This is a genomic window from Macrococcus sp. DPC7161, from assembly GCF_004117835.1.
Classification (GTDB): domain Bacteria; phylum Bacillota; class Bacilli; order Staphylococcales; family Staphylococcaceae; genus SDSC01.
In genome coordinates this window covers 1-54042 of record NZ_SDSC01000011.1, presented here as the reverse complement: position 1 = coordinate 54042, position 54042 = coordinate 1, and the positions used below count along the sequence as shown (strand labels likewise).

Sequence of the window (54042 nt, the reverse complement as noted above, 5' to 3'; positions counted from 1 at the left end):
TTATATGGAATATTATAATTTCGTTAGAAAGAAGAGAAAATTAAAAAGCAAGACTCCTGTAGAATACAGAAATCTTGCTTTAATGAAAGTAGCTTAATAAAAAGTTCAACTTTTTGGGTTCACTACAAGGAGGCCCTATGCGTTTTATTTTACAAACTGAATAGTTAAAGGAATTAAATATCTTTCTCCATTGTATGCTTTAACGGCTGCGATTATAGTAAACACAAATGTCATTAATGCGATAATTGGAAGAATAATAAATCCGATGAAAACAATACATAATAAACCTGCAATAAAGCTATAAATAAAATAAGAAATAAAGAAATTTAAATAATCTTTACCAATTTGATCAACAAATAGAGACTGGTCTTTTTTCATTATCCAAATAATAAGTGGACCTACGATAACAGTGAAAAAAGAAGTTAAATAAATGAGCATTGCCATTGTTTTTTCATCACTTGTTGGGCTATTCCCTTGGTAATTACTGAATTGTGTTTCATTAATATTTTGATAGTTATCCATATTCTACCTCCATTCTTACTTCAAAAATATACGATAAAGGAAATAATTGCAAGCAAATATACAAAAAAACAGCATCTCCTAAGAGATGCTGTTGTAACGTTTAAATTTAAAAATTATAATTTAGTTACGTTAGCAGCTTGTGGTCCACGTTGACCTTCTTCGATTTCGAATTCTACTGCTTGGCCTTCTTCTAAAGATTTGTATCCTTCACCTTGGATAGCTGAGAAATGTACGAATACATCGTCTCCACCTTCAACTGAGATGAAACCGAAACCTTTTTCTGAATTAAACCATTTAACTGTACCTTGTGTCATGTGTAATGACCTCCAAATATTTATTAATAAATATCTCTTTTTTAAAACTAAAAAATTCACATATTACAAAAAGTAACGAACTTGCACCATTACCTTTTGTAACATGTGAAATCCTTATTTCTTGTAAATGAACGATCTTTATTGACTTAAGTGTACAATGGATTGAGACATTTGTCTAGTGAAATATGACAATTCTTTTTTATGAGTATTCTAAAAATTGGAATAAAGCTAGGCGTGGAGTGGGTTTTGACCGATAAAAAAATATTATTTATTTAAGGATATTTAAAACATTTTAATCATAATGACACCACAAAGCATCAAAATAATACCGACAACTTGAATACGTTTAATATCTGTTTTAGTCGCTCCAAGTAAACCGAATCGATCAATACAGATGCTACAAATAATTTGACCAAATAATCCCATTACAACGACCATACCTGTACCGATAATAGGAACTAGAAAGCTCATTCCAAATACAAAGAAACTTCCAATAATCCCACCCATCCAAATCCACCAAGGTGTATTACCTAAAGCAAAGCGTATATTACCAAGCTTTCTCATTGAACAAACAATGATTACAAGAATGATAGTACCGACAAGAAATGACACAAACGCAGCATGAATACTAGAATGCAACAATTTGCCAAGATGACCATTAATAGAAGATTGAGTTGCCATTAACATCCCTGCTACAATACCAAGCACTTGCCATGGCAACAACGGACCATCAGCCGGCTTAGAAAAACGATTTCTCAAATGTGGTAAAACAACAATCGCATAAACACCGATAAGTAAAAACATCATGCCTATTAAACGAAATATGTTAAATGGATGTGTTGGAGATTGGAATAGACCAAAACTATCAATCAACATTCCCATTAATATTTGTCCCATAATTGGCAATATTACCGTTTGCACACCACCAAGTTTCGGAAACAGTAAAATATTTGTCGTTAAACCGATTACACCTAATAAACCACCCATCCAAATCCACCAAGGATTTGAAGTGAATGTAGTAGATGGAATCATAACAGTATGTTGTGTGAGTAGTGTTAACATTAATAAGAATAACGTACCAACAGAAAAAGACACCATCGATGCGACATATGGTGATAGAACATAAGAACGTAACCTAGAATTCACAGCAGTTTGAATAGGCACACCAAGCCCGATCACAAACGCAAACATTAAATAACCCATACTAACACTCCTAATATATGACTGCTTTCATTTTATAGAAATAAAGATACCGCATCAAGAGGATGAATTTGTTGTCTGCAGCTCAACTGATCACCTCACTTGAGCCGCAAACGAATCTGTGGCTCAACTACCAGCCACACTTGAGCTGCAAACAAATCTGTGGCTCAACTGCCAGCTTCACTTGAGCCACAAATGAATCTGCAGCTCAACTGTCCATCTCACTTGAGCCGCAAACGGATCTGTAGCTCAACTGTCCGTCTCACATGAGCCGCAAACGGATCTGCAGCTCAACTACCAGCCACACTTGAGCCGCAAACGAATCTGCAGCTCAACTGTCCATCTCACTTGAGCTGCAAACAAGAAAAGGATTCACCTGACTCGCAGGTGAATCCTTGATTATTATTTCTTCCAACGCTCTAATCCTTTAAGTTGCATTGGATAGAATGTTTTCATAAAGAATTTTACGATTTTGTTTCCTTGGCCATTAGAAATTGCTTCTTTACCTCGAACTAGCATTTCATCGAATGTAATACTCGGTTCGATGAACGCACCATTTTCATAACAGTAACTACAATATTTCGTAGACTTAGAACCATCTGCTTCAGTACCACGTACATCTTTACCATGTAAGTTTAGAGGCATACCACAGCTTTGACAAAATTTCTCCATTATAATCTCCTATACGTGTTGATCAATTAAAATTGTATTTCCGTCTGGATCTTTCACAAAGAAATAACCAGGACCAGATTCACTTGCCGTATTTTCTTGCTCTAATTCAAGACCAGCTTCTTTAAGTGCTGTAGCAATTTCGCGCACGTCTGTACCTTCTGCTTCAGTTCCATTATCATCCCATCTTGGGTTGAATGTCATCATATTATCTTCAAGCATACCTTGGAATAATCCGATACGTGCATAACCATTCTTTAACACGACCCAATTCTGACTTTCATCACCTGATACTTGTTCAAATCCTAATGTTTTGTAGAATTTAATTGAAGCTTGTAAATCCTTAACTGCTAAACTCACTGAAAAATTACCTAAATGCATTGATAACACTCCTTTATCCGAAATAATAAGCTGCTAAAGTCATGATCATAATACAAACGAATTTATAGCTTTCGTTGATTGCAATTAATTTAAATGATTTCATTTCAAAGAAATAATTTTTACATGCAGATAATACAACGATTAAACCAAGCACAGATCCTGCGCAGAAAATATTTAGCGTTGTGTGACTTAAAATAAAAAAGACAAGTAGTGAAACTAAAATTTCAATGACGAATGAATAAATCATTTCTTTCATGCCATTGTTTGAATCATTTATTTGTTGTTCAGTAATACCAACTTCTTTAATCCATGCGTTCTTAAATAAAAATCCATACCATAATGCACCGACCATAAATGCCAATACACCAGCGATAATAGCTGCAATAATACTCATAAATTACTCCTTAAATTTAATTGTGTCCTATTTATATTAAAACACATAGTGTAAAATATCGCACTGATTATCTTGTATATATCAGTTATAGGAAAGGTTACGTAATAATCATGACAAATGTCATATTAATCTCATTACAGATGTGAATTATATTCATGTCTGTTTTTTTATTTAATAAAGGTAAGGAGGGGATTGAGATGATTAAAGTAAATCAACTGAACTTGTATATAGGAAAACATCATATTCTAAAGAATATCAATTTAAATATTGAACAAGGTGATGCGATTGCTTTGGTTGGGCCAAATGGTGCTGGTAAGTCGACGTTAATTGATTGTTTGTTAGGTAATAAGTCGATTGCTTCGGGCCATATCGACGGTCAATCTTTGATATTAAATCACCATAAAACAAGTGTATTGTATCAACATACTTATTTCACACCAAATATGAAAGTGATTCAAATTATTCGTTTATTTCAAAGTCTCTATAATAATCCACTTTCTCTTGATGAAATTAAACAAATCACTCATTTTGATGAAACGAATTTATCAACTGAAGCGAATCGTCTTTCTGGTGGGCAGAAACGTATTTTAGACGTTTCGTTGACACTTATGGGACGTCCTGAAGTGATTATTTTAGATGAACCTACTGTTGGGATGGATACGTCAACGCGTAAACGATTTTATGAATTAGTTCAAAATTTGAAGAATGAAGGTAAGACGATATTATTTACGTCACACTATATTGAAGAGGTTGAAAGTTTAGCCGATCGTATTGTTTTATTACATAAAGGTGAAATTGTACGAGATAGTACGCCGAGACGTATTCGCAGTGAGTCTCATCAAAAGCAAATAGTATTACCTAGGAAATATGAAATAGCAATTAAAGGCATCGCTCCAGATATGACGATAAAAGATGACAGCATCTTATTCGTTTCTCGAGATGTGCAACCGATAATTACACAGATGCTAGCACAAGGTGTTAACTTTAATGATGTTGAGATAACAAATGAATCGTTACTTGATCGTATATTCAAAGTAGTGGAGGAGGATCACAATGAAACAGTTTAAGGCCATGATGAAATATGAATTGATTGATATGAGTTCTCGAAAAAGTGTGTTTATTATGTCGATATTACTGCCGGTTATATTCTTTCTCGTATTTTCTGCACTTATGCAAACACCTAATCCAAAGGAGTTATCTTTTTATATCCGTGATTATATGTTATCCATGACAACTTTCAGTTTGGTGAGTTTTGCAATATTAACTTTTCCAGTCGAAATGATTAACGATAAGAATAACGGTTGGAGTAGAGCATTATTTAGAACGCCATTAAATCCAATGGTTTATTATTTATGTAAAGTTATCAAAATTATGATTATGTACATGATTGCAATCTTGATTGTGTTTTTAGTAGGACATTTTTTCAAAGACGTCAACATGAGTGCGAAAGAGTGGGTCATCAGCTATATTGGGCTCTTGTTCGGCGGCTTAATCTTTTTAACATTTGGATTATTGCTAGCACAGTTTAAAGATACACAAAAAGCGAGTACGCTAGGAAATATTTTATATTTAGGCTTGGCAATGCTTGGTGGGCTGTGGTTTCCTGTTATTACGTTTCCAGAATGGTTACAACCGATAGCAAAGTTGACACCAACGTATAACTTTAAAAATATCGCAGCAGGTTTATTTGAAAAAGAATATCCATGGCATTCGATTGGTATTTTACTAATTTATGCGATTGTCTTTATAATATTAAGTGTAGTGATTAGAAGGAAAACGGACGTGATTTAATGAAATGGAAGCATGTTAATAAGATACAATATGTCACCTCACTCATATTTATTATTTTTCCTATAGCAAGTTTGTTTGAAACCGCTAATGTCTATCTTAAAATTGTAAAAGGTATCGCAATTGCAATATATGTTTGCAGTGCAGTTTATATGATGCAGGGTAGGAAAAAATATTTACCGTTGGCTTTTGCATGCATCATTGTATGTATCACGATATTTATTCATTTATGTAATGTTGGTAATATATTATTTTATTTATTCCCGATTTCATTCGTACCTTATGCAATGGGAAAATCTTTAAATTCTCTTTACTCGAAAGTGACTTTATCTACTTTATTGATTAACTACGCTATCATTTATACGTATGACTATAAAATTGCAATTGAGATTTCAGCACATGTGTTATTCATGTTTATGATGGCTTTTTCGATGGATTATTTCGCAAAGCAATCCAGAATGACTTATGAGATGAATATTAAAAATGAAAAGCTGGCATTGTTATCATCTCAAATTGAACGCAATCGTATTTCTCAAGACTTACATGATTCGCTTGGCCAAGTGTTCAGCACGTTGACTGTAAAGTCAGAACTTGCGTTAAAGTTATTGAAGAAAGACCCTGAAGGCGCTAAAAATGAAATGATAGAAATTCAAAAGTTATCCCAAAGTTCTTTGTTTAAGGTGAGAAGTATCATCGATAACATTAAATCAAGAACGATTGAAGATGAAGTGCAGCACATCAGTCAGCTACTAAACGATGCAAATATCGAGTTGGATGTTACAGTGAACTATCAACATTTGGATGAAGTGAAACATCATGAAATCAGTATGTTATTAAAGGAATTGGTGAATAATATCATTAAACATAGTGGTGCAACGCATGTAAATTTAAATGTTCAACAAATATCAGATAGACTTCATTTAATGATTGAAGACAATGGAAAAGGTTTAAAGCCTCATGCACAACTTGTTAGTATTTCATCTCGTGTAAAAGCGCTGAACGGAGAAGTTCAAGTAACAAACTTAACACCAGGCTTAAAAATTGAAATCGACTTGGAGGTGGATTAATGAAAATATTACATGCGGAAGATCAAAGTATGCTACGTGAAGCGATGCATCAATTGCTATTGTTAGACGATGAAATAGAAAGTGTTAAAAGTGTACGTAATGGACAAGAAGCCATCGATGCACTAGATGAACACTTTGATATTGCATTACTGGATATTGAAATGCCAGAGAAAAGTGGTTTAGAAGTACTTGAACACATTCGAAGCAACGCACTGCCAGTTAAAGTCATTATTGTAACGACATTTAAACGCCCAGGGTATTTCGAAAAAGCATTGAATTTAAATGTAGATGCATACGTATTGAAAGAACGTTCTGTAGATGATTTGATTAAGACGATGCAAAATGTCATGCAAGGTAATAAAGAATATAGTCCAGAATTATTACCGATGATGCTGAGAAAGAATCCACTTAATGAAAAAGAACAAGAAATTCTAGAATTAATAGGTGAAGGGTTATCGAGTAAAGAAATTAGCCAAAAATTATTTTTAAGCGACGGTACAGTACGTAATTATACGAGTATCATCATTGAAAAGTTAGGTGCAGAAAATAGAATCAACGCTTGGAGAATCGGAAAAGATTTAGGATTTATCTCATGATGAAAATCATGAGTTTTTTTGTCTAAAATATAGACAATTATCTATATAAGGAGTAGAATGATTTTGTAATATAGATGACTATCTATATAGGAGATGTGATGGATACGATGAATTATGAGGATTTAGCAAAATTATTGAAGGTAATGTCAGATAAAAGTCGTTTAGAGATTTTAGATTTACTAAGTTGTGGTCCAATGTGCGCAAATGATATATTAATGCATTTTAAATTCTCTCAACCAACATTATCGCATCATATGAAGCAATTAAAAGAGAGTGGCCTTGTAACAACTTGGAAAGAAGGTACGAAAGTGATATATGCCAATAATTTGGAAGTGATTAGTCCTTTAATGGCAATGCAAAATGTTTTATTCACACCAAACCAAAATTGTGTTTGTAAAAAATAATAAGGAGTGTTTGTTATGGTAGAAATTAAAATTTTTGAACCTGCAATGTGTTGTTCTTCGGGTGTTTGTGGTCCATCGCCTGATCAGGAATTAATCCGCGTCAATGGCGATATTGAGAAGATGAAACAAAACGGTATTAAAGTATTACGTTATAACTTGTCATCAGCACCAAATGCATTTGTAAGACATAAAGAAATTATGGAGCTTATTAAGACAAAAGGTGAGAAAGTGATGCCCATTACGGTCATTAATGATGAGATAGTAAAAACAGGCAGTTATATGACTTCTGATGAAGTAATGGATATCATCGTTGTTCATGATTTGCAAAGTAACTGTTGTGCCCCCGGAGATCATTGTTGTTAAGGAGTGAGTGCAATGGAAAAGTTTAATCCCAATACAATTCAGTTAACGAAATATTTATTTTTCACAGGTAAGGGTGGCGTAGGTAAGACGTCTATTTCTAGTGCGCTTGCTGTTCATTTAAGTACACAAGGAAAAAAGGTTGCATTAGTCAGTACTGACCCTGCAAGTAATTTACAGGATATCTTTGAAATGACTTTAACAAGTGAATTAACTCGAGTCCCATCTTTAGATAATCTATTTGTCGCTAATTTTGAACCTGTTGAAGCAGCAGAGAAATACAAGGAATCTATCGTAGGTCCATATCGCGATGTGTTGCCGGAATTTGCAATAAAAAATATGGAAGAACAGCTGAGTGGTTCATGTACAGTGGAAGTTGCAGCGTTTAATGAATTTACAGGTTTTCTGGCGAATAAAGACTATGCTGAACAATTTGATCATATCATATTTGATACCGCGCCAACTGGACATACGCTTAGAATGCTTGAGCTCCCTGACGCATGGTATTCATATATTGAAACTGCGACACATGAAGCTTCATGTCTAGGACAGTTATCAGGATTATCAGATAACAAACAAATCTATTTAGATGCTGTTAATAAATTGAGAGATACAAATCTTACAACGATGATGTTTGTTGCACGTGGTGATCAGCATAGTCTACAGGAATGTAAGCGTGCGATGAATGAGTTGCGCGAATTAAATATTACAAATGATATGTTGATCATAAACGGCATCATTGAACATGCTGAAAGTGATCTGGCGATTCAGAAATCAACAAATGAACAAACAGTATTAAGACAGTATGAGGGTTTCTTAAATCAAGTGCCTCATTACTATGTACCTATGAAGCAGTTTAATATATTTGGTATTGAAGCGCTGAAACAGTTATTTAGTGAAAATAAATTGATTCATCAAACTGAATCTGTTCAGTTACAAGACAGTCATTCTATGGACGAATTAGTGCAGCAGTTGGTGCATGATAACAAGCGCTTTATCTTTACGATGGGTAAAGGTGGTGTGGGTAAGACAACGATTGCAAAGATTATTTCAAAAAGACTCGCTGCACATGGTAGGTCAGTCTTACTTGCGACGACAGATCCAGCGAATCGATGGTTTGATACACAATCTAATGACCGCATCACAGTAAAATATATCGATGAAGAACAAGTATTAAAAGATTATGAAGCGGAAGTATTATCAGCCACTCAAAATCTTTCACAAGATCAAATTGATTATATTAAAGAAGATTTACGTAGTCCTTGTACACAGGAAATTGCATTCTTTCGTGCATTTAGTGATTTCATCGCTGATAAGTCACATGACGTTGTCGTCATTGATACAGCACCGACAGGTCATACATTATTATTGCTGGATGCCTCTCAAAGTTATCATAAAGAAATCGAGCGTAATGCGAATGTACTCCCAAGTTCTGTTTCAGAATTACTACCAAGCATTACGAATAATGATTTAACAGAAATGGTGATTGTAACACTTGCTGAACCGACACCAATAAAAGAAGCAGAGCGCCTGAAAGCGGACTTAGAACGTACGGGCATTCAACAACGTATGTGGGTGGTCAACAATACAATTGCAACATACGATGATACTCAAGATATGTTTAACAGTAAGATTCAGGAAGAACGACAACAAATTAATACATTAATCGCACATCAACCGTTTGTTGCAATACAATCGTATGATGTCGATATAGAAGAGGTAGCAAAATTATGATGGCAGGCATTGCAATCGCAATATTTTTATTAACTTTAACACTTGTCATCTGGCAGCCGAAGAACCTATCTATAGGTTACTCGGCTGTAGGTGGCGCAATACTCGCACTTATATTTGGCGTCGTTGATTTCAATGACGTCATTGATGTAACGAATATCGTATGGAATGCGACATTCACATTTATTGCAGTGATATTAATTTCATTGATTTTGGATGAGATTGGATTTTTTGAATGGGCAGCACTTCATATGACGCATCTTGCAAAAGGGAATACCTTTAAGATGTTTGTCTATGTGTGTATTTTAGGTGCCATCGTTGCTGCATTTTTCGCAAATGATGGGGCGGCATTAATTTTAACGCCAATCGTGCTTGCGATGGTGCGTAACTTAAACTTTAACGAGAAAATGGTCTTCCCTTTCATAATTGCTTCGGGATTTATTGCAGATACAACAAGTTTACCGTTAGTTGTAAGTAACTTAGTCAACATCGTATCTGCAGATTATTTCGATTTATCATTTATGGAATATGCGAAACATATGTTTTTACCGAACATATTCAGTTTAATTGCGAGTATTACAGTACTCTGGTTATACTTTAAGCGTAATGTACCGAAGTCATATGATGAAAGTGCGTTACGTGATCCGAAATCAGCGATTAAAGATATGAAACTCTTTAAAATGTCGTGGGCTGTACTTGCCATTTTATTAGTAGGCTATTTAGTCAGTGACTTTATCAATTTCCCGGTAAGTATTATTGCGGCGATCATTGCATTGGTGTTTATCATGTTCGCTAGACAAAGTCCTGCAGTGAATACAGGAAAAGTAGTAAAAGGTGCACCGTGGGCAATTGTGTTCTTCTCAATTGGGATGTATGTAGTTGTATATGGCCTAAAGAATGTTGGATTAACAAGTTTACTCGCAGGTGTGATTGATAACATCACACAAATGAATTTATTTGGTTCGATTATGGGGATGGGTTTCTTATCTGCGATACTATCGTCAGTGATGAATAATATGCCAACCGTACTGATAGACTCAATCGCAATTAAGCAAAGTGCTGCAACGGGTATGTTACAAGATGCATTAGTTTATGCGAATGTCATCGGATGTGACTTAGGACCAAAGATTACACCAATCGGAAGCTTAGCAACGTTATTATGGTTACACGTATTAAGTGGTAAAGGTGTTAAGATTTCATGGGGAACATATTTTAAGACAGGCATTGTGATTACTCTACCTGTCTTATTTGCAACACTTGTAGGATTATATTTATCAATGATGATATTTGGATAAAGGAGAATAATAATGACTAAAAAAACAATTTATTTCTTATGTACAGGGAACTCTTGTCGTTCACAAATCGCTGAAGGATTTGGTAAAAAGTATTTACCAGACTGGAATGTATATTCAGCCGGGATTGAAACCCATGGTGTGAATCCTAAAGCAATCGAAGCAATGAAAGAAGTAGGAATTGATATTTCAAATCATACCTCTGATTTGATTGATAAAGAAATTTTAAATAATGCAGATTTAGTTGTAACACTTTGTGATCATGCAAAAGATGTCTGCCCTGTTACACCAAAACACGTGAAAACGGTCCATTGGGGATTTGAAGATCCAGCGGGTCAAGATTGGTCAGTATTCCAACGTGTTCGTGATGAAATCGGTACACGTATTAAAAAGTTTGCAGAAATTGGAGAGTAATGCGTAATAAGTGGTATTTCCTTAAAATGTGATTATAATGAAATAGTAGTTATATTTTATACAATATGAATTAAAGGAGATTTCCAATGATTAAAGCTGTTCCGTATTTTAACTTTGCCAATGCGTTAGAAGTATTGAATTTTTATGAAGAAAAGTTTGGTGCTGAAATCGTTTCTAAAACAATGGGAGACGATGAAATGTTTAAGGATTTACCCGAGGAATTTAAAATGCCTGAGGACGTTGCTAAACGTTTTGTAATGAATGCTGAGTTCAAATTATTAGGGCAAACATTCATGATTAGTTCAACTATGGGTGAACGTGAAGTAAATAATGAAGGTGTAAATGTATGTTTCACATTTGATGGTAGCAACGATATTGAAGTGAAAGTTGCTACAGAATTCTTTGATCGTGCAGTTGCAGCTGGTAGTGAAGTCACAATGCCTTTAGGCCCAACTGAATGGTCGAAATTATATGGTATGTTTAAAGATCCGTACGGTATTTCATGGATGATTAATGCTTGTTAATAGTGAGACTGTAACATAAGTGTTCTGACACGAACAAAACCGAAAGAAAAACTAATAAATCGCTTTTCGATTTATTTTTTTCTTTCGGTTTTTTCATCGTGGCAACTTATGAGTTGATGTTGGTTATTCTGTAATTTCTATCTGATTGCCTTCAGGGTCTAATACACAACTTTCATAATAGCCATCTCCTGTAGTTCTTGGTGCTGACTGGAGTTGGCAGCCATTCATAATGAGTTGTTGTGTTAATGCATCAACTTGTGATTTGCTGCCTACACTGAATGCTAAATGTGTTAATCCAAAGTGCCATAAGCCATCGTGTGCTGCTTGGATGTCTGGACGTGTCATTAATTCTAATCTTGCGCCTGATTCAAAGGTAATAAAGTAAGTTTCTAAATTGGTTTTAGGATTGTGATATTTTTCGTTATGTACGCCGTTAAAGTAGGTACAATAAAAGTCTTTCATTAATTCTAATTCATTCACATAAATTGCAACATGTTCTATTTTCATTAGATGACCTCGTTTTCTTTAAGTTCTATGTTAACTTGATTTCAAATACAAAAAGTGGCACGCAAAATTTTGCGTGCCACTATATTATATCTTATTTTACGCCAACTGCATCCCAAGCTTGTGATACTAAAGCTGCATCCGCTGCACCATAAAGGTCAGTTGCTGCTTGTACGTAAGCTTTTTTCGCATCTAAGAATGTTGCGTTTGAAGTTAAGTAGTTTGTAATACCACGGTAGTAGATCTTTTCTGCTTTTGCTTTACCTAAAGCAACAATTGTATTATAAGCTGCTTTATTTGGAATACCTGAATTGACATGTACGCCGCCATAATCTGCAGCTGTATTTACATAATTCGCCATATTGTCTGGTTGACCATATTTTGTAGGGGCTTGTAAACTTCTTAAGCCATCTCCAGCAGTACCTGGTGTATAAACGTCTTCTGCAATTAAGTAATCACTAGGATCTAAGAAGAAAGCAAATGTATCTGATGTACTTTCATCTAAAGCACCACTTTGACCTTGGTAAGTAAAGTTTACTGATTTTTCCGTGACAGCATGTGTTAATTCGTGAGCGACAACATCTAATGCGCCAGATGGTGCTAATAATGTTGAGTTATCTCCATCTCCATAAATAACTTTATCACCAATCCATGCCGCGTTATTTCTATTATCATTTGTTGTGTTTAATGTATTTACGTGAACGACAGATACGATTTTTGAACCTAAATTATCATATGAATTACGGCCATGTGTATTTTTGTAGTAATCAAATACACGTTTTGCATAATAATGAGCATCAACTGCTGGTTTTTGATCTGCCGCGTTAAATGTTTTATCTGTATCTTTTACAGGTGAGAATGTTTTTGTTGTTTCATTATAACCATAAGTAAAATAGTTAATTGGTGAAGCATAGTCTTTTAATTCGTAACTTGTAGCAGATAATTGGTTAATGTTGATTGATTTATAAGCACCTAATACACCTTGTCCTAGACCAGTTGTCGCAGTATGTTTAATTTTATTTTGAGTATTCACTACGTGACCAGTTTGTGCATCAACATCAACGACAGCATGGTTAATCTTTGGTGATGTAGTGATGATTTCAATACGATACACTTGTTTGTTTGTTTTCGCATCGATAATTAAATCTTTTGATTTAACGACTTTGCCACCAATATTAACAGCTGTTTTTTCAGTTAAGCCTAAACTGTCTAATGCATTGCTTACTGCAGTTAATTCTGAAATCGAAACTGTATTTGTAGGTGTGAGGTCTTTTCCTTTTGTATCCCCAGTAACTAATAATACTTTGCCATCTTTATCAACGTGAACTTTAACTTCTTTGTCCACAGCGAATTTGCCGTTAGCATTAGGTTGTAACGTATAATGTGTAATACCTAATTCATCTGTTGTTTGGTCAACAACTTTGTAGTGTTTATAAAACTTTTGTAATCCTTTAATTTCTTTAAATACTAAATTTGCTTCACTAGATTTGTGAATGCGTTGTCCGTAGTGGTTTCCGTGATCTTGTTTAGCAAAAGCTTCTGTTGAAATCATAGTTGTTAAAGCGATTGACGAAAGAGCGATGGGTAAAAATTTAGTTGTTTTCATGTGTTTCTCCTATTTTCGTAAAATATTTCATTGTTTATGTCATAAGCATATAATTGAATATATATAATTTAACACATCAAAGTGTTTTTTAAAACAAAAAAACTCTTAAACAACTTAATTGTGTGATAAAATATTTTTCTTGCACATGTTTGCTATACATAAATTTTTAATATTGATAAAATACTGGTGAAAAGAGGCGATGAAGATGTTACCAAAAATCAGTAAACCAGCGACGAGAGCATTGAATAAAATTGGGATTACAACGCTTGAACAAGTAGCTAGTAGGAGCGATGAAGAATTATTATCATTACATGGTGTTGGACCAAAAGCGATCAAAATCTTACAAGTAGCTTTAAGTGAGAAGGGCTTAAAATTTAAACAAGATGAAAAATAATATGTTTTAACGATTTAACGAGTTAAATTGTGTGAATATTTTTGTGAAAACGTGTACAATGATATTAACAAAGAGACTAGTATTAAAGGAATTGATGAAATGATGGAACACAATCAACTTAAAGTGAGTCAACAGGATAATATTTTAATTTTAGAGCGTATCTTTAATTATCCTGTAGAGATGATTTATGATTCATTTACAGATGGACGTATGTTAGAAGAATGGTGGGGTCCAAAAGGAATCAAAACAACAAACATCATATATGATTTTCGTCCTGGTGGAATTTGGTTTTTTAAATTGAACTCAGAATATGGGGTGTCTTTTTCAAAATCTATTTTTCAGGAGATTTCTGAAAATCGATTTAGCTATATAGATTATTTCTCAGATGAAGAGGGCAATGAACTTAAAGAGATGGGAAGTTCATTAATTGATAATCAATTTGAGTCTATTCCTGAAGGAACAAAATTCACTACAACTATAACTTTTGAATCTAAAGAAAAACTTGAAGAAAGTTTAGAAATGAAAATTCTTGAAGGTATAGAGAGTACTTTGAATCGATTAGATGATTTATTAAGTCAATTATGAACATATGAATTGAAGCAAAGATAATCAATCTTTGCTTTTTATTTTATGAAAATTTTATGAAAGCGTTGACAAATGGAAATGATGGGTTTATGATGGATGTAAATTAACACATTGATTTATTTTTATATTTTTTTACACTAAAATGGAACCGGTTCCAAAGGAGGAAATGCAATGGATTACAAACAAGTCGCAAGTGAAATACTTACAGCAGTCGGTGGTAAAGAGAACATCAATGCTATGGCACATTGTGCAACACGTCTTCGTTTATCATTAAAGGATGAAGGTATTGTCGATGAGAAAGCATTAGATCAAATGGATGCAGTAAAAGGTACGTTCTCTACAGGTGGACAGTATCAAATTATTATTGGTGCGGGTACAGTAAATAAAGTATTTGCAGCAATGAGTGAAACAACGGGTATGGAAGCTTCAACGAAAGCGGATGTTGCAAATGCATCAACGAAGAAGATGAATCCTTTCCAACAATTCGTTAAGATGTTATCAGATATTTTCGTACCAATCATTCCAGCCATCGTAGCTGGTGGTTTATTAATGGGTATTAATAACTTATTTACAGGTAAAGGGTTATTTATTGAAGGTAAGACGTTAATCGATGCTTATCCAAACATTAAAGGTTTAGCTGATTTAATTAACATGCTTGCGAATGCACCATTTGTATTCTTGCCAATTTTAATTGGTTTTAGTGCGGTTAAACGATTTGGAGGAAACCCTTATTTAGGGGCAGCACTTGGGATGGTACTTGTACATCCAGCGTTATTGAATGCGTATGAGTATCCAAAAATGATTGCAGCAGGAAAAGACATTCCGTTTTGGGACATCTTTGGTTTACATATTGAAAGTGTAGGTTATCAAGGCCAAGTATTACCGATTTTAGTAGCAAGTTGGATTTTAGCAACAATTGAAAAGAACTTACGAAAAGTCACACCATCATGGTTAGATAATTTAACGACACCATTATTGTCATTATTTATTACAGGTTTTGTTACATTCTTATTTGTAGGTCCATTAACTCGTACAGCAGGTAACTATTTAACAGATGGATTAACTTGGTTATATGAAGCAGGTGGTCCGATTGGGGCATGTATCTTCGGATTATTCTACGCACCAATCGTTATCACAGGTATGCACCATTCATTTATTGCAGTAGAAACAACTTTAATTGCAGATATGGCGAAAACAGGTGGATCATTCATCTTCCCTATCGCTGCAATGAGTAACGTTGCACAAGGTGCAGCAACATTAGCAGTATTATTCATTACAAAAAATGAAAAGTTAAAAGGTATTTCATCAGCTGCTGGGGTTTCAGCATTATTAGGTATTACAGAACCAGCAATGTTCGGGGTTAACTTAAAATTACGTTATCCATTCATCGGTGCAATCATCGGTTCAGCAGCAGGATCATTCTTTATTGGATTAATGCAAGTCAAAGCAATTGCGTTAGGCGCAGCAGGTTTACCAGGATTTATTTCAATTGCAACTGGTAAATGGACAAGCTATTTCATCGCAATGGGTATTGCAATGGTTGTTGCATTCGTTGTTACTTTTGTATTATCTCGTACAGCAAAGTATAAAGATGCAGAGTAATTGAAGTTGTATATAATAAGTTAGCACATTAACATATGAAATTATAAAGTGAGTAAGGCAACATGTAGCCTTACTCACTTTTGTTATTAATTATTTTAAATATTATGAAAAATAATTCGATTTCCGATATAATGGATATTAATAATAACAGAAAAGGGGTATTACAATGAAACATCTAGAAAGTTTAAAAAAATATGCAGACGTCATTGTACAAACGGGATTAAATGTACAGCCAGGTGATATTGTAAATATCGTTGGTGAGGTTGAAGCAATTGAATTAATGCGTCTAGTGAATGAAAAGGCATATGAACGTGGTGCGAAGAAAGTCCTTGTAGACATTCATGATAGCAAAATTTTCGTCGATAAAATGAAATATGAAACGGCTGAAAGTTTATCAGAAGTTCCAGAATACCATAAGTTACGTAATCAATATTTAGAAGATGAAAAAGTATCAATGCTATATATTAAATCAGACTCTCCAGAATTATTAAAAGACATTGATGCGGATAAAGTGATGAAACGTCAAATCGCATTAAGTGAAGCATCTAAATCATTAGGATTATCACGCATGCGTTACAACCAAAACTGGTTAATCATTGGTTACCCGTCAGAAGATTGGGCAAAATTAGTATTCCCAGAATTAGAAACATCAGAAGCGGTTGAACAATTATTAGATGCCATCTTAAAAACAGTAAGAGTAGATCATGAGGATCCTGTTGCTTCATGGACTGAACATGCAAAGTTCTTAAAGGACCGTGCGAAATGGTTATCAGATTATAACTTTGAAAAATTAGTTTATACTGCACCTGGCACAAATTTAGAGATAGGATTAATTGACGGCTCACAATGGGCTGGTGGTGGTCATGTGAATAAAGATGGATTTGATATTCAAGTGAACATGCCTACTGAAGAAGTATTTAACTCTCCAAATTACCGAGAAGTTAATGGTACCGTTTCAAACACATTACCATTAAGTGTTAACGGCCAAATCGTGGATAATTTCTCTTTAACATTTAAAGATGGTGTCGTTGTTGAGTACAAAGCTGAAAAAGGCTATGAAACACTTAAAAATTTACTTGAAACAGATGAAGGTGCAAAACGTTTAGGTGAAGTTGCATTAGTACCTGTAGATTCACCGATTTCAAATTCAGGTATTTTATTCTACAACACATTATTTGATGAAAATGCATCTTGCCATATCGCAATTGGTAAAGCATACCCTGGTCCGGTACCTGGAGCAAGCGAAATGAACGAAGAACAAGTCGATGCAGTTGGCTTAAACCAATCGTTAATTCACGTGGACTTTATGATAGGTTCAAAAGATTTAAACATCGATGGTGTAACACGTGATGGACAAGTCATCCCTGTATTCAGAAATGGTAACTGGGCATAATTGATACAAATAAAAAATGGTTGGGACACAGTCTCAACCATTTTTACATCTTAATTATTTACCGCCGAAAAATTTGTCTTTAAGTTCTTCACCTTTAGTTTGAAGTAACTCTTGACCTTGTTGTAATAACTCATCTTTATTTTCTTCAAAGTATTTAGTACCTTCTTCAATCGCTTTGTCTTTTGCTGATTCAAACATACCGTTTAAGTCCATGATGATCGCTCCTTTAATGTTGTACTACATTTTAATTAAACTTTATTTTTTAGGAAATCACAACTTATATATACTGAATTAATAGGATAATTTTATAGAGTTCGTTATAATGATAATGAAAGTGAGGAATAAAAATGAATAAATGGCTTAAATATACGTTAATCGCTGGTGTTTCTTACGTTGGTGCTAAAGAAGGTTATAAATACTTAAAGCAATCAGCTTACATTCAAGCTCGACTAGATGATTTAAAACAAGTGAAAGAATACAATGATTTAAGAAAGGCAATTTTTGAAGTAATAGATGCCTTTAATAAGAAAGAAACAATTAAGATTGAATCATCACAATCAACTGATGAACATCAACATGACTTTAAAGAAACAGTCTATGAAAATGATGATGCAACCATTGGAGAAGCGGTGAAACGTGTGCTAGATACACCAGTTGTGTCGCAATTGTTTAATGATCCGAAAGATGTTGAAATGATGAAGGATTTAATCGATGAAACAAAAGAAGTTGAAAAATTAATTAGAGGCTGGTTTAACTAAAATAAGCTTGGACAAACGTCCAAGCTTATTTTTTGTTATTGGTAGAAGTAGGGCGTTCGTTCAAGCATGCAAACTACGGCGATAAAACGAAAATATCGCCATAGATGCACACGAATACCCATCAGAACATGTAAACTACGGCGATAAAACGAAAATATCGCCATAGATGCACAAGAATACCCATCAGAGCATGCAAACTACGGCGATAAAACGAAAATATCGCCATAGATGCACAAGAATACCCATCAGAACATGCAAACTACGGCGATAAAACGAAAATATCGCCATAGATTCACAAGAATACCCATCAGAGCACGCAAACTACGGCGATAAAACGAAAATATCGCCATAGATTCACAAGAATACCCATCAGAGCACGCAAACTACGGCGATAAAACGAAAATATCGCCATAGATTCACAAGAATACCCATCAGAACATGCAAACTACGGCGATAAAAAGAAAATATCGCCATAGATGCACACGACGACCTAAACATTCCTACTAATGAATTGTAAATGATGATAATTGATATGTTGGTGTTGTTGCTGTTTTCATTGATGACAAGTATGTTTTTCTTTACAGATATACCTATAAGGGGTATATTGATTTTGAGGTGAATAGGATGGAACAACATCAACTTACTGTAACAGGTATGACATGTGCAGCTTGTTCGAGTCGTATTGAAAAAGTGTTAAATCGTATGGATGGCGTGGATGCCAAAGTTAATTTAGCGACTGAAGTTGCCACGGTCAATTTAGATCAAATTCAAGTGGAACAAGTGATTGCACGTATTGAAAAGTTAGGGTATGGTGCACATATTCGTGTTGAAGAAGATTTATATTTACATGAGCGTCAGTTAAAAACAAAGCGCAATCGCGTAATTCTTTCTAGCATACTATCTTTACCATTATTATATACAATGTTTGGACATATGCCGTATACAAATAATGTCTATATGCCGAACATTTTAATGAACCCTTATTTTCAATGGTTCATCGCTTCGATTGTACAATTTGGCATAGGCTATCCATTTTTTATAAGCGCATATAAAGCACTTATCAATAAAAGTGCCAATATGGATGTTTTGGTTGTAATGGGAACAATGAGTGCGTATTTGTATAGTGTGTACCAAACATTAACGATGCATCATCCGCATTTATACTTTGAAACAAGTGCCGTTTTAATTACATTGATATTGCTTGGGAAATACTTTGAAGCACGTGCAAAAGGGAAATCAAGTGATGCCATTCGTAAATTGGTTCAATTACAAAGTAAAACAGCGATGGTTGAACGTGATGGTCAACCTTTGGAAGTACCAGTGAAATATATCGAAATGACAGATATTGTTCTTGTGAAGCCAGGAGAAAAATTTCCGATTGATGGGCTTATTATTGAAGGCAATACATCGGTGGATGAAAGCATGCTCACTGGTGAAAGTATTCCAGTAACTAAAAGTGCAGGACAAACAGTTTATAGTGCAACAATCAATCAAACAGGTGCAGTTAAAATACAACCTACAAAAGCCATAGATGATACGATGCTTGCACATATTATTAAAATTGTTGAACAAGCCCAAGGTAGTAAAGCAGAAATACAACGCATTGCAGATAAAGTTAGTAATGTATTTGTACCTATTGTTGTGTTGATAGCAATGATCACATTTTTATTATGGTATTTTGTGATTACAAATGGTGATTTGAATGCCGCATTTCAAAGTGCGATTGCGGTGTTGGTCATAGCTTGTCCATGTGCACTAGGTCTTGCAACACCGACATCTATTATGGCAGGGACGGGTCGTGCTGCCGAACTTGGTATTCTGTTTAAAGGTGGCGAATACTTAGAAACGTCAGGTAAACTGACAGCAATCGTATTAGATAAAACGGGGACAATTACAAAAGGGCAACCAGAAGTAACAGACATCATCGGTCTTACTGATAAAGAATATCAATATGTTCAAGCGTTAGAAGCTCATTCTGAACATCCTATTGCAAGTGCAATCAGTAAAGAAACAGGACATAAAGTCACATCAGTACAGTCGATTACTGGTCAAGGCATTCAAGGTGTGGTAGATGGTCAACTTGTTGAAGTAGGTAATTTAAAGATGTTTAATACATTAGGTACATTCGAAAAAACTTATCTTACTTTATCTCAATCAAAAACAGTCGTTATTGTGCGTATTGATGGCAAGTTGAAAGGATTAATTGCTGTCAGTGATCCGATAAAAGAAAATGCTAAAGAGGCAATACTATCCATGCATGCAATGGGGTTAGAAGTTTATTTATTAACAGGTGATCAAAAAAGTGTCGCAAATGCTGTAGCTAAAGAAGTCGGTATAAAAAATATTTACGCAGAAGTCTTACCTGAAGAAAAACTTAATGTCGTTAAGACGATTAAAGCACATCATAAAACAGGCATGGTTGGTGACGGTATTAATGATGCACCTGCATTAGCAGAAGCAGATGTTGGTATTGCGATGGGTACAGGTACAGATATTGCGATTGAAACATCGGATATTACTTTAGTAAAAGGTGATATTACAAAAGTCACTGAAGCCATCCAAATTAGTAAATTAACAGTACGTAATATTAAACAAAATTTATTTTTCGCATTTATATATAACATTATAGGTATACCAATTGCAGCGAGTGGGATGCTCGCACCATGGATAGCAGGTGCCGCAATGGCATTTAGTTCAGTGTCAGTTGTTTTAAATGCATTAAGATTACAGAGAATCAAATTAAAATAAAATATGAAAGAAAAATGAAGATGTATGGCTTATAGCATAAGCTTTACATCTTCATATGTTTCTACACCAAATGGGAATATCCCATCAGAAATATTGTTTTTTAGTTCTTGTAGAGAAACGAGTGCAAAATTAGTCAGTTGAAAAGGATAATGCATTAATTGACTGCGTTTTACAAAGTCTTCATGCTTTAATAGTTCCCATTTTCCATTATCTTTTTGAACATAATCCATCTCTAAATCGGTGTATGTAATATTTCCAGCTTCATCTTTTAAACATGGTGTTGAGATATTACAAAAGCTATTGATAGGTTTAAAGTTGTCATCAATACCGATTGAAACCGTATAGCCATGATATTTTGAGAAGAAATGTAATGTTTGGTGCGGTGTAATGTATGTTTCTTTATTTATATGATGTGTTAGTACGGTATTTTTATCGCAATAAACAAAGAAATAACGAGGCGTTTCCTCGATTAATATGCCTTCAAATTCTAAATGAGGAATTCGAGGGTATTTTTTTGAGATGATTTTGATTGGTTTTCCCATAGCTTCCTCCTAATTGCCACTTTATCGATTTTTATAATGTAAGTATAAAGCATACTTCTAAAAAATAAAACGCTTTCAACGAGAAAACAAATAAAATACACATATTTAATAAAATCTTTAAAAAATAAATAGAAATTGATATTATTGAATTAATATTCAGAAAATTTAAATAAAGGGGTGTTGGTATGTCGATTTATGACAACGAACTATTTTTTGAAAATTATATGACACGAAGGCATCGAGCGATGAGTCCAAATAACCTCATTGAATTGCCTATCATCATGGAGCTTATTGACCCTATAGAAGATGGTGTTGTTTTGGATATTGGTTGCGGGGATGGACAGTTTAAATATGATTTAGAGAAGAAGGGTTATTTGCACTATACAGGCATTGATCCATCTGAAAACATGATTGTACGTGCAAAGGAAAACTTAACTGAAGAAGATAAACTGATTCAAATAGATATGGAGTCCTTTCAATATCCATATGCAAAATATCATCTGATTACTTCAAGGCTTGTGATGCATTATTCATCAAAGCCACAAATCCTTTTTGAAAAAATTTATCAAGCACTTAAGCCACAAGGCATCTTTTTATTTTCAGTACAACATCCAGTATATACTGCGAACATAGAAAACCATCAATCTAAAGAAGTAATAGAAGTAAAACGTTATTTTGAAAACGGTAGTCGTTACGAAGATTGGATGGGGCAAGAAGTGAAAAAGTATCATCGCACGATTGAAGATTATTTCCAATATGCTATTGATGCAGGATTTAAAGTGGAGATGATTAAAGAAGGAAAACCGAAACCGATTTTATTTGATGATGATTTAGATTTAAAAAGAAGACAGCAAATCCCATTATTCTTAATATTAAAGTTAAGAAAATAAATCTTTATTCATTTGTCATCAAAAATTTACATCATTTCGATACTATGATATCGAAAGAGGTGTCATATGTATTATTGGATTATATTTTTTACAGCATTAAAACTTGGTGTAACCAGTTTTGGTGGGCCTGTTGCACACTTAGGTTATTTTAGAAATGAATATGTAGAAAAGAAAAAATGGTTATCTAGTTCAACTTATCAAGAGATTGTCGCGTTATGTCAATTTCTACCTGGACCAGCGAGTAGTCAAGTGGGCATAACCATTGGATTATTAAAGGGTGGCATTGTTGGGGCAATATTGGCCTTTTTAGGTTTTACATTACCAAGCGTGTTATTGTTGATTGTTGCTTCAATGACTTATCAAATGTTTCATTTGGACGCAGGACTTATTCAAGGTTTGAAAGTGGTTGCTGTGGTGATTGTATTGCATGCAATCATAGGCATGATAAAACAACATATTAAAGGCGTGATGACAGCACTCATTGCGATTTTTTGTTTGTTATTATTGTTATTTTTGAAAGTGGCTTGGTTACATGTTGTGTTGATTTTATTAAGTGGGGTACTAGGTGCCTTTTGCTTCAAACAAGAACAAAAAAACCAGGCGAGCATGTCATTTCAGTTATCTAAACGCTTTGGCTGGATCAGTTTAAGCTTGTTAGTATTTCTTATGCTTGTCTTACCGTTAATAGCGTATTTCACAAAGTATGAAGATGTGGTCGTATTTGATAAGTTGTTTCGCACAGGATTATTGGTATTTGGTGGAGGGCATGTTGTACTACCATTATTACAAAATGAATTTGTGCCACAATGGATCAATGAAGAGACTTTCATAACAGGTTATGGACTTGCACAAGCAGTTCCTGGTCCGCTATTTACATTTGCAAGCTTTCTTGGTGCGAGTATAAAAGGTGTATACGGTGGTGTTTTGGCGATGATCGCCATATTTTTACCTGCCTTTTTGTTGGTATTTTCGGTAATGCCATTTTGGGAAACGTTGCGCAATAAATCATATATCAGAAATGGTTTAATCGGTGTTAATGCTGCTGTAGTAGGTATTCTTATGGCGAGCTTTATGTCACCTATTTTGCAACATGGTATCATTGATATTAAAACAGGTGTACTTAGTGTTTTACTCTATTTTTTAATTTATAAAAAACAGCCCCCTTGGATTATTGTGATACTCGGTGGGACAATAGGATATTTATTATTGTAAAGATGCTCGATTTTGAGCATCTTTTTAATTTGTTATTGAATATTTAAAGCATCATTGCCATAATTTAATTATCAGAAATTTCTGTAATAAATATTGAGGGTGTGACAAGATGAAAAGACACAAATGGGCTGACTCACACGAACTAATGCGTGACTATTACGATAATGAATGGCAAATCGAATCTCATGACGATCGTTATTTATTTGAGATGCTAATTCTTGAAGGGCAACAAGCAGGACTGAGCTGGTTGACAATATTAAGGAAACGCCAAGCATATATAGATGCATTTGATCAATTTGATTATTTAAAAATAGCTGAGTACAACGAAGCAGATGTGGAGAGATTGATGCAAAATGAAGGCATCATTCGTCATCGTTTAAAAATTAATAGCATCATCAATAACGCGCAACAATTTATTAAAGTGCAACAAGCATTTGGTTCATTTGACAAATACATATGGTCATTTACAGAAGGGAAACCGGTCATTACATATTACGATGATGAGCGAGATATTCCGACGATAAACACGCTTAGCGAAAAGATTAGTAAAGATTTAAAGAAAAGAGGCTTTAAATTTGTTGGCCCTGTAATTATTTACAGTTATTTAGGTGCTATTGGTCTTGTTCAAGATTGGTTAAACTAGGGGGAAAATATGGATTTATTAAAAAAATATGCAGATATCGTAGTACAAGTTGGATTAAATATTCAAAAAGGTGAACGTTTAGAAATCAGTTCAGATATTCATGCAGCTGAGTTTGTAAGAGCAGTCGTGAAAAGTGCTTATGAAAAAGGCGCAAAATCGGTAAAAGTAGAATATGAGGATGGTGAAGTGAACAAGCTTCATTATACGCATCAAGAGGAAACAACATTAATTGAATTTCCAAAGCATTTAGAGATGGAACAAGATTATATGATTGAAGAGAAAATTGCTTATCTCAAAATTGAAAGCCAATCACCTGAATTATATAAAGATTTAGATGAGGAGAAAATGAATAAAGTAATGGCGAGTAAAGTGAAGCACTTTAAAAAGGTTTCAGATAGTTTTGGTGCATTTAATCAAACATGGTGTATTGTTGGGTATCCTTCAATTGAATGGGCTGAACTTGTTTACCCTGATTTAAAAGGAGAAGCCGCGAAAGAAAAGTTATTAAATACATTCTTTAAAATCATGCGTTTGAATGAAGCGGATTCGGTTGTAGCTTGGCAACAACACATTGAACATTTAAAAACAGTTGCCAAAAGACTTTCGGATAAGGGATTTGATTATTTACATTATACGGCTCCAGGTACGGATTTAAAGGTCGGTTTAATCCCGGGTGCAAAGTGGGTTGGCGCAGATGAAGTGAATGGAAAAGGTACAAATATTGTAGTGAATATGCCTACAGAAGAAATATTTACATCTCCTGACTATAGACGTGTAGACGGTTATGTAACCAATTCATTACCTCTAAGTGTGCGTGGTAAGATTATTGATGACTTTAAACTAACTTTTAAAGATGGTGTGGTTATTGATTATAGTGCGAAGCAAGGGATTAAAACATTAGAAGGTTTATTGAGTATGGATGATGGTATGAAGCGATTAGGTGAAATTGCCTTAGTACCCGTAAATACACCGATTTATCAAAGTGGCACACTATTTTATAATACGCTCTATGATGAAAATGCATCATGCCATTTGGCGATTGGTGATTCATTCCCACATGTGTTAGAAGGTGCACAAGATAAGTCAACTGAAGAACAGATGAATTTAGGTTTTAATGACAGCATCAGTCATATTGATTTTATGATTGGCAGTGAATCTTTAAATATTGATGGTTATTATAAAGATGGTACAAGTGAACCGGTCTTTAGAAATGGACTTTGGGCAATACAGTAATGAAAAGGAGTTTTTCGTATGGATAATACACAATTATTTACAGACAAAGCGAAAATCTATCAAAATGCACGGCCGAGTTATCCAAGATCATTGATGAAATTTTTAGAGGAAAATTTTAACTTTAAAGATGCTCAAGTTGCAGATATTGGTGCCGGGACAGGTAAATTTACCGAATTGTTATTAGATCTGGATGCTTATGTCACAGCAGTTGAACCTAATGATGCAATGGTTACTTTGTTAAAGGACAGTTTAGAAGATCCTAAACTAACAGTGGTAGAACGTCCAGCTGAAGATACTGAGTTAGAAACAGATCAATATGATATCATTACTGTCGCACAAGCGTTTCACTGGTTTGATCCTGTTAAGTTCAAAAAAGAAGCAAAGCGCATATTGAAACCAGATGGCAATGTCTTTTTAATTTGGAACAGTAGGAAAAAAGATGTGCCAGTAAACATTGCAACGCAGCAAGTATTTGAGCGTTATTGCCCATTGTTTGAAGGTTTTAGTGGTGGTAAAAATAGTGAAGAAGTTGTTATAGATGCCTTTTTTGATGGGCAATTCGAGCGACAAACATTTGATTATCCATTTGATTATTGTAAAGAAGGATTTGTTAACCGATGTTTATCAGCGTCTTATGCATTAAGTAATACTGATCCACTTTACCCGAAGTTTGTAAAAGAATTAGAAGTGGTCTTTGATAAATACAGTAAAGACAATCAATTGATTGTACCGAATGAAACGTATGTATACTATGGACGATTAAAATGATAAATCATCTAAAAAATATCAAAATTCAGAAAACTTGTTGACATTGTCATTATGATGATTTAATATCATAAATAACAAAAAATTAAATAATTCTTATCAAGAGTGACCGAGGGAATAGGCCCTATGACGTCCAGCAACCTGTCCAAAAGGAAAAGGTGCCAATTCCTACAATGCATATGCATTGAAAGATAAGTAGAGATACTAAATGGCGAACGTTTTTCCTTCTTGTGAGGGGAGAACGTTTTTTTTGTTGAAATTTTTTAAGGGGTGAAAAAATGGGGAGATTTGAACAATATTTTTTAATGGATGTTGAAGATGTAAAGCAATATGTGATTACTAAGACGCAATTTTTTGACCATGAAGATTTAACGGTATCAGAAATTGGTGATGGCAATCTGAACTATGTTTTCCGTATTGAAGATCACACAGGGAAGTCTATTATTTTGAAGCACTCAGGGACGGTTGCACGTATTTCAGATGAATTTCAATTATCGGCTGATCGTGTGATTCGTGAAGGTAAATTGTTACAAATTCATGGTACATATGTGCCTCAATTAGTGCCTGAAGTGTATTTGATTGATGAAGTGATGAAATGTGTGATTATGGAAGATTTAAAGGATTATCAAGTGCTGAGAACAGCATTACAAGAAGGGGTCATTGTGAATGATTTAGGTAAGCATTTAGGGACTTATCTAGCTGAAACATTAATCAGAACATCTGACTTTGTATTAAAGCCAAAAGATAAAAAAGCACTACAAAAAGAAATGATTAATCCAGAGTTATGCGAGATATCAGAGGATTTGGTTTATACCGAACCATTTTATGACCATTTCAACCGTAATGAAATTAGTGAGCGTTTATTACCGTATGTTGAGCGCATTATATACTCAGATGAAACACTTAAAGATGCAGTAGCAAAAGCAAAGCTAAAGTTTTTAAATCAAGCGCAAAGTTTAATCCACGGCGATTTACATTCTGGCTCTGTATTTGTGAATCGTGATGCATTGAAAGTCATCGATCCGGAGTTTGGCTTTTTTGGACCAGCGGGTTATGACGTTGGCAATGTACTTGCACACTTATTCTTTGCTTATGCGCATGCAAAAGTACACGGAAACATCACTCAAGCTGAACACATTCAATCGCAAATTGATGCAGTGATAGAAACATTTAAGCAACAAGCATTTACAATCTTAGAAAATCACACACATGACGTCGCACTACATCATCGTAGTCTATTTAGTAGTTATATTAGAGAAATTTTGCAAGATAGCTATGTCATTTGTGGGTTAGAACTTATCCGTAGAATTGTTGGGTTAGCAAAAGTGAGTGATATTACATCGCTTGATGAAGTATCGAGGCTGCAAGTTGAAGTCAAGTTGTTATTGTTTGCGAAGCAGTTAATCAAACATCCAGAAGATGCGTTTGTATACCCATCCATCATCAGTATTTATGAACAGTTGGAGGGGCGTGCAGCATGAAGTTAAACCCTATCAAATACGAAAATGGCGTATTGATTGTATTAGATCAAACGAAATTGCCGCATACAACTTCATTTAATGCTTATCGAGACTATGAAAGTATTGCACAAGCCATAGAGAAAATGGAAGTACGTGGTGCACCTTTAATTGGTATCACTGCTGCATACGGTGTATTAATCGGTGCGATTTACTTTGACGGTTCAAAAGATCAATTTAAACCGTATATGTTAAAAGTCATTAAACGTCTTGAAAATACAAGGCCGACTGCAGTGAATTTACATTGGGCACTACAACGCATGAAAGTACGCATATCATCTGATCCGGTAAGTACCGTTTTACGATTGGAAGAAGAAGCGGAAAATATTTATCAAGAAGATTGTGCAATTAATAAAGCGATAGGCAATCATTTATTACCATTGATTCAACCGAATGGCGCTTATTTAACACATTGTAATCCCGGTGCACTTGCGACGAGCGAATATGGAACAGCGACTGCACCATTTTATTTGGCACATGAACAAGGGATACCGTTTAAGGTGTATTCAGATGAAACTAGACCAAGATTGCAAGGTGCACTAACTGCTTATGAGTTATCAAAAGCTGGCATCGATGTAACAACGGTCATTGACTCAACCGCTGCAACATTATTATCGCAAGGCGTGATTCGTGCAGTATTTGTAGGTTGCGATCGAGTTGCAAGAAATGGTGATGTTGTAAATAAAATCGGCACCTTACCCCTAGCAATTGTCGCCAATTATTACAACGTCCCTGTGTATGTTGCAGCACCAACACCGACGTTTGATTTAAGCGTGCGTTGTGGAGATGAAGTACCGATTGAAACGAGAAATAAAAGTGAAGTTACGCAAATTCAAGATATACCAATTGCCGTATCAGAAATTGATGTCTTTAATCCGGCGTTTGATATTACACCAAATCATTTAATTAAAGGACTAGCAACAGAATACGGCATTATTGAAGCGAATGAACAATCCATTACCCAATTATTCAAAGAAAAGAGGCTATTGTAGATGAAAAAATCAATCACATTTTTATTAAGCGCAAGTTTACTACTCACTGCTTGTGGCAATCAACAAGCATCAAGTGCACCAAAAGAAGTGAAAGGTAAAAGAATTGCTGTTATACGAAATTTAGGTACGGATGATCACACGAAACAATTTATTGATGGCGCTAAAAAAGAAGGTTCAAAATTAGGGTTAAAAGTAGACACATTCTTATCTAACGGGAATGATGCAAAGTTTAAACAATTAGTAGATCAAGCCGTGTTAAAGAAATATGATGGTATCATTTTGTCACACGGAAAAGAAGATTATAGCTATGAACTCGTTAAAAAAGTATCAGATGCAGGCATCAAAGTTGTAACATTCGATACGAAGTCGGATAAAGCAGGAAAAGTGATTAAAAATGTTGTCGCAACAAGCCAAGACGACCATGAACTTGCAAAATTATCTTTGGATGAATTGGTTAAAGGCAAAAAACAACCTGTTAAAGTATTGAAACTATGGGTCGGACCAGGATTTTTACCTTTAGATCGTAGAGAGGAAATATTTAAGCAATATGTATCTGATGGAAAAATTAAAGTCATCGACACGATTGGACCTACAAATTTTGATGATGTATCAGGAGATGTAAAAAAGAAAACATTAGCCACATTATCGAAATATGATGAAAAAGAGATTGATGCAGTATGGGGATCTTGGGATGAGATGACAAAAGGTGCGTATTTAGCATTTAAAGAAAAGAAGCGTACAACACCGATTTATTCGATTGATATTTCTAATCAAGATATCAACTTTATCAAATCTAAAAACAGTAACTGGAAATCAACAGCAAGTGTGAATCCTAAAATTATTGGTATTACAGATGTCCGTTTGCTAGCCAAACAATTGAATAATGAAAAAGTCCCATCAACGTATTTATTTAAACCTGTTCAAATTAAACAAGATCAATTAAAAGCAGATTCAACAATGGAGAACTTGTCTTCTACAGTGAAGTCGTTTGGTGACAAAGGCTTATTTCAATCGGATTGGATGAAATAATGTTTGAAGTAAAAGATGTATCACTCTCTTTTAATGAAGTTTCGATTTTAGAGCATATCAATATTCAATTTGAACAAGGAAAAATACATGCCATTATTGGTGGAAATGGTGCTGGCAAGTCTTCTTTAATGAAAGTGCTAGATGGGCAGTATGATTATCAAACAGGAAAACTGTATAAAGATGGTGTTGAAGTAAAGGATTTTCATCAAGATATCGCCTTTGTTACTCAAGAAGTAGATGAAGCACTCTTTCAAGATTTAACCGTTTACGATAACTTGACGCGTTATGACATGACAAAAGGGTTCTTCTATAGAAAAAAACGAAAAAAAGAAATTCAAGCCTTACTAAAACATTGGCAAGTTGAAGTGGATGTCGATGCACTTGTATCTACATTATCGTTATCCAAAAAACAGTTATTATTAATTATTTTAGCGATACTACAAAACAAACAATTGCTCATTCTAGACGAACCAACAGCATCATTAAGTCATTATGAAGTATCAAGATTTTTTAAAGAATTGAAGCAATTAAAACAACATATTAGTATTGTATTTATTTCGCATCGCATACAAGAACTGTTGCAAATTTCTGATGAAATTACAGTGTTATCAAAGGGAAGTATCGTATCAAGTAAAACAACATCTCAGTGGGATTTTGAACAACTTTCTGAATTAATCACTGAAGGTATTGCACATATTCATGAAAATGCATCCTTTAAAACAAATGAAAAAGCAATAGACATTTACGTGAATCAAAATCATTTAAAAGATATTCGTATTACAGCGAATAAAGGTGAAATTGTCGGAATTGCTGGTTTAGTCGGATCTGGGAAAACAACGATTGCAGATTATATATTCAATCACTTTAAAGGCACACCCGCATATGTCCCTGAAGAACGTCACAAACACGGTTTAGTACTTGATCATGATATCAATGACAATGTGCAATGGATTAATCCATCTTTATTTACGAATAAACAAAAAGAAGTAAAAAATACAAAACATTTAAGTACACAAGTTGCTTTAAAATATCGTGATGTGCATCAACAAGTACGAACTTTATCGGGTGGCAATCAACAAAAGGTCGTCATCTTAAGAGGTTTAAATAAAAATGCAAATCTCTTTATTTTTGATGAACCTACCATCGGGATAGATATAGGTGCTAAAAGAGATGTATTTAAATTGATACATGGACTAGCAAAATCGGGAAAAACAGTATTGTATTTATCGAGCGACTTTACAGAAATTAAGCAAATTACAGATAAAGTGTATGTACTTAATAAAGGACAAGTCGTTAATGTGCATGAAACAAACTTAGTATCAGAATCAACATTATTATATGAAGCATCGGGAGGTCTAAGTGATGCGATTTAAACAGTATGGATTATTAGGTGTCATTGTTTTGTTAATCGTTATTTTCTCACTCAGTGCACCGAATTTTTTATCAACCAACAATTTCTTATCCATGATTAGTGGCATGGCGATTGTTACGATTGTTGCAATTGGGATTACGTATAGTTTGACGGTCGATGGCTTTGATTTATCAGTAGGCTCTACGGTGACATTAAGTAATACCGTTATTATTTCATTGTTGGTTTGGTATCAATTGAGTTTTGGATTATCAATCGTGATTGGAATCCTTGCTGCAATTGGTGTTGCGGTACTTAATTTGATTTTAATTTTATATTTTAAAGTACCGGATTTGTATGCAACGTTAGCAACGATGTTTATTGTAGAAGGGATCTCACTGACTTATTCGGAAGGTGGATCAATCAGTGAAGGCATGAGTAGAGCAGACGGCACTCAAACGATAGGGAAGATTCCTGATTTATTTAAAGCGATTGGTGATCCATTATCATCAGTATTATTGATGTTATTTGTTGTAATAGTCAGTTATGTGATTTTGAATCATACGAATCCTGGTCGCGTGATGTACATGATTGGCTCTAATAAAAAAGCAGCAAAATACAGTGGGATAAAAGTGAATCGATATATAGCATTCAGTTACATCATGTCGAGTGTTTTAGCGGCGATTGGCGGTGTTTTATTGGCAAGTCAAGTCGCATCGGCTCAAGTCAATTCAGGAGCTGGATACTTAATGACTGCAGTTGCGGCCAGTTTTATTGGTGCAACAACTTCTAAAGCTGGAAAACCAAATGTGATGGGCACATTTTTAGGCGCACTACTGATTGCAATATTAGAAAATGGTCTGGTGATGTTAAGCGTACCTTATTATGGATTGAATATTGTTAAAGGCAGTGTGTTAGCCATCGCATTAATATTAAATTATGCACATTTTAAAAGGGGGTTATAATGTGTCTGAAATCATCGCAACATATCACATAAAAAAGCAAGGCGACAGTCAAACATTGGCTAATAAAATTGCGATAGGACTCACAGTGGGGAGTTGGACTGATTTAACATTAGAAGATCAAGCACATCTCAAAAAGTATAAAGGAAGTGTCGTGGAAGCAGTAGAAATTGGTGAAAATGAGCATCGCATAAAAATCGCATATCCAGAACATAATGTCACGAAGGATTTTTCATCAATATTAACAACGGTTTTTGGCAAGCTGTCGCTTGACGGTAAAGTTAAATTATTAGATTTAGAACTGCACCAAGACTATGTTAAACATTTTAAAGGACCTGCATTTGGTATTGGAGGTATAAGAGATGTATTAAAAGTATATGAACGACCATTAGTGATGAGTATATTTAAAGGAATTATTGGTCGAGATGTTGCGTTCTTTAAGTCCCAACTTTATGAACAAGCTTTAAGTGTAGACATCATTAAAGATGATGAAATTTTATATGACGTACCTGAATTACCTTTTGAAACACGCATTCAAGAAGGAAAGAAAATACTCGAACAAGTGAAAGAAGAAACAGGCAGAAATGTATTGTACGCAGTGAATTTATCAGGGCCAGTATTTTCGTTAAAAGAAAAAGCAATCACTGCTCAAAAATTAGGAGCAAACGCACTTTTATTCAATGTACATGCATATGGTCTAGATGCACTCAAAGGACTAAGAGAACTTGATTTGGGCATACCAATATTAGCACACCCTGCACTCAGTGGTGCACTTTGTGGTAGTGATGATTATGGTCTCGATTATGGTTTGTTACTTTCGAAATTGACAAGGTTAGCTGGTGCAGATTTAATATTATTTCCTGCACCTTATGGTTCTGTACCGTTATCAACTGAAGATGCAAATCGAATCGTGCAATATGCATTAGAAGAACAGCCATATAAAAAAAGCTTACCAGTACCGTCAGCAGGGATTCACCCAGGATTAGTAGCTCAACTCATCGATGATTTTGGCAAGGATATCGTCATTAATGCAGGTGGTGGTGTGCACGGACATCCCCGAGGAACAGTCGCTGGGGGACGCGCATTTTTAGAAGCAATAGAAGTTTACTATGGGCGTAGTGGTGGTCAAGCCTATGAGGAAGCGGTGAAATTATGGGGTACATCATAGCATGTGATTTTGATGGCACAGTGACAAGTCGTGATACTATCGTATCCATCATTAAACAGTTTGCTCCTACAGAAGGAATGCCCATTGTAGAGCGTATTTTAAATAAGGAACTTTCAATAAAAGCAGGCGTGACTCAACTGTTTGCTTTATTAGATTCAAGTTTACAACCTGCAATCATCCAATATGTGAAAGCATCCATTGAACTGAGACCTGGCTTTCAAACGTTATTAGATGAAGCCAAAAGGTTAAGTATTCCATTTTATATTATTAGTGGCGGTATGCATTTCTTTATCGATCCAGTGTTAGCACAATTTAAAGGCATTGATGGTGTTTATGCTAATGAAATTGATGTTTCACATGAAAAAATGAAAGTCATATGGACGCATCCATGTGATGAAATATGTAAACAACAAGCTTGTGGTACATGCAAACCCTCTATTGTAAGAACGTTAGGCAACCATCAAGTGGTTGCAATTGGTGATAGCATTACAGATATCGCTTTAGCAAATGAGAGTGATATTTTATTTTCAACAGATAAATTAACGAATTACGCAAAAGAACAACAAATTGAGCATTATCACTTTGAAACATTTTATGATATTGCGAAACAACTTGAAAGTGTGGTGATACATTGAGCGCATTAGAAGAAATTACAATTGTGAAAGAGCGTTTAGCAGCAAAAGGCTTGTTCCCAGGGACAAGTGGGAACTTAGGAATTAGAAATGGAGAGACATTGTTCGTTACCACTAGCGGTGTTGATAAATACATCACTAATGGAAATAGCTTTGTAGCTGTAGATGTATTAGGCCAGCCACTGAAAACATCTTCACTAAAACCATCATTAGAAACGTGTTTACATGTGAAAGTATTCAATCAAACAGCAGCAAATGTATCCATTCATATCCATACGGTGAATAATAATCTGATTTCTGAGTTGTATGGCGATGAGGGAAAAGTTGTCTTTCAAAATCAAGAGCTCATTAAAGCGTTTGGTTTATGGCAAGAAGATGATCAACTCGTTGTACCTATTATTGAAAATCCAAGTGACGTTCAGCATTTAGCAGAACTATTTGCAGAACATGTACATCAAGATTATGGTGTAGTACTCATTCGTAATCACGGAGTGAACGTGTGGGGAAAAACGAAAGAAGAGGCATTAAAGTTATTTGAAGCATTTGAATTTTTATGTGAATACACATTAAAAATAAAGCAATTAAAAAAATAATAAAGGGGAAGATATTATGGCATATTTAGTTTGGCAACATACAAAAGAAAAAATTGAAAGTGAAAAAGAAATCAGAGCAATTTTAGATGAGAATGAAGTCATTTATGAACATTGGGATACATCGAAATTACCAAATCATTTAGTAGAAAATTATGCTTTAACTGATGAAAACAAAGAAGAAATTTTAAAAACATTCGAACAAGAAATCCAAGCAATTAGTGAGCGTAGAGGATATAAAGCAAGCGATGTGATCAGTTTGTCAGAAACAACACCGAATATTGAGACATTGCTCGAGAATTTCCAAAGAGAACACCATCATACAGATGATGAAGTAAGATTTATCGTAAGTGGTAATGGTGTATTTGTCATTCAAAGTAAAGAAGGCGAATATTTCGAAGTACACTTAAGCCCAGGAGATCTAATCTCAGTACCACCAAACGTTCGCCATTACTTTACACTATCATCTAACCGTAAAGTCGTAGCAGTACGTATCTTTGTAGACGAAGCAGGTTGGGTTCCTGTTTATGAAGCAGTATAAATAGTCCTTATGATAGACACGACTGGCTAGTATACATGAAATACTAGCTACTCAGGCATAAAATAGGGATAAAATAGATGTGGGTGGCTAGTATTCATAAAATACTAGCCACCCACATTTTAATTGATTCAACTTATCGCTTAATACTCAGCGCAATTAAAATACAAACAAATGATAATCCAGCGGCAAGATAAGTTGTGGTTGTTGCATGGAATCCTTGTGCAATCATAAAGCCACCAAGCATGGCACCGAAACCGATGCCGGCATTTAACGCAGACATGTTCCATGCCATGATGCCACTTGTGTCTCCTTTAACTTGTTTAATAATCCCCATTTGTACTGCTGGGTTTGTACTCCATTCAGATAAATTCCAAATTAGAATGACCATAAGCAATACTAAAAATGCTGGTAATACAAAGTTAAATATAAGTAGCACAATTGTAAATGTTGTGATTGCAATAAGCAACCAACGTTTACTACCTAATTTATCTGTCATTGAACCACCAAAACTTGTGCCAGTCATACTACCGATTCCCGCTACGAATAACGCAACAGATACTTGTTCTAATGTATATCCATGCTCCATCATGATTGGACTGATGTAAGTAAATACAGCAGCATTCGCTGATAATAATAGGAATGTAATACTGATATACTTAATAGCTTCTTTAGGATATAACAACTCGCTTGTTTTATCTTCTTCAGTGCTTGTTTGAATATTTTTAGGGAGTTGTAACATTAATAACAATGTTGCAAAGACACTTACCGCAACGATTAACCAAAATGTTGCACGCCAACCAAATAATTCTCCTAGCCATGTACCAATTGGTACACCGAATACATTCGCACCACTAAAACCGATGTAAACTAAGCCGAGCATTTTTCCTCTTACCTCAGGCTGACTTAGCACAACAGTAAGTGCTAATATCTTAACCACGATTAATGATGCGGCTGCAGAAGCGATGATTCTTCCTAACACGATGATAAAGAAAGTTGTTCCAGCTGCATTTAATGCGTTCCCAATGATAAAAATAACCATCGTAATGAGTAACACATTTTTAGCATTGTATTTTTCAGTTAGTTTTACAAGAAGTGGTCCACAAACTGCAAATGTAAATGCATAAAGTGTTACAAGTTGTCCTGCTAATGCATTAGAGATGTGTAAGTCTTTAGCAATTAACGTTAATATACCCGCTACAACCAATTCCACCATGCCAACGACAAAGATACTTAAAATAAATGTAAATAGTCTAAAGTAAGACATTTTGACCTCCTTAAAAAATAGTGCTTTATGATTATAGCAATTTTTATCATATTGTACATGAAAAAATAAAATATTATAAGAAATAAGATAAAGTGAAACATTCAGAAAAAAACAGTAAAATAAAAGTAGGGATAAACATGACAGCATTATTATCAATTATTGCAGACATTTTTGCAGCAATTGCAAGCAAGAAGCTTTATGAAAATCACGAAGAAAAATAGGGAGTGAGTAATCTTTGGTAAATAAAGAAACAATAGAAGCGGCTTTTGATTTATTTGATCAAGGTGAAATAGGGGAATCTATTAAAGCTTTTAAATCGATAGAAACAGAAATAAAACAAGGCGATCCATTGTATGATCAGTTTTTATTAAGTTATGGCTATGCTTTAAGTGCCAATGATCAAATGGACGAGGCGCGAAGTGTTTATCAAACATTATTATCAAATGCAAAAAATCCTAGCGATAAGCATGTGGCATACCATCAATTAGGTATGCTTGAGCGTTTAGATAGTGAGTATGACAAAGCGCTTGAGTATTTTGAAGCTGAACGTAAAATCATTGATGAACATTTTAAAGATGAACCAATGCTTCAAGCTGTGAACTTATATGAAGTTGGCTACAATCACATGTTACTTGGTAAATATGAAGAAGCAACATCTTTATTGGAACAGTCTTTAACTTATGCCAAACAGTCAAGAGACGATATGACGATTGGTTGCAGCTATCGTGCATTAGGTGAATTAAGTGCCGTTCATGAAGAGATGGAGAAAGCGAAGGCGTATTTTAACGAGGCAAAATCACATTTTAAATCTGTAGAAGAGTATCGAGGTATTGAAGAGATTGAAATGTTAGAATCCGTTATTTTTGAATAAACATTCAATTGATTAATTGTGAAAAATTGTGCATAATGAAAGTAAGAAAGCGATTGCATCGCCATAGAAGGGGCTGATCTTATGATTAGAGAAGTAAGCAAAGAAGGTTTATCAGAAGTTATCGATCGTATCGCGTATATTCATTTATCAAGTTTTAATGACCGCAGATCTATGAAACAAATGCGCGAAAGCATTATGCAATATTCAGAAGTACCTGGATTTAGATGTTTCGTTGCAGAAACAAATGGGGCTGTACATGGGTACTTATATGGTTATCAAACAGAACGTAGTCAATTTTATCGTCAATTGATTGATCACTGTATCGATGAAAAACAAAGTGAACAATTAGACGGTGCATTTGAAATTTTATCTTTAGCAGTAGACAAAGAAAGTCGTCAATCTGGTATCGGTACACAATTAATTAATGCATTACCTAAAGGTAAATATTATTTAACAAGTGATGTACATAATGTCGCTGCAAATGCTTATTACTATAAAACAGATTGGACATTAATGAAAGCAAATCTTCATTTACATCCAAATATTCCAGATAAGCATTTATATTTTAAAGAAATTAAATAAAAATAAAGGCTGAGACAAACGTGTCTCAGCCTTTTTAAATTCACTAGAATAGCTGTTGATACAGTTGTGCAAAGTAAAGCGATAAATTGCAAATATCGCCATAGATACATCATAGACTGCACAGAAACATACAAAGTAAAGCGATAAATTGTAAATATCGCCATAGATACATCATAGACTGCATAGAAACAGACAAAGTAAAGCGATAAATTGCAAATATCGCCATAGATACATCCTAGACTGCACAGAAACATACAAAGTAAAGCGATAAATTGTAAATATCGCCACAGATATATCCTAGACTGCATAGAAACATACAAAGTAAAGCGATAAATTGCAAATATCGCCATAGATATATCCTAGACTGCCTAGAAACATACAAAGTAAAGCGATAAATAGTAAATATCGCCATAGAATAATGATTTATTATAGTGCTCGTGTCTCAGTCTTTATTGTTATAAACATTCAAATACTTCTACAGATTTCAATGTATGCTTGATAGCATCACTAAACCAAATTTCATTCCATTTTGCCTGGCTTCTCTCGAATGCTGTTCTTGCTTCATAGTCTTCAACAGAGCGATAATAAATATCTAATACAATGGTAACCATATCTCCATCTACTTTTTTAAACATTTGAATACCTTCATTATTTACATCAGAATTAAATTCTGATGCACCAGATGCTTTAAATTTTTGGAACAGTTCGTCTAAATCATTAACATGTGTTTCATAAGTAAAGACGACTTTAATCATATTTGTTTGCCAACATGTGTTTGAAGTTTTTGGATGACCAATTCAGAACCTAACATTGGTGATTCTCCAGCTTCTTTACGTGCAGTACCACGTGCATGTGCTTGTTTAAATGCATCGCTTGTTTTCCATGCTTCAAAATCATCTAATGTTTCCCACCAAGTATTCACATACAATTGATCCACATCTTCTAGTCCTTCAACTGACCATGTTTCAATTTTAATGAATCCTTTTAAAGACTCAATCGCACCACCTTGTGTAAACATTGGTGCCATTTTTTCTGCATAACCTTTTTTCATTTTAATACGGTTTGTAACGATATACATACATCTCTTCCTTTCTGTTATGTGATGCTTATTTGAATTCATTATATAGAAGTCATGTTCATTTGGCATTTATTACGTATTGAAATTTACAAAAAAAAGACACTCAATTGAATGAGTGTCTATCAATTCATTATTTAGATAATTCGTTGATTACTTTTTTGTCGTTATGTGTGTAAATGATGTAGTTTTTGTCTTTTGTTTCTAATAAAACACGGTTTGTTTTACCGAAAGTTGAACCGATACGTACGACTTTGTCATCACCTTCGTTAGATGCTGCATAAATGTTTGTATCTTCTTTAACACTGATGATATCTTCGTTTGGAATAGTGATATCAGCTACGCGCCACTTGATGTTTACCTCTTTGTCGTTTTTCGTAATTCTCATTGCCATTGTTCAACACATCCTTAATCATTTTATAGTCACAATATACTCCTATTTTTTTAAGAAAACAAACATTCTAGGCGTTTTGGATGAAAATAAATGATATTAATTTTTTATGAATGTTTTTGAAGTATTTTGTTTCTAATATCGTTCAAAGTGATGCTTAAACCATTGATTTAATCGTGATTATTTGCGCAATGATTTTTTGATTGTTTTTGATTGTTTTTGAATAAAATTGAAAAAATCACTTCAAATTTCGCATTTTTCTAAATTGTGTGACTTTGCTGTAACTGAATGCAATCAAACCTATCCAAATGCATAAAAATGTGATCAAGTGTGTCGTAGAGAATGGTTCATGATATAAAAATATCCCTTGTAACAACATTAATGTTGGTCCGATATATTGTAATAACCCGATAATAGACAACGAAATGCGCTTAGCCCCAGCAGAAAAACAAATTAAAGGGACTGCTGTGATGATACCTGATAATAATAGGATGTAACTATCATTCGCGTGAAGAAAATGTGTTTGGTGCTGACTGGTCATATAAAATATCGCAAGTAAAGCAAATGGTAAAGTAATCATTGTTTCAAATAATATACTCATTAATGCATCTAGATGTACGAACTTTTTTATCAGTCCGTATAATGCAAAGCTTAAAGCAAGCAGAAATGAAATTACAGGGAAATCGCCGATAGAAAATGTCATATAAAAGACACCTACTGCAACTAGGAAAATCGCGAATGTTTCAAGTTTATTGAAGCGCTCTTTTAAAACTAAAAATCCTAAAGCTATACTCATTAAAGGATTGATATAATAACCAAGACTTGCTTGTAAGACATGCCCTGAGTGAACGGCATAGATAAAAAGCCCCCAGTTAAATGTGATGACAATACTTGCAAGTGTTAGCAAGAGGCTTTCTTTAGGATGTGACATTAAATAACGCCATGCATTTTTAAAGTGTGTTACTTTGTTAGTAACCGCAACGAGCAATATTACAAACACAAATGACCAAATAATACGATGGAATAAACTTTCATAAGGATTAAAGTCTTGAACAAGCTTCCAATACATAGGCAGAACGCCCCACATAAAATATGCAGCTGCTGTATAAAGTATTCCTTTTTTCTCTTCTGACACAACATAACCTCCTTAAAAGTTGATATGCTTTATTATAAACAATAAAATAAAGGTGTTCTTGAACTTTGCTTAAGTAGAGTAGGTATTCCCTTTTTATGAAAAATGGGTATAATGTAAAGATAGCGAATCGCTATAAAGGAGCGAAAAAATGAAAAAATTAATGGTCATTGTATTGTTATGGTGCTTAGTTTTAACAGGGTGTAGTAGTGATACATCAAGTGAGCATGAAAAACAAAATGATACAAAAAATGAAAAACAAGTAGATAAAGTCGACAAAAATGAAAAGCAAACTTCTAACAAGGATAAAGAAAAGCAAACAAAAGTAAAAAAAGAAACAGCGAAAAAAGAAAAGAGGACAGAAAAAGCATCTTCGGAGCACAACACAAATTCTAAATCTTCATCACATTCAAATAGCAATGAACAGCCTAAAACAGATCAAAGTGTTACGGTTACTGTGAATGAAGCAACAACACAAACAAAACCAGCACAAGACTTTGATTCAAGTATTTATAATGAGGCAAGACAATGTTTAATCACTGGTACAAAATGTGCGTCAATTGCTGATACTAAAGAATATTCAAGAGCATGGAATAATTTAACGAGTGAAGGTTATTTATGTCAAAGTGGTAAATGTACGAAGCAATCAGAACCAAAAACAACAGAATCTGAAGTGAAAAAGCCATCTAAACCGACAAAACCATCTACTGAAGAAGTCACTGATGAAACAAAAACAGACGAACAAACAACTGAAGAAAGTACACAAAATGTAAAAGAGATGACAACGGTTGAATAAATTGACGTTTGAAGTGATTCAATCACATTATGAGCCTTTGAAAAATGAAAACAATCGTGTTCAAATGGAACGCTATATGAAAAATCAGTTTTCGTTTTTAGGCATAAAAAAAACAGAAACAGCACCAATCTTTAAGCAATTGGTTAAAACATATGCTATTGAAGATAAAACACATATAAAAGCATTAGTATCGCGATTATTTGAAGCACCATTTAGGGAGTACCATTATTTTGCGATGATGTTATTGAATCGATATGAAAAAATGTTTGATGCATCTGACTTACCGTATTTACAGCAATTAATCCAAACAAATAGTTGGTGGGATTCTATTGATACGATAAGTCCAAATATTGTTGGACAAATTGTATTGCGTGATCGAGCGTGTGAATCTGTGATGTTAAAATAGGTGCAATCGGATGATATGTGGTTACGTCGTGCAGGACTTTTGCATCAACTCAAATACAAAACTCAAATGAATGAAGCGTTACTTACGGAAATGATTGTTTTGTTAAAGGATGAACAAGCGTTCTTTATAAGAAAAGCAATCGGTTGGGTATTAAGAGAATACTCAAAAACGAATGCAATATTCGTTAAAGATTTTGTAGAAAATTATCAATTAAGCAATCTCTCACATAAAGAAGCTTTAAAATGGATCAAAAATAAAAATGCGTAGCTTAGGCTGCGCATTTTTTCATTAGAAGGGTGAAATAAAGGGGTTATTTCATTTCTATTACTATATCAATGACTTATAATGTTATTATAAAGCATGTGAAAATTATATCAATCTTTTTGTGATGTTTTTCACAAAAAGTTCAAATATGAACGAGGTATGAACATGACAGGAAAAACACACTTTGCCTTTGGTATCCTTTTAGGGACAACGTATGGCATGCAAACAGCACATGACTTAAGTACTTTTGCAGGTATTGTCGGTACAACAGCAGTCGCATCTTTAGTACCGGATATTTGTCATCATAAAAGTAAGGCCGGAAAACTGATTTGGCCAATCAGTTGGTTTGTAAGACTTTTATTTGGGCATCGTACTTTAACACATTCAATATTATTTTTATGTTTAACAAGCGTACTATTATATTTAGCACATGTGAATATACCATTTATCATCGCATTTAATATTGGGATGATAAGTCATTTGGTTTTGGATATGCTGACGCCTCAAGGGGTAACACTGTTTTATCCGATTGAAAAGAAAATAAGATGGCCATTGCACTTTAAAACGGGTGGCATTATAGATATTTCGTTAGCGACGACGTTCTCAATTTTAACGATGTATATTTTTTATCAAGAAATGTTTCATCGCATCATGAACTGGCTAAAATAAGTGTTAATGCAAGCAAATTTACGATAAAATAGGTTGTATCATATATTAAGAGAGGTATTTATGGAAAATAATAAATCGGCATTTTTAAATTTAATTGAACAATTACCTGAAACAACAAAAACTTTAATCCAATCTGAATATCAATTATTAGACTTAAAAGCAATCAATAAATTATACGAAGAAGTATATGTTAAACGTGATGTTGCTTTACCGATGGGAGAAATTAAAGATATTCATACACATGATAAAACAGCAATGGAGATAGCTGAAGTTCAAAAACTTGAACAACTTGGTTTAGAAGCAATTAAATCTGGTAAGTTTGCTGCTGTATTAATGGCGGGTGGACAAGGCACACGTTTAGAACATCCAGGACCAAAAGGTACATTTGATTTTGATGGTATCACGATATTTGAATTACAAGCACGCCAAATTATTGCATTAAATCACCAATTAGATGTTGAAATTCCATGGATCATTATGACAAGTGATATTAACCATGAAGAAACATTAGCATGTTTTGAAGCGAACAATTATTTTAATGTCCCACGTGAAAAAGTTACGTTCTTTAAACAACCGAATATTGTATCTTTAAGTGAATCAGGTGATTTGTTAATTAATAAAGACTACAGCATCTTAAAAGCACCGAACGGTAATGGTGGTATTTTTGAAGCAATGTCAGACGAAGCAATTTACACAATGCTTCAGTCAATTGGTGTTGAGTATATTTATTTAAATAACATTGATAATGTGTTGGTGAAAGTATTAGATCCTGTATTATGTGGCTTAGCCGTTGAATCACAAGCGGATGTAACAACAAAAACAATCCGCGCTAAAGATGATGAGAGTGTCGGACGTGTTGTTGAAGTTGATGGTAAGAAACAAGTCATTGAATATACAGAGTTGCCAACAGGTCATGAAAATACATATCGCAATGCAAATATTGGCATTCATATTTTTAAGCTTTCATTCTTGATGGATGCAGCAAAAAAAGAGATGCCTTATCATTTAGCAATTAAAAACTTAGAGCAATTAGATGCATCTTTAAATGTGGTGAAACAGCCAACATTAAAGTTTGAGAAGTTCTATTTTGATATCTTTAAATATGCGAATACATTTGCAACACTTCAAGTGGACCGCGCAAGTGAATTCAGCCCATTAAAGAATAAAGTAGGAAAAGATAGCATTGAAACAGCGAGACAATCATTGATTGACAATAACATCATTAAAGGGTGATTGTATGGTAAAAGTAAAATCATTATATGCATATTTGATGATGAGTTTATTAATTTTAGTCAACGTGTGGTTTAGTTATTATTTTATTTTTGGTGACGGTCAAGGAGAATTGACTTTTATGGGGTTTATCTCTTTAATCACAGCAATCATCATAACTTTATTGATGATTCGTTTTTATCGTTTTGAAAAACGTCAAAACATGAAAAACTTTAATGCACACATTAAATCAGATGACGACCGAATACTAAAGTGATTTACAAAAAATTTACACATGATTCATTAGAACATCATACAATATTGTTACAATAAATGATAAAAAACGTGAGGTAGTGTATGAAAAATAAGTGGTTTAAATATGGTCTCATTGGGATCATTGCAATAGGTGCCTTAATTATCGGTGGCGCTTATATATTTTTAAAGTCATATGAAAAAAGCCATACTATTTCAATAGATGATTATTTAAAGCAAGATATTGTGAAAGTAAAAGGAACTGTTAAACAAAATTTAGGGTTCTATTATTTAAAAGGCAACCAAAAGAAGCCTGTATCTTTACATGTAAAAGTGGGTGACCATGTTTCTAAAGGCGACCCATTATATACATATGTCGATGATATATTAACGTCTGATGAAAAGTCTGTGAGTTTAGAATTAGATAATAAGCGTATTGAGAAAGAACAAATTGAAGGACAAATTCAATCTTATGAAACAATGCAACAATCAGCTTCAGAGAATAAACGTACAGAAATTGAAGGCCAGTTGAATTGGTTGGATTCGGAATTGACGAAAGCTGAAAATAATATCTCGATATTGGAAGAAAAGCAACAAGCTATTGCTAAGAAAACGGAAAACTTAACAATTACTGCTGATACGGATGGTGTGGTTGCTAAAATTGATGAAGAGCAATTGCATGCATACACGAGCAATGAACAATTGAAACCCATTATTGTCATTAGTAATGACAACTTTATTGTTAAAGCACATGCAACAGACGAACAGGTGCCGTTTTTAGAACCTCAATTAAAGTTTGACGGTAATATAAAGCGAATAGACAAGAATGTTAAAGGTCAATTAATTCAAGTGAGTCATGTGGCACTTTCGAATTTAGAACGTGGCGATTTACAGATTCAAAAGCCTAAGCAAGTTCAACATTTATATGACATTGAAGGTACTTTTGATAAGACAGAAGACTTATTAGATGGTGAAACGTTTAATATGAAAATATATCCATCTTATAAGAATCACATCTGGTTACCAAAACAATATGTCAACGAAAAACGCTATACAAAAGACAAACAAGGTAAAAAATTACCAAAGCCTGAGAAAAAATATTTTGTACAAAAAATATATGGCAAAGAAACGAATGAAGAAGAAGTGACTGTGGAAAAAGTGCAGTCAGGACGCTATTTAATCACTAAAGGATTAAGTGTTGTAGACAGCATTCGTGCATATCATTAAATTGTGTTAAATCTCTGAAAATGGGGTATGAACATATTAATATGGCTTAAACGGGAGGTTAACATATGAGATGGCAGGATAGATCTGGGAGTTCGAACGTAGAAGATGCAAGAGGAAGTTCAGGTGGTGGCTTCAGCTCACGACGTGTTGCAGCTGGTGGTGGCGGTATCGGTTGTTTAGGTATTATCATTGTTATTGTTGTGATGTTGATGGGGGGAAATCCAAATGATGTCATTGATATTATGACAGGTGGTCAACAAACGCAGCAATCACCAAGTTCAAACTCAACATCAAATCAAGATGATGGTATTACAAATGCAAATGTGAAGACGGAAAATGTAGACTCAAAAGACACTGAGAAAAAATTAGACGAAAGAGGTCAATTTGCTTCAGTTGTTTTAAAGGATACAGAGGATGTTTGGCATAAAATCTTTGAAAAAGAAAATATGAAATATACAGAACCAAAATTATTATTATATTCAGATTCATATCCTTCAGGATGTGGTACAGCTGATAAACGTATGGGACCTTTCTATTGTCCAACGGATCAAAAAGTATATATCGATTTATCATTTATGGATGAATTAGACAAAAAGTACAATGCACCTGGGGATTTCGCATTCGCTTATGTGATTGCGCATGAAGTAGGGCATCACGTACAAAATGAATTAGGGATTTTAAACAAATTCCATCGCTTACGTAACCAGTTATCTGAGAAAGAATACAATAAGTATTCTGTAGCAGTTGAGTTGCAAGCGGATTATTTAGCGGGTGTTTATGCACATCATGCGAAAGAGATGGGTTATACCGATGAAGGTGACTTAGAAGAAGCAATCCAAGCAAGTCACGCTGTCGGTGATGATACATTACAAGAGCAAGCATTAGGAAGAGCGAACCCAGATACATTTACGCATGGTAGTAGTGCACAGCGTATGGAATGGTTTAAAAAAGGATATGAAGCTGGCGATTTAAGCCAAGGAAATACATTTAAAGCTTTAGGATTAGATTTTTAAGATGGAGGCAGTTGCCTCTATCTTTTTTTGTATGTACAATACGATTAATAACGGAGGTGCGATATGAAAGTATTTTATAATGGACCGATACATACAATGGATCAACATGCTGCAAAGGCGGTTGTTGTTGAGGGGAATAAGATTATAGATGTATTAGAAACGATAGACCATAATCAATATAAAAATGCAGAGTGGATAGATTTAAAAGGTTGTGCAATGTTCCCAGGATTTGTAGATACACATATTCATTTAGTGGGTACAGGTAAAGCGTTGCTAGGTGTGCGCTTAAATGATGATACAGATATCGAGGTTATTAAACAAAAAATTAAGCAAGCAGCGATAGATGCACCGGAAGATGGTTATATCGTGTGCGAAGGTTATAATGATAACCAACTGAATGGATATAAAATTTCAAGATCAGAACTTGATGAAATCACGCATAAAAAAGTAATTGTAAAACGTGTTTGTAGACATGCAGCGGTTGTGAATTCTTCAGTGTTTGAAGCGATGAATATTTCAGAAGATGTTGAAGATATGCCAGGCGGGCATTATGAACGTACGGACGGGAAATTAAATGGATGGGTCCATGATTTAGCAATGGAAGAGATTGTATTACAATCCTTAAATGAAACAGAAACGTCATTAACCCAATATGTAAACTATGGTATTCAAAAAATGCATGAAGCTGGATTAACCGGTGTACATACTGAAGATTTAGCCTATTATAATAATCCGTTAGCTGTATTAAAGAGTTACAAAAATGTGATTAAAGATTTGCCAATGCGCATTAATATATTAAGACATACCGATGTAATTGAAACAGTGATTTCAAATACAAAAGATTATTATAATGACTTTTTATACGAAGATGCCATGAAGTTTTATATTGATGGTGCGCTAGGTGGTAGAACTGCTTTGTTTTATGAGCCATACAATGATGATCCATCGACATCTGGACTACAACTTTACACGGTTGAAGAATTAGAAGCGCTCGTTAAAAAAGCAAGGGCCTTAGATACCAATGTTGCTGTTCATATGATTGGTGATTATGGTTGTGAACTGGTGTTGAATGCAATTGAAAAGTATCCACCGAAAAAAGGTCGAGACCGCTTAATCCATTGTAGTTTCTTAAACGAAACATTAATTAAGCGTATCAGTAAGTTACCTGTCATTTGTGATATTCAACCTTCATTTGTGGCATCTGATTTTCCGTTTGCGATCGATCGTGTAGGTCATGAACGTATACGCTTCAGTTATCCGTGGAAAACATTATTAGAACATCACATTGTTTGTGGGGGTGGGAGCGATAGCCCGATAGAAGATTATCGTCCAATGACGGGTATTGATGCAGCTGTAAATAGAAAGGCCCCAAATGATTCAAGTGATGGGTACAATATAGTGGAAGCTTTAACTGTGGAAGAAGCAATACGATTGTATACGGTAGAAGCGGCTAAAGTTGCAAATAGAAGTGATTCATTTGGTACAATAACAAAAGGGAAAATGGCAGACTTTACAATATTAAAGCAAGACCCTTTTCAAGTTGAGCGACATTTATTGCATACGATAGAGGTTGCAATGACTGTAGTCGATGGTAAAATCGTATATCAAAGTTAGGAGTTTATATGAAAAAAGGTTTAATAAGTGCGTTAATCATTATTATGTTTATGAGTGCGATAGAAACATCTATTATTTCACTTGCTACACCTGCAATTGGGAAAGACTTAGGTGTTCAGCAATCTTTAGCTCATATATTTACGGTATATATGTTAGCGATTGTAATCACAACACCACTTGTTGGTGAAATCATGAAGCGCATCGGTGCTAAATGGGCAATGATAACAGGTGTGATCATCTTCATTATTGGAAGTATGTTGTCAGGTGCTTCATTTACATTTTTGATGCTCATTATCTCTAGGTTCATTCAAGGGATTGGTGCAGGAATAATGATGACGATGGGGAATATCATTCCTAAAATTGCTTTTCCAATACCTTATCGCTATAAAGTGATGGGAATGGTAGGTAGTGTTTGGGGAATTTCTAGTATCGTCGGCCCATTATTAGGTGGTTTTATACTGACATATTTAAATTGGAGTTTCCTATTTCATATCAATGTACCACTTGCATTTCTTGCAATATTTTTAGTGTTACGTTATTTCCAATTTGAAACGGAAACTGAGAAAGTCAATCTTGATATTAAAGGATTACTATTGTTCTATGTCTTTTTAGCATTCATCATGTTTGCGTTGTTAAATAAAGGCACAGTGATTAATGCACTCTCATTCATTATCGCAATTGCCGTACTTGTGATGTTTATTCGATTTGAAAAAGCACAAGCACATCCATTTATTCCTGTACGTTCATTTACAAAACGCATAGGATTGGTAATGACAACGGATTTAATTTATGCCTTAATTTTAATGGGTACTAATATTTTCTTACCAATATACTTACAAGTAGAAAAAGGTTTGTCACCATTAATGAGCGGTTTAACAACATTTCCAATTTCAATATTTTGGTTAACGTCTACATTTGTCTTAAAACATTTAGAAAGCAAATTGTCAGTTAAACGAGTATATCAAATCAGTTTTGTATCGATGTTTATTGCATCGCTCATCATATGGATTAAAGATGCTAGTATCATGGTTTCGTTAGCATCAATATTTCTAGGATTAAGCTTTGGTATTGTATTTACAAAGAATATCGTAACCATTCAAGAAAGTGCTTCTCCAAGAGAACTGGGGAGTATGATGAGTACATATAGTTTACTGAAATTTATTGGGTCAACAACCGGTTCAGTTGTGATGAGTGCAGTGTATTACAGTGGTGTATTTAAAGGGATTGATAATAATATGATGGTAATGATGATCATTGCATTATTACTGATTGCTTTATATCAATTTAGTAAAATCAATATAGAAGTAGTAAAGCAATAAGTGTAATACAAGTTGCCACTACGATAAAAAACATGAGAAAATATTTAAAAACACAGGGGGTGAGTAATAGTGAAGTTTAATTTTAATAAAGGATTAGGCGTCCTATTATTTATGACCAGTGTTTTTATTGTTTCTGGACTAATATTTTTGATATTACTTTGCTTTGGCATGTACGGTCTAAGTAGAATATTGATTTATTTTAGACTAGCTGAATTCACATACAATCAAAGTTTTATGGATAATTTGATTTATTATGGTTCGTATATTGGTACAGGGTACTTTCTTTTAATTGCGATTGAATATGTATTTGATGAACTGAAAATGCGTTTTTCAGACAATAAGTATTTTCAAGGATGGTATTTTCACATACTTACTGTAACGGTATCAACTATTATTTTTTATCTATGTGTACAAATCAACTACCAGTATATTCACATTAATTTTTTTGTTATCTATTTTATTATTGCCTTTTTATACTTACTCACTGAACTCTTCTATCCAGAAAGTGAAGACTTAAATAGAAAAGACTAAGGATTCCCTTAGTCTTTTTGACAATAAACCGATACACTTCCTGGATTTACTTTAAATACACCATTACCTTCTTCATCAATAACGATTTCATCTTTTCTTGTATTTGTGTAGTCAATAAAGATTTGACCAGCACGTTCAACGCCAACATGCATTTGTTTTTCTGCTTCTTCTTGAGCTGAGTTAATAATGACTGCACAACCTGATTGTTCAATTTCTTGAACACCGCGACGAACAAATCCAATTGTTTGTGGATCATCTAAATAATCATCTTGGTCGCCGTAAGCTTTGTTTTTTCGGACGTATAATAATGGATTGATTGCATCCTTAAATGAAGCTACATTACTATGAGGAATACCATAATAGTCACCGTAAAATACGCAAGGATAACCATCTTTTCTTAATAAGATTAATGCATAAGCGCTCTGTTTGAACCAATCTTTCACGAAACTAGAAAGTGCTTCTCCAGGTTGAGAATCATGGTTATCAACAAAAGTTACGGCGTTCATTTTTTCGTTTTTTACTAAGGTGCCATCGAATATCGTACGTAAATCATATGCTTCCCCTTGTTCAGAAGCACTCATCAAATTAAAGTGTAACTGCACATCAAATAAATCTAAATTATAATCCGCATCATCTAAGAAACTTTCATTTGTTTGTAAATCAGGATTCCAAAACTCCCCAACAAAATAAAATGGTGCTTGTTTATGGTCATACATTGCTTTTGTAAAATCTCTAATAAAATAACTTTCAATATGTTTAACCGCATCTAAACGCATCCCATCTATACCTGTTTCATCCATGAACCATTTGCCCCATTTGATGATTTCTTCACGTACGTCAGGATGTTTGTAATCGACGTTTGAAAACATTAAATAGTCGAAGTTGCCTTTTTCATCATCGACATTTTCATTCCAACCTTTATTTTCTCCCAAAATTCTATAAATTCCTGTTTTTCCTGTGCGGTGGTCATAATCGACACCGTTAAAGTAATTAAAATTCCATTTAAAATCTGAATATTGATTATTACGCCCAGGGAAAGTAAATTTAGTAAAGGCTTCAATGTCAAACGGCTCACTAATGACTTTCGTGCGATCGTTTGGATCCACTTCAACGACTTTCATCACTTCAGTTTCATCTCCGCCTGCTTTATGGTTCAATACAACGTCAGCATATACTTGAATATCTGCATCATGACAAGCGTTAATTGCGTTTAATAAATCTTCTTTAGTTCCATACTTCGTACGTTTTTGACCTTTTTGATCAAACTCACCTAAATCGTATAAGTCGTATACACTATAACCTGTGTTTTCTACATGATCCGCTTTTGTTGCAGGGGGTATCCATATTGCATCAATGCCAGCTTCTTTTAAATTCTTTGCTTCAGCTTGTAACTTTTGGAACAAATTATCTTCACTTTTAAGATGCCATTCAAAGTACTGCATCATTGTTTTATTCTTTTCCATATAAGCCTCCTCATGTTTCATAATATTAGTATATACAAATTTTCATTTTTCGAAACAAAATATACTTAAACTTCTTAAGATTAAAACACTTACAAAATTGAATTTGTTTGATAAACTGTAGTTAATGTGAATAAAAGGAGTTTTTGACGTGATTACAAAAGAACAAGCTATTGAACTTTTAGGAGAAATTAAAGATCCAATCGTAAACTTACCTTTAAAGGAAACAGGTGGCGTTAAAGAAGTTTCTATTAAAGAAGAAAAAGAACATATCAGTGTTAAGATTGCGATGGCTAAATTAGGTGGTCAAGAGCAATTAGATTTACAAATGAAAATTGTAGATACTTTAAAGAATAATGGTGCTAAAACAGTTGGTATCCGTTTTGAACAATTAGACGACGCAGCATTAGAAGCTTTCCGTGGACAATCTATGTCTGAAATTGAACGTAAAGTAGATCCAAACAGTAAAACACAATTTATCGCAATTGCTTCAGGTAAAGGCGGCGTTGGTAAATCAACGGTATCTGTTAACTTAGCCGTTGCATTAGCACGTTTAGGCAAGAAAGTCGGCTTGGTAGATGCTGATATTTACGGATTTAGTGTACCTGATATGATGGGGATTTCTGAGCGCCCACAAATTAAAGGTGAGATGATTGTACCTGTAGAACGATTTGGTGTGAAAGTGATCTCGATGGCATTTTTCGTTGAAGAGAATACACCAGTGATTTGGCGTGGACCGATGCTTGGAAAAATGATCAATAATTTCTTCCAAGAAGTAGAGTGGGGAGAATTAGATTATTTATTATTAGACTTACCACCAGGAACAGGTGACGTGGCATTAGATGTACATACTATGTTACCGAAGAGTAAAGAAATTGTAGTAACAACACCTCATCCAACAGCGGCATTTGTTGCAGCACGTGCTGGTGCGATGGCGTTACATACGGACCATGAAATTTTAGGTGTCGTTGAAAACATGTCTTACTTTGAGTCAAAAGAAACAGGCAATAAAGAATATGTATTCGGCCGTGGTGGCGGTGAAAAATTAGCAACAGAATTAAAAACAGGATTATTAGGACAATTACCATTAGCACAACCTGACTATAATGAAGATGATTTTGCACCATCAGTGTACCAACCAACACATCAATTAGGTCAAATTTATGATGGTATTGCTAAAAATATCGTTAGTAAGCTTGAAAAGTAAGAAAGAAGTAACATAAGAATATAGAATAACGAGGGAATAAAGTGACATTAAAGAATTTAGGTAAGTTTTATGGTATCACACTACTCATAGGTTTGGTTGTCACAGTAATGGTCAGTTTGATTTTTGGCTATGATAAGTTAACTGTATATTTATTTAAAGGCGAAATCGGAGAATTTTTTGCTGCACTTGTATGGTTCATGGGCTATGGACTATTAATTGCATCGATTAGTCAATTGGCATTTTTCGCGTACTTGTTCATTCATCAAATGGGACTAGGTATATTTAAAGGTGGTTGGAACCCAATCCAAGTCGTCATTATATTATTTGCATTGGTGGATTTAGTCTATTTCAGATACATTCGTTTCGGTAAAGCAGATGGCGACATTTTGAAATTTATATGGATTCCAATATTGATATTAATCTTTGGTATTGCAGTGAGTATTTATAAAAACAAATTAACGGGGAAACAAGTGTTTATTCCGGCAATGTTTTTTATGATTGTGATGACGACAGTTGAACTGATCCCATTTTTGAAAGTTAAAGATACAACTTGGCTATATTGCACAATTTTTGCATTACTTCTATGTAATGCATTTCAATTGTTATCTTTACCAAAATATAATGCATTTTCATTAGAAGAAAGAAAGCAAAGAAAGATCAGACAAGGGACATGGGTTGAACCAGAAGCACCTCAACCTGCAAGAAAGAACACAACAGTCAAACCGAAGAAAAAGAAGAAACGTTAATAAACAAGCGGACAAAGAGTGAATCGTCACTTTTTGTCCGTTTTTTCTATGCAATAAAGTGCGTTTTAGTGTAGGTGTTTACTATTGAAAAAGAACTTTAAAAAATCTTGAAAAAGTTTAATAAAAAGTATTGACCAAAATTGTGGGACTTGATATTATATAAAAGTCGTCAAAACGACGCGAACAAAATAGCCGAAACGAGCTTAATAAAAGAATTTCAAAAGTGTAAAAGTAACACTTGCGAAACACTTTCAAAGCTAGTAATATTTATAAGGCAGCCACGAGATAACAACAAGCGAAACGAAAGAGTGTAAAACTTCTTCAAAATAAAGCTTGACCAAAGGTTTTAAACCTGGTAAAATTGTTAATTGTAGCAACAAAAAATGAACATTGAAAACTGAATGACAATATGTCAACGTTAATTCCAATAATTTGAGTGAACTTAGTTCACTCCCAAAGAGTGATTGGCTCAACCAATCAAGAGCTTATATCAAGCAATCTTTCATGGAGAGTTTGATCCTGGCTCAGGATGAACGCTGGCGGCGTGCCTAATACATGCAAGTCGAGCGAACGGACGAGAGTGCTTGCACTCTTTGATGTTAGCGGCGGACGGGTGAGTAACACGTGGGTAACCTACCTATAAGACTGGGATAACTTCGGGAAACCGGAGCTAATACCGGATAATATTTTTCTCTGCATGGAGG

Annotated in this window: 60 protein-coding genes, 1 rRNA gene, 1 pseudogene and 1 riboswitch; of the genes and pseudogenes, 46 read left to right on the top strand and 16 right to left on the bottom strand. The window is 34.2% G+C overall.

Features of this window, described 5'->3' with window-relative positions; genetic code table 11:
• Positions 1 to 4: 4 nt before the first annotated feature.
• Positions 5 to 97, top strand: a complete 93-nt coding sequence (locus ER639_RS12595) for an IS3 family transposase (protein ID WP_368665656.1) — start codon at positions 5 to 7, stop codon at positions 95 to 97.
• A gap of 47 nt (positions 98 to 144) precedes the next feature.
• Here ER639_RS12595 and ER639_RS11440 read toward each other — a convergent pair whose 3' ends face one another.
• From ER639_RS11440 to ER639_RS11415, 6 genes are all read right to left on the bottom strand, one after another.
• Positions 145 to 522, bottom strand: a complete 378-nt coding sequence (locus tag ER639_RS11440; protein ID WP_129065886.1) for a DUF4870 domain-containing protein — start codon at positions 520 to 522, stop codon at positions 145 to 147.
• Positions 523 to 635: 113 nt separating this feature from the next.
• Positions 636 to 836 carry a cold-shock protein gene (locus ER639_RS11435; protein WP_129065885.1) on the bottom strand — a complete coding sequence of 67 codons (201 nt, stop codon included), beginning with the start codon at positions 834 to 836 and terminating at the stop codon, positions 636 to 638.
• Between the two features lie 282 nt (positions 837 to 1118).
• Positions 1119 to 2039 (bottom strand): DMT family transporter, encoded by a 921-nt coding sequence (locus ER639_RS11430; protein WP_129065884.1) that lies wholly within the window; start codon positions 2037 to 2039, stop codon positions 1119 to 1121.
• A 399-nt stretch (positions 2040 to 2438) separates the two neighbouring features.
• Positions 2439 to 2708 (bottom strand): zinc ribbon domain-containing protein, encoded by a 270-nt coding sequence (locus tag ER639_RS11425; protein WP_129065883.1) that lies wholly within the window; start codon positions 2706 to 2708, stop codon positions 2439 to 2441.
• Between the two features lie 9 nt (positions 2709 to 2717).
• Positions 2718 to 3086, bottom strand: a complete 369-nt coding sequence (locus tag ER639_RS11420) for a VOC family protein (RefSeq protein WP_129065882.1) — start codon at positions 3084 to 3086, stop codon at positions 2718 to 2720.
• Between the two features lie 13 nt (positions 3087 to 3099).
• Positions 3100 to 3480, bottom strand: a complete 381-nt coding sequence (locus ER639_RS11415; protein ID WP_129065881.1) for a DUF1761 domain-containing protein — start codon at positions 3478 to 3480, stop codon at positions 3100 to 3102.
• A 197-nt stretch (positions 3481 to 3677) separates the two neighbouring features.
• On the opposite strand from ER639_RS11415, the gene ER639_RS11410 reads away from it, so the two are divergent.
• The 10 genes from ER639_RS11410 to ER639_RS11365 all read left to right on the top strand — a co-directional run bounded on the left by ER639_RS11410 (position 3678) and on the right by ER639_RS11365 (position 11656).
• Entirely contained in the window at positions 3678 to 4547 is an 870-nt protein-coding gene (locus ER639_RS11410; RefSeq protein WP_164993442.1) for an ABC transporter ATP-binding protein, read from the top strand.
• Positions 4534 to 5271, top strand: a complete 738-nt coding sequence (locus ER639_RS11405) for an ABC transporter permease (protein ID WP_129065879.1) — start codon at positions 4534 to 4536, stop codon at positions 5269 to 5271. The genes ER639_RS11410 and ER639_RS11405 overlap by 14 nt, the downstream gene beginning before the upstream one ends.
• 152 nt (positions 5272 to 5423) lie before the next feature.
• On the top strand, positions 5424 to 6335 hold the full coding sequence (locus ER639_RS11400; RefSeq protein WP_164993441.1) for a sensor histidine kinase: 912 nt from the start codon (positions 5424 to 5426) through the stop codon (positions 6333 to 6335).
• The gene (locus tag ER639_RS11395) at positions 6335 to 6931 is read left to right on the top strand and encodes a response regulator transcription factor (RefSeq protein ID WP_129065877.1); all 597 of its coding nucleotides are present in this window, start codon (positions 6335 to 6337) and stop codon (positions 6929 to 6931) included. Before ER639_RS11400 ends, ER639_RS11395 begins: the two co-directional genes overlap by 1 nt.
• A gap of 107 nt (positions 6932 to 7038) precedes the next feature.
• On the top strand, positions 7039 to 7335 hold the full coding sequence (locus ER639_RS11390; RefSeq protein WP_129065893.1) for an ArsR/SmtB family transcription factor: 297 nt from the start codon (positions 7039 to 7041) through the stop codon (positions 7333 to 7335).
• 15 nt (positions 7336 to 7350) lie between these two features.
• A complete protein-coding gene (gene arsD / locus ER639_RS11385; protein ID WP_129065876.1) occupies positions 7351 to 7698 on the top strand; it encodes an arsenite efflux transporter metallochaperone ArsD in 348 nt (115 codons plus the stop codon).
• Between the two features lie 12 nt (positions 7699 to 7710).
• Positions 7711 to 9429, top strand: coding sequence for an arsenical pump-driving ATPase (gene arsA / locus ER639_RS11380; protein ID WP_129065875.1), 1719 nt, complete (start codon positions 7711 to 7713; stop codon positions 9427 to 9429).
• Positions 9429 to 10721, top strand: coding sequence for an arsenic transporter (locus ER639_RS11375; RefSeq protein ID WP_129065892.1), 1293 nt, complete (start codon positions 9429 to 9431; stop codon positions 10719 to 10721). The genes arsA and ER639_RS11375 overlap by 1 nt, the downstream gene beginning before the upstream one ends.
• Positions 10722 to 10730: 9 nt before the next feature.
• On the top strand, positions 10731 to 11132 hold the full coding sequence (arsC, locus tag ER639_RS11370; RefSeq protein WP_129065874.1) for an arsenate reductase (thioredoxin): 402 nt from the start codon (positions 10731 to 10733) through the stop codon (positions 11130 to 11132).
• A gap of 86 nt (positions 11133 to 11218) precedes the next feature.
• Positions 11219 to 11656, top strand: a complete 438-nt coding sequence (locus tag ER639_RS11365) for a VOC family protein (protein ID WP_240664065.1) — start codon at positions 11219 to 11221, stop codon at positions 11654 to 11656.
• A 123-nt stretch (positions 11657 to 11779) separates the two neighbouring features.
• Here the strand turns inward: ER639_RS11365 and ER639_RS11360 are convergent, their stop codons facing one another.
• Entirely contained in the window at positions 11780 to 12163 is a 384-nt protein-coding gene (locus ER639_RS11360) for a VOC family protein (protein ID WP_129065873.1), read from the bottom strand.
• A gap of 91 nt (positions 12164 to 12254) precedes the next feature.
• Entirely contained in the window at positions 12255 to 13766 is a 1512-nt protein-coding gene (locus ER639_RS11355) for a M4 family metallopeptidase (protein WP_129065872.1), read from the bottom strand.
• 205 nt (positions 13767 to 13971) lie between these two features.
• On the opposite strand from ER639_RS11355, the gene ER639_RS11350 reads away from it, so the two are divergent.
• From ER639_RS11350 to ER639_RS11335, 4 genes are all read left to right on the top strand, one after another.
• Positions 13972 to 14160: a helix-hairpin-helix domain-containing protein gene (locus ER639_RS11350; protein ID WP_240664063.1), complete on the top strand. Its 189-nt coding sequence runs from the start codon at positions 13972 to 13974 to the stop codon at positions 14158 to 14160.
• A gap of 99 nt (positions 14161 to 14259) precedes the next feature.
• Positions 14260 to 14745 carry an SRPBCC family protein gene (locus ER639_RS11345; protein ID WP_129065870.1) on the top strand — a complete coding sequence of 162 codons (486 nt, stop codon included), beginning with the start codon at positions 14260 to 14262 and terminating at the stop codon, positions 14743 to 14745.
• A 171-nt stretch (positions 14746 to 14916) separates the two neighbouring features.
• The gene (locus tag ER639_RS11340; protein ID WP_129065869.1) at positions 14917 to 16347 is read left to right on the top strand and encodes a sucrose-specific PTS transporter subunit IIBC; all 1431 of its coding nucleotides are present in this window, start codon (positions 14917 to 14919) and stop codon (positions 16345 to 16347) included.
• A gap of 166 nt (positions 16348 to 16513) precedes the next feature.
• Complete coding sequence (locus tag ER639_RS11335) at positions 16514 to 17740, top strand: aminopeptidase (RefSeq protein WP_129065868.1); 1227 nt, start codon at positions 16514 to 16516, stop codon at positions 17738 to 17740.
• Positions 17741 to 17794: 54 nt separating this feature from the next.
• On the opposite strand, the gene ER639_RS12340 is transcribed toward ER639_RS11335, so the two are convergent.
• On the bottom strand, positions 17795 to 17953 hold the full coding sequence (locus tag ER639_RS12340; protein WP_164993440.1) for a hypothetical protein: 159 nt from the start codon (positions 17951 to 17953) through the stop codon (positions 17795 to 17797).
• Between the two features lie 134 nt (positions 17954 to 18087).
• On the opposite strand from ER639_RS12340, the gene ER639_RS11330 reads away from it, so the two are divergent.
• Both ER639_RS11330 and ER639_RS11325 read left to right on the top strand, forming a co-directional pair.
• Positions 18088 to 18498 (top strand): hypothetical protein, encoded by a 411-nt coding sequence (locus tag ER639_RS11330; RefSeq protein WP_129065867.1) that lies wholly within the window; start codon positions 18088 to 18090, stop codon positions 18496 to 18498.
• A 624-nt stretch (positions 18499 to 19122) separates the two neighbouring features.
• Positions 19123 to 21246 carry a heavy metal translocating P-type ATPase gene (locus tag ER639_RS11325; protein WP_129065866.1) on the top strand — a complete coding sequence of 708 codons (2124 nt, stop codon included), beginning with the start codon at positions 19123 to 19125 and terminating at the stop codon, positions 21244 to 21246.
• A gap of 29 nt (positions 21247 to 21275) precedes the next feature.
• Here ER639_RS11325 and ER639_RS11320 read toward each other — a convergent pair whose 3' ends face one another.
• Positions 21276 to 21788 carry a DUF402 domain-containing protein gene (locus ER639_RS11320; protein ID WP_129065865.1) on the bottom strand — a complete coding sequence of 171 codons (513 nt, stop codon included), beginning with the start codon at positions 21786 to 21788 and terminating at the stop codon, positions 21276 to 21278.
• A 245-nt stretch (positions 21789 to 22033) separates the two neighbouring features.
• Between ER639_RS11320 and ER639_RS11315 the strand changes: the two genes are divergently transcribed.
• The 14 genes from ER639_RS11315 (at position 22034) to ER639_RS11250 (ending at position 35310) form a co-directional block, all read left to right on the top strand.
• Positions 22034 to 22678, top strand: a complete 645-nt coding sequence (locus tag ER639_RS11315) for a class I SAM-dependent DNA methyltransferase (protein ID WP_164993439.1) — start codon at positions 22034 to 22036, stop codon at positions 22676 to 22678.
• A 66-nt stretch (positions 22679 to 22744) separates the two neighbouring features.
• Positions 22745 to 23890 (top strand): chromate efflux transporter, encoded by a 1146-nt coding sequence (gene chrA, locus ER639_RS11310; protein WP_129065863.1) that lies wholly within the window; start codon positions 22745 to 22747, stop codon positions 23888 to 23890.
• Positions 23891 to 23999: 109 nt separating this feature from the next.
• Positions 24000 to 24533 carry a DNA-3-methyladenine glycosylase I gene (locus tag ER639_RS11305; protein ID WP_129065862.1) on the top strand — a complete coding sequence of 178 codons (534 nt, stop codon included), beginning with the start codon at positions 24000 to 24002 and terminating at the stop codon, positions 24531 to 24533.
• A gap of 9 nt (positions 24534 to 24542) precedes the next feature.
• On the top strand, positions 24543 to 25766 hold the full coding sequence (locus ER639_RS11300; RefSeq protein WP_129065861.1) for an aminopeptidase: 1224 nt from the start codon (positions 24543 to 24545) through the stop codon (positions 25764 to 25766).
• Positions 25767 to 25784: 18 nt separating this feature from the next.
• Positions 25785 to 26534: a class I SAM-dependent methyltransferase gene (locus ER639_RS11295; RefSeq protein ID WP_129065860.1), complete on the top strand. Its 750-nt coding sequence runs from the start codon at positions 25785 to 25787 to the stop codon at positions 26532 to 26534.
• A gap of 90 nt (positions 26535 to 26624) precedes the next feature.
• Positions 26625 to 26729, top strand: a riboswitch (SAM riboswitch).
• An 80-nt stretch (positions 26730 to 26809) separates the two neighbouring features.
• Positions 26810 to 28012, top strand: coding sequence for an S-methyl-5-thioribose kinase (mtnK, locus tag ER639_RS11290; protein WP_129065859.1), 1203 nt, complete (start codon positions 26810 to 26812; stop codon positions 28010 to 28012).
• Positions 28009 to 29040 (top strand): S-methyl-5-thioribose-1-phosphate isomerase, encoded by a 1032-nt coding sequence (mtnA, locus tag ER639_RS11285; protein WP_129065858.1) that lies wholly within the window; start codon positions 28009 to 28011, stop codon positions 29038 to 29040. The genes mtnK and mtnA overlap by 4 nt, the downstream gene beginning before the upstream one ends.
• A complete protein-coding gene (locus ER639_RS11280) occupies positions 29041 to 30069 on the top strand; it encodes a sugar ABC transporter substrate-binding protein (protein ID WP_129065857.1) in 1029 nt (342 codons plus the stop codon).
• Entirely contained in the window at positions 30069 to 31442 is a 1374-nt protein-coding gene (locus ER639_RS11275; protein WP_129065856.1) for an ATP-binding cassette domain-containing protein, read from the top strand. The genes ER639_RS11280 and ER639_RS11275 overlap by 1 nt, the downstream gene beginning before the upstream one ends.
• Positions 31432 to 32382 carry an ABC transporter permease gene (locus ER639_RS11270; RefSeq protein ID WP_129065890.1) on the top strand — a complete coding sequence of 317 codons (951 nt, stop codon included), beginning with the start codon at positions 31432 to 31434 and terminating at the stop codon, positions 32380 to 32382. The genes ER639_RS11275 and ER639_RS11270 overlap by 11 nt, the downstream gene beginning before the upstream one ends.
• Before the next feature lies 1 nt (position 32383).
• Entirely contained in the window at positions 32384 to 33547 is a 1164-nt protein-coding gene (locus tag ER639_RS11265; protein ID WP_164993438.1) for a 2,3-diketo-5-methylthiopentyl-1-phosphate enolase, read from the top strand.
• Positions 33532 to 34182: an MtnX-like HAD-IB family phosphatase gene (locus ER639_RS11260; protein WP_129065854.1), complete on the top strand. Its 651-nt coding sequence runs from the start codon at positions 33532 to 33534 to the stop codon at positions 34180 to 34182. The genes ER639_RS11265 and ER639_RS11260 overlap by 16 nt, the downstream gene beginning before the upstream one ends.
• Positions 34179 to 34772: a methylthioribulose 1-phosphate dehydratase gene (gene mtnB / locus ER639_RS11255; RefSeq protein WP_129065853.1), complete on the top strand. Its 594-nt coding sequence runs from the start codon at positions 34179 to 34181 to the stop codon at positions 34770 to 34772. The genes ER639_RS11260 and mtnB overlap by 4 nt, the downstream gene beginning before the upstream one ends.
• A 16-nt stretch (positions 34773 to 34788) precedes the next feature.
• Positions 34789 to 35310: a cupin domain-containing protein gene (locus ER639_RS11250; protein ID WP_129065852.1), complete on the top strand. Its 522-nt coding sequence runs from the start codon at positions 34789 to 34791 to the stop codon at positions 35308 to 35310.
• A gap of 133 nt (positions 35311 to 35443) precedes the next feature.
• On the opposite strand, the gene ER639_RS11245 is transcribed toward ER639_RS11250, so the two are convergent.
• Positions 35444 to 36574 (bottom strand): MFS transporter, encoded by a 1131-nt coding sequence (locus tag ER639_RS11245; protein ID WP_129065851.1) that lies wholly within the window; start codon positions 36572 to 36574, stop codon positions 35444 to 35446.
• Positions 36575 to 36809: 235 nt separating this feature from the next.
• Between ER639_RS11245 and ER639_RS11240 the strand changes: the two genes are divergently transcribed.
• Entirely contained in the window at positions 36810 to 37445 is a 636-nt protein-coding gene (locus ER639_RS11240; RefSeq protein WP_129065850.1) for a tetratricopeptide repeat protein, read from the top strand.
• An 81-nt stretch (positions 37446 to 37526) separates the two neighbouring features.
• Positions 37527 to 38027, top strand: a complete 501-nt coding sequence (locus ER639_RS11235) for a GNAT family N-acetyltransferase (RefSeq protein ID WP_129065849.1) — start codon at positions 37527 to 37529, stop codon at positions 38025 to 38027.
• Positions 38028 to 38482: 455 nt separating this feature from the next.
• Here ER639_RS11235 and ER639_RS11230 read toward each other — a convergent pair whose 3' ends face one another.
• The 4 genes from ER639_RS11230 to rarD form a co-directional block, all read right to left on the bottom strand.
• The gene (locus tag ER639_RS11230) at positions 38483 to 38782 is read right to left on the bottom strand and encodes a hypothetical protein (RefSeq protein WP_129065848.1); all 300 of its coding nucleotides are present in this window, start codon (positions 38780 to 38782) and stop codon (positions 38483 to 38485) included.
• Positions 38779 to 39105 (bottom strand): heme oxygenase, encoded by a 327-nt coding sequence (locus tag ER639_RS11225; RefSeq protein WP_129065847.1) that lies wholly within the window; start codon positions 39103 to 39105, stop codon positions 38779 to 38781. The genes ER639_RS11230 and ER639_RS11225 overlap by 4 nt, the downstream gene beginning before the upstream one ends.
• A 130-nt stretch (positions 39106 to 39235) precedes the next feature.
• The gene (locus ER639_RS11220) at positions 39236 to 39496 is read right to left on the bottom strand and encodes a SunI/YnzG family protein (RefSeq protein WP_129065846.1); all 261 of its coding nucleotides are present in this window, start codon (positions 39494 to 39496) and stop codon (positions 39236 to 39238) included.
• A 235-nt stretch (positions 39497 to 39731) separates the two neighbouring features.
• Entirely contained in the window at positions 39732 to 40628 is an 897-nt protein-coding gene (gene rarD, locus ER639_RS11215) for an EamA family transporter RarD (protein ID WP_255420570.1), read from the bottom strand.
• Between the two features lie 148 nt (positions 40629 to 40776).
• Between rarD and ER639_RS11210 the strand changes: the two genes are divergently transcribed.
• From ER639_RS11210 to ER639_RS11160, 10 genes and pseudogenes are all read left to right on the top strand, one after another.
• Entirely contained in the window at positions 40777 to 41421 is a 645-nt protein-coding gene (locus ER639_RS11210) for a hypothetical protein (protein WP_129065845.1), read from the top strand.
• A gap of 13 nt (positions 41422 to 41434) precedes the next feature.
• Positions 41435 to 42094: pseudogene (locus tag ER639_RS12470) on the top strand (DNA alkylation repair protein).
• Between the two features lie 162 nt (positions 42095 to 42256).
• Complete coding sequence (locus ER639_RS11195) at positions 42257 to 42760, top strand: metal-dependent hydrolase (RefSeq protein ID WP_164993437.1); 504 nt, start codon at positions 42257 to 42259, stop codon at positions 42758 to 42760.
• A gap of 60 nt (positions 42761 to 42820) precedes the next feature.
• Positions 42821 to 43993, top strand: a complete 1173-nt coding sequence (locus ER639_RS11190; protein ID WP_129065842.1) for a UTP--glucose-1-phosphate uridylyltransferase — start codon at positions 42821 to 42823, stop codon at positions 43991 to 43993.
• Between the two features lie 4 nt (positions 43994 to 43997).
• Positions 43998 to 44246, top strand: coding sequence for a hypothetical protein (locus ER639_RS11185; RefSeq protein WP_129065841.1), 249 nt, complete (start codon positions 43998 to 44000; stop codon positions 44244 to 44246).
• 80 nt (positions 44247 to 44326) lie between these two features.
• The gene (locus tag ER639_RS11180; protein ID WP_129065840.1) at positions 44327 to 45448 is read left to right on the top strand and encodes an efflux RND transporter periplasmic adaptor subunit; all 1122 of its coding nucleotides are present in this window, start codon (positions 44327 to 44329) and stop codon (positions 45446 to 45448) included.
• Between the two features lie 65 nt (positions 45449 to 45513).
• Positions 45514 to 46461 carry a KPN_02809 family neutral zinc metallopeptidase gene (gene ypfJ / locus ER639_RS11175; protein WP_129065839.1) on the top strand — a complete coding sequence of 316 codons (948 nt, stop codon included), beginning with the start codon at positions 45514 to 45516 and terminating at the stop codon, positions 46459 to 46461.
• A gap of 63 nt (positions 46462 to 46524) precedes the next feature.
• The gene (locus tag ER639_RS11170) at positions 46525 to 48075 is read left to right on the top strand and encodes an amidohydrolase (RefSeq protein ID WP_129065838.1); all 1551 of its coding nucleotides are present in this window, start codon (positions 46525 to 46527) and stop codon (positions 48073 to 48075) included.
• 8 nt (positions 48076 to 48083) lie between these two features.
• Complete coding sequence (locus ER639_RS11165) at positions 48084 to 49394, top strand: MFS transporter (protein WP_129065837.1); 1311 nt, start codon at positions 48084 to 48086, stop codon at positions 49392 to 49394.
• A 111-nt stretch (positions 49395 to 49505) separates the two neighbouring features.
• Complete coding sequence (locus tag ER639_RS11160; protein ID WP_129065887.1) at positions 49506 to 49925, top strand: SepA family multidrug efflux transporter; 420 nt, start codon at positions 49506 to 49508, stop codon at positions 49923 to 49925.
• An 8-nt stretch (positions 49926 to 49933) separates the two neighbouring features.
• Here the strand turns inward: ER639_RS11160 and ER639_RS11155 are convergent, their stop codons facing one another.
• Entirely contained in the window at positions 49934 to 51388 is a 1455-nt protein-coding gene (locus ER639_RS11155) for an alpha-amylase (RefSeq protein WP_129065836.1), read from the bottom strand.
• Positions 51389 to 51536: 148 nt separating this feature from the next.
• Between ER639_RS11155 and ER639_RS11150 the strand changes: the two genes are divergently transcribed.
• From ER639_RS11150 to ER639_RS11140, 3 genes are all read left to right on the top strand, one after another.
• Positions 51537 to 52592 carry a P-loop NTPase gene (locus tag ER639_RS11150; protein ID WP_129065835.1) on the top strand — a complete coding sequence of 352 codons (1056 nt, stop codon included), beginning with the start codon at positions 51537 to 51539 and terminating at the stop codon, positions 52590 to 52592.
• Between the two features lie 41 nt (positions 52593 to 52633).
• Positions 52634 to 53338 carry a KinB-signaling pathway activation protein gene (locus ER639_RS11145; RefSeq protein ID WP_129065834.1) on the top strand — a complete coding sequence of 235 codons (705 nt, stop codon included), beginning with the start codon at positions 52634 to 52636 and terminating at the stop codon, positions 53336 to 53338.
• 501 nt (positions 53339 to 53839) lie between these two features.
• A 16S ribosomal RNA gene (locus ER639_RS11140) occupies positions 53840 to 54042 on the top strand; the annotation flags it as partial.

What these genes read in the sequence shown, in the direction of transcription:
- ER639_RS12595 (WP_368665656.1), top strand. Translation starts at nt 5, where the DNA reads ATGGAATATTATAATTTCGTTAGAAAGAAGAGAAAATTAAAAAGCAAG.
- ER639_RS11440 (WP_129065886.1), bottom strand. Translation starts at nt 522, where the DNA reads ATGGATAACTATCAAAATATTAATGAAACACAATTCAGTAATTACCAA.
- ER639_RS11435 (WP_129065885.1), bottom strand. Translation starts at nt 836, where the DNA reads ATGACACAAGGTACAGTTAAATGGTTTAATTCAGAAAAAGGTTTCGGT.
- ER639_RS11430 (WP_129065884.1), bottom strand. Translation starts at nt 2,039, where the DNA reads ATGGGTTATTTAATGTTTGCGTTTGTGATCGGGCTTGGTGTGCCTATT.
- ER639_RS11425 (WP_129065883.1), bottom strand. Translation starts at nt 2,708, where the DNA reads ATGGAGAAATTTTGTCAAAGCTGTGGTATGCCTCTAAACTTACATGGT.
- ER639_RS11420 (WP_129065882.1), bottom strand. Translation starts at nt 3,086, where the DNA reads ATGCATTTAGGTAATTTTTCAGTGAGTTTAGCAGTTAAGGATTTACAA.
- ER639_RS11415 (WP_129065881.1), bottom strand. Translation starts at nt 3,480, where the DNA reads ATGAGTATTATTGCAGCTATTATCGCTGGTGTATTGGCATTTATGGTC.
- ER639_RS11410 (WP_164993442.1), top strand. Translation starts at nt 3,678, where the DNA reads ATGATTAAAGTAAATCAACTGAACTTGTATATAGGAAAACATCATATT.
- ER639_RS11405 (WP_129065879.1), top strand. Translation starts at nt 4,534, where the DNA reads ATGAAACAGTTTAAGGCCATGATGAAATATGAATTGATTGATATGAGT.
- ER639_RS11400 (WP_164993441.1), top strand. Translation starts at nt 5,424, where the DNA reads ATGCAGGGTAGGAAAAAATATTTACCGTTGGCTTTTGCATGCATCATT.
- ER639_RS11395 (WP_129065877.1), top strand. Translation starts at nt 6,335, where the DNA reads ATGAAAATATTACATGCGGAAGATCAAAGTATGCTACGTGAAGCGATG.
- ER639_RS11390 (WP_129065893.1), top strand. Translation starts at nt 7,039, where the DNA reads ATGAATTATGAGGATTTAGCAAAATTATTGAAGGTAATGTCAGATAAA.
- arsD (WP_129065876.1), top strand. Translation starts at nt 7,351, where the DNA reads ATGGTAGAAATTAAAATTTTTGAACCTGCAATGTGTTGTTCTTCGGGT.
- arsA (WP_129065875.1), top strand. Translation starts at nt 7,711, where the DNA reads ATGGAAAAGTTTAATCCCAATACAATTCAGTTAACGAAATATTTATTT.
- ER639_RS11375 (WP_129065892.1), top strand. Translation starts at nt 9,429, where the DNA reads ATGGCAGGCATTGCAATCGCAATATTTTTATTAACTTTAACACTTGTC.
- ER639_RS11365 (WP_240664065.1), top strand. Translation starts at nt 11,219, where the DNA reads ATGATTAAAGCTGTTCCGTATTTTAACTTTGCCAATGCGTTAGAAGTA.
- ER639_RS11360 (WP_129065873.1), bottom strand. Translation starts at nt 12,163, where the DNA reads ATGAAAATAGAACATGTTGCAATTTATGTGAATGAATTAGAATTAATG.
- ER639_RS11355 (WP_129065872.1), bottom strand. Translation starts at nt 13,766, where the DNA reads ATGAAAACAACTAAATTTTTACCCATCGCTCTTTCGTCAATCGCTTTA.
- ER639_RS11350 (WP_240664063.1), top strand. Translation starts at nt 13,972, where the DNA reads ATGTTACCAAAAATCAGTAAACCAGCGACGAGAGCATTGAATAAAATT.
- ER639_RS11345 (WP_129065870.1), top strand. Translation starts at nt 14,260, where the DNA reads ATGATGGAACACAATCAACTTAAAGTGAGTCAACAGGATAATATTTTA.
- ER639_RS11340 (WP_129065869.1), top strand. Translation starts at nt 14,917, where the DNA reads ATGGATTACAAACAAGTCGCAAGTGAAATACTTACAGCAGTCGGTGGT.
- ER639_RS11335 (WP_129065868.1), top strand. Translation starts at nt 16,514, where the DNA reads ATGAAACATCTAGAAAGTTTAAAAAAATATGCAGACGTCATTGTACAA.
- ER639_RS12340 (WP_164993440.1), bottom strand. Translation starts at nt 17,953, where the DNA reads ATGGACTTAAACGGTATGTTTGAATCAGCAAAAGACAAAGCGATTGAA.
- ER639_RS11330 (WP_129065867.1), top strand. Translation starts at nt 18,088, where the DNA reads ATGAATAAATGGCTTAAATATACGTTAATCGCTGGTGTTTCTTACGTT.
- ER639_RS11325 (WP_129065866.1), top strand. Translation starts at nt 19,123, where the DNA reads ATGGAACAACATCAACTTACTGTAACAGGTATGACATGTGCAGCTTGT.
- ER639_RS11320 (WP_129065865.1), bottom strand. Translation starts at nt 21,788, where the DNA reads ATGGGAAAACCAATCAAAATCATCTCAAAAAAATACCCTCGAATTCCT.
- ER639_RS11315 (WP_164993439.1), top strand. Translation starts at nt 22,034, where the DNA reads ATGAGTCCAAATAACCTCATTGAATTGCCTATCATCATGGAGCTTATT.
- chrA (WP_129065863.1), top strand. Translation starts at nt 22,745, where the DNA reads ATGTATTATTGGATTATATTTTTTACAGCATTAAAACTTGGTGTAACC.
- ER639_RS11305 (WP_129065862.1), top strand. Translation starts at nt 24,000, where the DNA reads ATGAAAAGACACAAATGGGCTGACTCACACGAACTAATGCGTGACTAT.
- ER639_RS11300 (WP_129065861.1), top strand. Translation starts at nt 24,543, where the DNA reads ATGGATTTATTAAAAAAATATGCAGATATCGTAGTACAAGTTGGATTA.
- ER639_RS11295 (WP_129065860.1), top strand. Translation starts at nt 25,785, where the DNA reads ATGGATAATACACAATTATTTACAGACAAAGCGAAAATCTATCAAAAT.
- mtnK (WP_129065859.1), top strand. Translation starts at nt 26,810, where the DNA reads ATGGGGAGATTTGAACAATATTTTTTAATGGATGTTGAAGATGTAAAG.
- mtnA (WP_129065858.1), top strand. Translation starts at nt 28,009, where the DNA reads ATGAAGTTAAACCCTATCAAATACGAAAATGGCGTATTGATTGTATTA.
- ER639_RS11280 (WP_129065857.1), top strand. Translation starts at nt 29,041, where the DNA reads ATGAAAAAATCAATCACATTTTTATTAAGCGCAAGTTTACTACTCACT.
- ER639_RS11275 (WP_129065856.1), top strand. Translation starts at nt 30,069, where the DNA reads ATGTTTGAAGTAAAAGATGTATCACTCTCTTTTAATGAAGTTTCGATT.
- ER639_RS11270 (WP_129065890.1), top strand. Translation starts at nt 31,432, where the DNA reads ATGCGATTTAAACAGTATGGATTATTAGGTGTCATTGTTTTGTTAATC.
- ER639_RS11260 (WP_129065854.1), top strand. Translation starts at nt 33,532, where the DNA reads ATGGGGTACATCATAGCATGTGATTTTGATGGCACAGTGACAAGTCGT.
- ER639_RS11250 (WP_129065852.1), top strand. Translation starts at nt 34,789, where the DNA reads ATGGCATATTTAGTTTGGCAACATACAAAAGAAAAAATTGAAAGTGAA.
- ER639_RS11245 (WP_129065851.1), bottom strand. Translation starts at nt 36,574, where the DNA reads ATGTCTTACTTTAGACTATTTACATTTATTTTAAGTATCTTTGTCGTT.
- ER639_RS11235 (WP_129065849.1), top strand. Translation starts at nt 37,527, where the DNA reads ATGATTAGAGAAGTAAGCAAAGAAGGTTTATCAGAAGTTATCGATCGT.
- ER639_RS11230 (WP_129065848.1), bottom strand. Translation starts at nt 38,782, where the DNA reads ATGATTAAAGTCGTCTTTACTTATGAAACACATGTTAATGATTTAGAC.
- ER639_RS11225 (WP_129065847.1), bottom strand. Translation starts at nt 39,105, where the DNA reads ATGTATATCGTTACAAACCGTATTAAAATGAAAAAAGGTTATGCAGAA.
- ER639_RS11220 (WP_129065846.1), bottom strand. Translation starts at nt 39,496, where the DNA reads ATGGCAATGAGAATTACGAAAAACGACAAAGAGGTAAACATCAAGTGG.
- ER639_RS11210 (WP_129065845.1), top strand. Translation starts at nt 40,777, where the DNA reads ATGAAAAAATTAATGGTCATTGTATTGTTATGGTGCTTAGTTTTAACA.
- ER639_RS11195 (WP_164993437.1), top strand. Translation starts at nt 42,257, where the DNA reads ATGACAGGAAAAACACACTTTGCCTTTGGTATCCTTTTAGGGACAACG.
- ER639_RS11190 (WP_129065842.1), top strand. Translation starts at nt 42,821, where the DNA reads ATGGAAAATAATAAATCGGCATTTTTAAATTTAATTGAACAATTACCT.
- ER639_RS11185 (WP_129065841.1), top strand. Translation starts at nt 43,998, where the DNA reads ATGGTAAAAGTAAAATCATTATATGCATATTTGATGATGAGTTTATTA.
- ER639_RS11180 (WP_129065840.1), top strand. Translation starts at nt 44,327, where the DNA reads ATGAAAAATAAGTGGTTTAAATATGGTCTCATTGGGATCATTGCAATA.
- ypfJ (WP_129065839.1), top strand. Translation starts at nt 45,514, where the DNA reads ATGAGATGGCAGGATAGATCTGGGAGTTCGAACGTAGAAGATGCAAGA.
- ER639_RS11170 (WP_129065838.1), top strand. Translation starts at nt 46,525, where the DNA reads ATGAAAGTATTTTATAATGGACCGATACATACAATGGATCAACATGCT.
- ER639_RS11165 (WP_129065837.1), top strand. Translation starts at nt 48,084, where the DNA reads ATGAAAAAAGGTTTAATAAGTGCGTTAATCATTATTATGTTTATGAGT.
- ER639_RS11160 (WP_129065887.1), top strand. Translation starts at nt 49,506, where the DNA reads ATGACCAGTGTTTTTATTGTTTCTGGACTAATATTTTTGATATTACTT.
- ER639_RS11155 (WP_129065836.1), bottom strand. Translation starts at nt 51,388, where the DNA reads ATGGAAAAGAATAAAACAATGATGCAGTACTTTGAATGGCATCTTAAA.